The organism is Paracoccus sp. TOH (assembly GCF_030388245.1).
Lineage (GTDB): Bacteria > Pseudomonadota > Alphaproteobacteria > Rhodobacterales > Rhodobacteraceae > Paracoccus > Paracoccus simplex.
The window spans coordinates 1110212-1165392 of record NZ_CP098361.1 but is presented as its reverse complement, the minus strand read 5'-3'; the positions used below and the strand labels follow the sequence as shown (position 1 = coordinate 1165392).

The window sequence follows — 55181 nt, the reverse complement described above, 5'->3', positions numbered from 1 at the left end:
GGCTGCTGGCTGACAATCTTCCCGAGCGCGCCGGGAAGGTGGCGGCGGTGGACCGGGACCGCGCGGCGACCTATGCCGAACTTGCGGCCGAGGCCGGGCGCGTCGCCGACTGGCTGACCCGGCGCGGCATCCGCCCCGGCGATCGGGTGATCGTGCACCTGCGCAAGGGCATCGAAGAGGTCGCGGCGATGCTGGGCGCCTGGAAGATGGGCGCGGTGGTCGTCAACGTGAACATCCGCTGGACCACCGCGCAGCTGGCCTATGTCGCCCGCGACTGCCGGGCGCGGGCGGTGATCCTGCCCCGCAACGCGCTGAACGGGCTTGCGGACGAACATGCCTTGCCCGAGGGCACGGCTTACCTGGTTCAGGGCAAGGCCGAGGGCCTTGTCCAGGGCGCGGACCCGTGGGCGGCCCTGCCGGCCGACAGCGGCTCCGCGCCCGACGAATGCGACCCGAAAGGGTTGGCGATGATCATCTACACCTCGGGCTCGACCGGCGCGCCCAAGGGGGTGATGCTCAGCCATCGCAACATCCGCGTGGGCGCGATCTCGGTCGCGCAATATCTGGGGCTGGAGGAAGGCGACCGGCTGCTCTCGGTCCTGCCCTACAGCTTTGATGCCGGGCTGAACCAGCTGACCACCATGCTGCTGGTCGGCGGCACCGTGGTCCACCAACCGCTGACCATGCCGGCCGAGATCATCCGCATGGCGCGGGCCGAGGCGGTGACCGGCCTTGCCGGCGTGCCGCCCTTGTGGAACCAGATCGTGCGGCTGCTGCAGGAAAATCCGGTGGCGTTGCCGGCGCTGAAGCGCATCACCAATACCGGCGGCAAGATCCCCCCCAACATCCTGCAGGCGCTGCCGCAGGTGTTTCCGGGCGTGGACATCTACCTGATGTATGGGCTGACCGAGGCCTTCCGCTCGACCTATCTGCCTCCGGCCAAATTCGCGGCCAAGATGGGCTCGATCGGCCGGCAGATTCCCAATGCGCAGGTCTTTGCCATCAAGCATGGCGAGGGCGTCGCCGGTCCCGGCGAGCAGGGCGAACTGGTGCATGCCGGGCCGCTGGTCAGCATGGGCTATTGGGAAAAACCCGAGGTGACGGCCCAGAAGATCCGCCCCTGTCCCGAGCTTGCCGATGTCCTGGGCGATCAGCCGGTGGTCTGGTCGGGCGACCTGGTGCGCGTGGACGAGGACGGCGACCTGTGGTTCGTCAGCCGCATGGACGAGATGATCAAGACGCTGGGCTTCCGCCTGTCGCCGACCGAGGTCGAGGATGCGGTCTCGCAAAGCGGGCTGGTGGCCGATGTGGTGGCCTGGGGGGTCGAGGATGCCGATCTGGGCCAGGCGGTTCACGTCGCCGTGACCTATCTGCCGCAGGGGACCGAGGCCGCGCTGGCCGCGCATTGCGCCCGCGCCATGCCGCATTACATGCGTCCGCAGCGATTCCACCCTTGGGGCGGCGCCATGCCGCGCACCGCCAGCGGCAAGCTGGATCGCCCCGCCATCATTTCGGCCGCCAAGGCGGCTGCCCCCCTGCAGGAACGACAGAAGGCATGAGACCATGAGCCTGAGCAAGCAAGCGCTGATTTCCTACGTCCAGTCCGAGCTGAACATCGACCAGCCCATCGACGGCGATACCGAGCTGTTCTCGACCGGAATGCTGGATTCCGTCTCGATGGTCGGGCTGATCGGCTTCGTCGAAAGCAAGGCGGGGGTGCATGTGCAGCCGGGCGATGTGACGCTGGACAATTTCGACACCATCGACGCGATCCTGGCCTATGTCGACAGCCTTGGCTGACCCGGCCGCGACCCAGGGCGCGGCGCCGGACCGGCTGCTGGCCGAAGCCGCCGGGCGCTTCGGCACCCCGGCCTATGTCTATTCCACCGACCTGGTCGAGGCGCGGCTGGCGCATCTGCGCGCCCATCTGGGCCGCTGGTTCGCCATCAGCTTCGCGGTGAAAAGCAACCCCAACCCGGCGCTGCTGTCCTGGATGCGCGACCGGCTGGACCATCTCGACATTTCCTCGGGCGGCGAATTCGGGCTGGCCATGCAGGCCGGCTGGGAGGCCGGGCGCATCAGCTTCACCGGCCCCGCCAAGCAGGCGACCGAGCTGCGCCCCGCCATCGCGGGAGGCCTGGGCGAGCTGGTGCTGGAAAGCCTGCGCGAGGCCGAACTGGCCGACGCCATCGCCGGCGAACTGGGCCTGGTGCAGCCGGTCCTGGTGCGCATCGCGCCGGCGCGGGTGCCCAAGGGTTTCGGCGACCAGATGGCCGGACGCCCCAGCCCGTTCGGCGTCGATGTCGAGGATGCGGCCGAGATCCTGCCGCGCATCGCCGCCCTGCCCCATCTGCGCATCATCGGGCTGCACATCTATTCCGGCACGCAATGCCTGCGCCCCGAGGCGATCTGCGAGAACTGGCGGATCTTCATGCAGGTCTTCTCCGAGATCTGCGAGGCGCTGGCCCTTACCCCGCAGAAGCTGGTCTTCGGCGCGGGCCTCGGCATTCCCTACCATCCCGGCGACAGCGAACTGGACCTTGCCGCCATCGCCGCCGGGATCGGCCCGGAGCTCGACGCCTTCGCCGGACGCTTCCCCGCGACCCGGCTGGAGCTGGAGCTGGGCCGCTACCTGGTCGGGCCGGCGGGCTGGTTCGTGACCCGCGTCGTCTCGGTCAAACAATCGCGCGGCACACGCATCGCGATCTGCGACGGCGGGCTGAACGCGAACCTGGCGGCCTCGGGCAATTTCGGCATGGTGCTGCGGCGCAATTACGTCCTGCACCGGGTCGGCGGCGATGAGGACGGCGCCCGGCCCGAGCAAAAGCAGGACATCTCCGGCCCGCTCTGCACCTCGATCGACAAGCTCGGCGGCGGCGTCGCCCTGCCCCGGCTGGAGGTGGGCGACCTGCTCGCCATTCATGCCTGCGGCGCCTATGGCCCAACGGCAAGCCCGATCCATTTCATCAGCCATCCCGTTCCCCGGGAATTGCTGGCGACCGGCGGGCAGCTCCGGGACGTGTCGCGGCTGGGGAAAGACTAACCCCCGGCCGCGCCGCCCGCCGCGGGCCGGAAGGCCGGACCGGCGGGCGATAAAATATTGCTGATCCGCGGCTTTCTCGTCGATTTTCTCGATTGGCTCGGTTGTGTTTTCCGCCCCGCGACGGCTATGATCGCGCAAGCCCCCGAACCGCAGAAGGACGCCGATGGTCGAACAGAACCTGTTGCTCTTGCTTGTTCTGACGCCATTCGTGTCGGCCGCGCTGGCGGCCACGCTTCCGATCGGGGCGCGCAACGCCGAAGCCTGGCTCGCCGGGCTGACCATGATCGTGGCGCTGGCCATCCTGATCGTGCTCTACCCGGCGGTGACGGACAATCAAAGCATCACCGGCACCTTCCACTGGATCAGTTCCATCGGCCTGGACCTGACCTTCCGCATCGACGGGTTTTCCTGGCTGTTCATGGTGCTGGTGGTGGGGATCGGCTTCCTGGTCATCCTCTATGCGCGCTATTACATGGCGCCCGACGACCCGGTGCCGCGGCTCTATTCCTGCCTGCTGGCCTTTTCCGGGGCCATGTCGGGGCTGCTGCTTTCGGGCAACATCATCATGCTGGTGGTGTTCTGGGAGCTGACCAGCCTGATCTCGTTCCTGCTGATCGGCTACTGGTTCCACCGGCAGGACGCGCGCGACGGGGCGCGGATGTCGCTGATCGTCACCGCCTCGGGCGGGCTGGGGCTGATGGTGGCGATGATCCTGATCGGACAGATCGTCGGCAGCTACGATCTCGACGCGGTGCTGAAGGCCGGGCCGCAGATCACCGGGCACCGGCTCTATCCGGTGATCCTGCTGCTGTTCCTGTTCGGGGCCTTCACCAAATCGGCGCAGTTCCCGTTCCATTTCTGGCTGCCCAATGCGATGGCGGCGCCGACGCCGGTCTCGTCCTACCTGCATTCGGCGACCATGGTGAAGGCCGGGGTCTTCGTGCTGCTGCGTTTCCATCCGGCGCTGGGCGGCACCGAGGCCTGGTTCCAGCTGGTGACCGGGATCGGCCTGACGACGCTGCTGCTGGGTGCGGTGGTGGCGCTGTTCCGCCACGATCTCAAGGGGCTGCTGGCCTATTCCACCATCAGCCATCTGGGGCTGATCACCGCGCTGGCCGGGATCGGCACCCCCTTCGCGCTGATCGCGGCCGTGTTCCATATCGTGAACCACGCGGTCTTCAAGGCATCGCTGTTCATGGCGGCCGGCATCATCGACCACGAGACCGGCACCCGCGACATGCGCCGGTTGTCCGGGCTGGCGCGCGCCATGCCGGTCACCGCGGCGCTGGCGATCATCGCCTCGGGCGCCATGGCCGGGGTGCCGCTGCTCAACGGTTTCCTGTCCAAGGAAATGTTCTTCGAGGCCACCTATCTGTGGAACAACGGCAGCCCACTGGACAATCTGGCGCCCTATGTCGCGGTGCTGGCCGGGGCATTCAGCGCCGCCTATTCGCTGCGCTTCATCGTCACGGTGTTCTTCGGCCCGCCGGCGACCGATCTGCCGCAGCAGCCGCACGAGCCGCCGTTGCTGATGCGCCTGCCGGTGGCGGTGCTGGTGGCGATCTGCCTGGGCATCGGCATGTTCCCGCAGCAGGTCCTGACCCCCTGGCTGCAAACCGCCAGCCAGGCCGTGGTCGGGCCCGGGCTGCCGGAATTCAGCCTGAAGGTCTGGCATGGCGTGACCCCGGCCCTGATCATGAGCCTGATCGCCATGACCTTGGGCACGCTGATCTATCTGCTGCCGCGCCGGCTGATCGATTCGGGCGAGGACGGCACGCGGCTGATGCGCCGGCTGGATTTCGGCCGTGGGTTCGACTGGCTGTTGCAGCTGCTCTCGATCCGCCTGCCGCGCCTGGCGCTGCGGGTGCTGTCGGCGAACGGGCTGCAGGCGCAGCTGCGCGCCATCGTGCTGCTGGGCCTGGCCGGGGCCTGGTTCGCGCTCGGCACGCTGGACTGGGTGGTGCCGATGCCCTCGGTCAGCTCGCGCGAGCTGGTCTTTGCCCTGCTGTGGCTGGTCGGCGGCACCTGCGCGCTTGGCGCCGCCTGGCAGGCGAAATACCACCGGTTCGCCGCACTGGTGCTGATGGGCGGTGCCGGGCTGGTGACCTGCGCCACCTTCGTCTGGCTCTCGGCCCCCGACCTGGCCGTGACCCAGCTGCTGGTCGAGATCGCGACCACCGCGCTTTTGCTGCTCGGCCTGCGCTGGCTGCCCAAGCGCAGCGCAGAGATCGCCGGCGACAACAACTTCGCCGCCCATTCGCGCCGCTTCCGCGACCTGCTGATCGCGCTGGCCTGCGGCAGCGGCATGACGGCGCTGGCGCTGGCGGTGCTGCTGACCCCGCCCGGCGCCTCGGTCGGCGACTGGTTCCTGCGCAACGCCTATGTCGAGGGCGGCGGCACCAATGTCGTCAACGTCATCCTGGTCGATTTCCGCGCCTTCGACACCTTCGGCGAGATCACGGTGCTGGCCGTGGTCGGGCTGACCGTCTATGCCCTGCTGCGCCGTTTCCGCCCGGCGCCGGAAAGCGTCGAGCGGCCGCGCCCGCAGCTCGATGCCGAGGAACAGGCGCTGGAAGCCTATCTCTTCGTGCCGGCGGTGCTGATGCAATGGATGTTCGCGCCGATCATCGCGCTTTCGGCCTATCTGTTCTTCCGCGGCCATGACCTGCCGGGCGGCGGCTTCGCGGCCGGGGTGACGCTGGCCATCGGCCTGCTGCTGCAATATGTCGCCGCGAATGTGCGCTGGGTCGAGGCGCGGCTGACCGTGCTGCCGGTGCGCTGGATGGCCTCGGGCCTGACCATCGCCGCGTCGGTGGGGGCCGGGGCCTGGATCTTCGGCTATCCGTTCCTCAGCGCCCATGCGCAGTACCTGGACATTCCGGTGATCGGCAAGGTGCCGTTCTCGACCGCGATGCTGTTCGATTTCGGGGTGTTCTCGCTGGTGCTGGGCGCCATCGTGCTGATGCTGATCGCCATCGCCCACCAGTCGCTGCGCGTCGCCCCGCGGCCGCGCCCCGCCGACGACACCGAGGAGGTCCGCTGATGGAACTGATCCTGGCCCTGGCCATCGGCGTGCTCTGCGGCTCGGGCGTCTGGCTGATCCTGCGGCCGCGCTCTTACCAGGTCATCGTCGGGCTGTGTCTGCTGGCCTATGGCGTGAACCTGTTCATCTTCGCCATGGGCCGGCTTTACATCGGCGCGGCGCCGATCATGCCCAAGGGCGGCTTCGTCGATCCCACCGCCTATGCCGATCCGCTGCCGCAATCGCTGGTGCTGACCGCCATCGTCATCAGCTTCGCCACCACGGCGCTGTTTCTTGTCGTCATGATCGCCGCGCGCGGCGTGGCCGGCACCGACCATGTCGATGGAAGGGAGCGCAAGCCATGATGAACGAAGGCATCGCCCCCAACCACCTGATGATCGCACCGATCCTGGTGCCGCTGGTCGCCGGCGCGATCATGCTGTTCTACAACGACCGCAACCGGCAGACCAAGCTGGTCATGGGGCTGGTGGCGGTCGGGCTGACCTTCCTGGCTTCGGTCGAGCTGATGGCCGGGGTGAAATCCGCGGGCGAGCAGGCCGGCACCGTGGTCGGCCTTTACCGGCTGGGGGACTGGCCAGTGCCGATCGGCATCGTGCTGGTGCTGGACCGGCTTTCGGCGATGATGGTGATGCTGACCGCATTGCTGGCGGCGCCGTCGCTGATCTATGCGGCGGCGGGCTGGCACGGCAAGGGCCAGCATTACCACAGCATGTTCCAGTTCCTGCTGGCCGGGGTGAACGGCGCCTTCCTGACCGGCGACCTGTTCAACCTTTTCGTGTTCTTCGAGGTGATGCTCGCGGCCTCCTACGGGCTGATGCTGCACGGCTCGGGCCCCGAGCGGATCAAGGCCGGGCTGCATTACATCGCGGTGAACCTGGCCGCCTCGCTGTTCTTCCTGATCGGGGTGGCGCTGGTCTATGGTACCACCGGCACGCTGAACATGGCCGATATCGGCCGGGCGCTCCACTGGCTCGACGATGCCGAGCGGATGCTGTTCCACGCCGCCGCAGCCTTCCTGGGGCTGGCCTTCCTGATCAAGGCCGCGGCCTGGCCGCTGTGTTTCTGGTTGCCGCCGACCTATGGCGCCGCCTCGCCGCCGGCCGCGGCCATCATGGCGATCATGACCAAGGTCGGCATCTATGTCATCCTGCGGCTGTCGCTTCTGGTGCTGGGGCCGGATGCCGGTCCCTCGGCCGGGTTCGGCGCGCCGGCGCTGATGATCGGCGGCGTGCTGACCATGGGCTTCGGCATGATCGGCATCCTGGGCACGCCGGAACTGACGCGCAAGGGCGGCTATCTGGCGATCATCTCCTCGGGCACGGTGCTGGCGGCGGTCGGCTTTGCCCAGGCGGGCGGCGGGCCGGGAATGCTGGGGGGGGCGCTTTACTACATGATCGGCTCGACCGCCGCCATCTCGGCCTTCTTCCTGATCGCCGAGCCGGTCAGCCGCGGAGACGGCGGCAATGACGACGCCCCGGCCGAGGACGTCGCCGACCCGCTCAGCGAACGCTGGGCGCCGATGGGGCTCGACACGGTCGAGGACATGACCGCCCCGGCCAGCACCCGCACGGTCAGCTGGCTGACCATGGCGATGTGCTTTGCCCTGGTGGCGGCGATGATCGCCGGCCTGCCGCCGATGCCGGGCTTCATCGGCAAGTTTGCCATCCTGCAGGGCGCGGTGCAGGACAACCTGCACGCCTCGGGCGCGCTGCCGGTGATCCTGTGGATCTATGCGGCCATGCTGATCCTGTCGGGACTGGGCGCGCTGATCGCGCTGATGCGCTTCGGCATCCGCCGCTTCTGGGCCGAGGAAGGCCCGACCCCGCGCATCCTGGCGCTCGAGGTGATCCCGGTGGTGCTGCTGCTGGCGATGATCGCCCTGCAGACGGTGCGCGCCGATGTGCTGCTCAACTACACCCGCGCCACCGCCGTGGCGCTGCTGGAGCCGGGGATCTATCGCAACGCGGTGCTGGCCGGGGCGCAGGACGTGCGCGCCGCGCCGGCCCAGAACAGCGCCCCCGATCCGACCGCCGCCGACGATGCCGACCAGATCGAGGAGGGCGGGGAATGAGCCGCGCCATTCCGCATCCGGTCCTGTCGCTTGCACTGGTGCTGATGTGGCTGGTGCTGACCAGCTTTTCGCTGGGCAACCTGCTGCTTGGCACCTTCATCGCCCTGATCGCCGGCTGGTCGGTCGAACACCTGCATCCGGCCAAGCCCAAGTTCCGCCGCTGGCTGGCCATTCCGCAGCTGTTCTTCATCGTGGCGCTGGACATCCTGCGCTCGAACATCGCGGTGGCGCGGGTTCTGATCCTGGGGCCGACCCACCCCGCCTATCACTCGGGCTTCGTCGAGCTGACCCTGCAACTGCGCGAACCGAACGCCATCGCCGTGCTGGCGATCATCCTGACCGCGACCCCCGGCACCGCCTGGATCGAGTTCGAGCAGGAAAGCGGCCGGCTGCTGCTGCATGTGCTGGACCTGCGCAGCGAGGACGACTGGCAGGATCTGGTCCGCAACCGTTACGAGGCGCTGCTCATGGAGATTTTCGAATGACCGCCGAAATCCTCCGCTTCGCCCTGGGCTATGCCCAGATCGCCCTGATCCTGGCCTTGGCGCTGGCCTGCTGGCGGATGCTGCGCGGGCCGCGCGCCCAGGACCGGGTGCTGGCGCTGGACACCATGTACATGAACGCCATGCTGCTGTTTTTGGTGATCGGCATGGGAAACGGCAACGTCTTCTTCTTCGAGGGCGCGCTGGTCATCGCCGTCCTGGGCTTCGTCACCACGGTCTGCGCGGCCAAGTTCCTGATGCGCGGCGAGGTGATCGAATGAGGCATCTCGAGCTTCTGCCGCCCTGGGCCGCGCTGATCGTCGCGCTGTTCGTCGTCATCGGCGCCACGCTGACCGTGCTGGGCGGGCTGGGGCTGGTGCGGCTGAAAAGCTTCTATCAGCGGCTGCACGCGCCGACGCTGGGCTACAGCTACGGCACGCTGCTCATCATCCTGGCCTCGATGCTGATGTTCACGCTGCTGGAAGGGCGCCTCATCATGCACGAGCTGATGGTCGGCATCTTCATCATGGCGACCACGCCGATCACGCTGTTGATGCTGGGCCGGGCGGCGCTGCGGCGCGACCGCGACACCAAGCTGGGCCATGACGAGGCGGTGCCGCCGCGCCCCCAGACCCAGGAGGGCCATCCGGCGGCGCCGCGCGACGTGACCGGCTATGGCGAGGGCGTGGTGGACGAGGGCCTGCTGCCCCACGGCGACGGGGAACCGGAACGGCGGCGCGGCGACTAGCGCCGCGATTCCGCCAGCACCGCCCGCAGCGCCGCCGGATCGACCGCATCGGTGACGAAGGCCTGGCCGATGCCGCGCGCCAGGATGAAGCGCAGCCGGCCGTCCTGCACCTTCTTGTCCTGTGCCATCAGCGCGACCAAAGCCTCGTCGTCGGGCAGCCCGCCGGGAATGTCGGCGATGCGCGAGGGCAGGCCCATGGCGGCGAAATGCGCCGCGACACGCGATGGCGCCTCTTGGCTGCACAGGCCCATCCGCGCCGACAGTTCGAAGGCCAGGGTGCAGCCGATGGCCACCCCCTCGCCATGCAGCAGGCGGTCGGAATAGCCGGTGGCCGATTCCAGCGCATGGCCGAAGGTATGGCCCAGGTTCAAGAGCGCGCGCTCGCCCTGCTCGGTTTCGTCGCGCTGGACGATGCCGGCCTTCATCTCGACCGAATGGCGCACGGCGCGCTGGCGCAGCGCCGGGTCGGCGGCCAGGGCGGCGGCATTGGCCTCGAGCCATTCAAAGAAGGATTCGTCGCCCAGCAGGCCGTATTTCGCCACTTCGCCATAGCCGGCGCGGAAATCGCGCGGGCTCAGCGTGCCCAGCACGTCGATATCGGCCAGCACCAGCGTCGGCTGGTGGAAGGCGCCGATCAGGTTCTTGCCCTGCGGGCTGTTGATGCCGGTCTTGCCGCCGACGGAACTGTCCACCTGCGCCAGCAGCGTGGTCGGGATCTGCACGAAGCGCACGCCCCGGCGCAGGATCGCGGCAGCGAAACCGGCCAGATCGCCGATCACCCCGCCGCCCAGCGCGATGACCAGGTCCTTGCGCTCGACCTTCTGCGCCAGCAGCCATTCCACGGCGCGGCCGAGTTCCGCCCAGCATTTCGTCGCCTCGCCGGCTGGCAGCGCCAGCGCCGGGGCCGCGATGCCCGCGCCGGCCAGCGCCTGCTGCAGCGCCGGCAGGTGCAGCGTCGCGACCGTCTCGTCGGTCAGGATGGCGACCCGGCGCCGGCCGGCCAGCGCCACGATCTCCTCGCCGGCGCGGGCCAGCAGGCCCTGGCCGATGCGCACGTCATAGGAACGCAGGCCCAGATCCACGTGAACGGTTTCGGTGCTCATTTGCCCTCCAGGATCGCGGGATCATGCGCCCGGATGGCGTCGAGCACGCGATTCGCGGTTTCTTCGATGCTGTCGCCGCGCTGCGCCGGGACGCGGATATCGGCCAGCGCATAGACCGGGCTGCGTTCGGCCAGCAGCCGCTCCAGCGTGCCGCGCGGGTCGGCGGTCTGCAGCAGCGGCCGGGTCGGCCGGTGGCGGACCCGGTGCCAGAGCGTGTCCGCGTCGCAATCCAGCCAGACCGAGACCCCCTGCTCGCCGATGCGGCTGCGGTTCTCGGGCCGCAGCCAGGCGCCGCCGCCGGTCGAGACGATGCCGCGTCCCGCGGCCAGGACCCGGCCCAGCACCTCCGATTCGCGGGCGCGGAAGAATTCCTCGCCGTCGCGGGCAAAGATTTCGGGGATGGTCATGGCGGCGGCGCGCTCGATCTCGGCATCGGTATCCGAGAACGGCCGGCGCAGCCGGCGCGCAAGCTCGCCGCCAATCGCGGTCTTGCCCGCCCCCATCATCCCGATCAGCACGATATTTCGCCGCATCACCCCACCGGACCCGTCATTTGCAACGGCTGTGACTGATGGCGTGATCTTTCGGGAAATGCCATATATATTTCGCGCGAACCGGCATGAGACCGGCAATGGATTGAGGCGGAAAGGGTATTTCATGCGGCTTTTGAAAGTGGTGGCGGTTCTGGTCCTGCTGATTCTGGCGGGTCTGGCGGGCTATGCCTATTTCGGCGACATGAGTTCGGACCCGCGCGAGATGCGGATGCCGGTCGAGCTGGACCTGGGCGCCGAGACGCCCGTCCCGGCCGAACCCGCCGAGCCGGCCCCCGGCCCGGAACAGGACGCGGCGGCCCAATCCGCGCCGCAGGCGGCCGGCACCGATGCGGGACAAGATGACCTCGACTGAACGCCCCTTTCTTGGCCTTGCGCTTGCCCTGGCGGCAGGCCTGGCTTCCGCACAGCCGGTTACGGCCAAGCCGCCGCTTTCGGCCAGCGACTGGCTGTCGGGCAGCGTGCAGCAGCCGGACAATATCTCATCCTGGCGGCCCGGCGACCCGCGCCCGCCCGAGCTGAAGCGGCAGAGCCGGCGCGACATCGCCCCCACCGGCGCGGTCGAGCCGGTCGGCGTGACCCGGCTGGGCGAGGGCAATCCGGACGGCAAGGGCACCGTCTCGCCCCGCGCCGCCGGCCTGCCGGGCGATCTGTGGGGCGACAGCGATTCGGCGGTGCTGGTGCAGTTGATCGGCCGCTCGGACCCGCGCCTGCCGGCGCTGCGGCGGCTGGAACGCCGCCTGCTGGCCGCGCAGCTGCGCCCACCCCGCGCCGAACCGGGGCAGGAAGGCGCGCTGTTCCTGGCCCGGGTGGACAAGCTGCTGGACATGGGTGCGACCGGCGCGGCCAAGGAATTGCTCAAGGCCGCCGGCCCGGGCGATCCCGAGCGGTTCCGCCGCCTGTTCGACATCGCCCTGCTTTCCGGCGACGAGGCGCAGGGCTGCGGCATCATGGACCGCACCCCGGGCGTCGCGCCCAGCTTCCCGGCCCGGATCTATTGCCTGGCGCTTGGCGGCGACTGGACCGCGGCGGCGCTGGTGTTCCATGGCGCCGAAACCATGGGCCAGATCGACCCGCCGATGGCGGCGCTGCTGGCGCATTATCTCGACGACGGCTATTCCGACGCCGCCGAGGAGCTGGTGCCGCCGCCGGTGGTCACGCCGCTGGAGCTGCGCCTGCACGAGGCGATCGGCCAGCCCCTGGCCTCGACCAGCCTGCCCCTGGCCTTCGCGCTGGCCGACCTGGACCAGAACGGCGGCTGGAAGGCGCGGCTGGATGCGGCAGAACGACTGGCCCGCGCCGGCGCCATCCCGGCCTCGCAGCTGCGGATGATCTATCTGGAACAGAAACCCGCCGCCTCGGGCGGGGTCTGGGACCGCGCCGAGGCCATGCAGGCGCTGAACGACGCGCTGACGCTGCGCGACAATGCCGCCGTCGCCAGGGCGCTGCCGCCGGCTTTCGAGGCCATGGTCGCGGCCGGGCTGGGCCCGGCGCTGGCCGAGATGGCGGGGGCCGAACTGGGCGCCCTGGGGCTGGACGGGCGCCCGGGCCGGATCGCGCTGTGGCTGGCATTGCAGGCGGCGCAGCCGCAGGTGGTGCCGGACCCGCCCGCCGACGACGCCCCGGCCTTCGATCTCTGGCTGCTGCGCTTTGCCGGCGGCGAGCCGGAAGCCGCCCCGCCCGAGGGCGAGGCGAGCGAGCGCGCGGCGCTGCTGTTCCCGGCCTTCCTGGGCCCTTCGGAACGGAACGTGCCGCAAGGCGCGGCGCAGCTCATCCTTGCCAACAAGCGCGGCGAGGCGCTGCTGGGCGCCATGGCCGATGTCGATGCCGGGCTGGACGGCGACCTGCCCCGCGCGGCGCAGGGATTGCGGGTGCTGCGCGTCCTGGGCCAGCAAGAGATCGCCCGGCAGGCCATGGTCGATCTGGTCCTGGCCCCGGTGTTGCTGCCCGAGCCGGGCAGCGGCGGCAGCACACCGTGAGCCGGCGATGACCGGCAACGGCGACGGGCGGGGCGATCAGGGCCGCATATCGGCCTTTCTGGACGCGCAGGCGGCCGAGGCCGGTGCCGCCCGCAACACCCTGTTGGCCTATGGCCGCGACCTGAAGGATTTCGCCGGCTGGCTGGATCGCCGCGGTCAGACCCTGCTTTCGGTCCCGCGCGAGGGGATCGAGGACTACCTGTCCTTTTGCGACGCGCAGGGCCTGTCGCGCGCGACGCGGGCGCGGCGGCTGGCCTCGATCCGGCAGATCATGCGCTTCGCGCTGGAAGAAGGTTGGCGCGAGGACGATCCCGCCGGCCGCATCAGCGGTCCGGGCCGCCAGCAGCGCCTGCCCAAGACGCTGGACCGGGCCGAGGTGCAGGCCATGTTCGACGCCCTGCCCCGGCTGGGCCGCAACGAGACCGAGCGTGCCCGCAACATGGTGCTGCTGGAACTGCTTTATGCCACCGGGATGCGGGTCAGCGAACTGGTGGCGCTGCCGGTCGGCGCCTGCCGCGGCGACCCGGCGCTGCTGCTGATCCGCGGCAAGGGCGGCAAGGAGCGCATGGTGCCGCTGAGCGACCCGGCCCGGCGCGCGCTGGCCGTTTGGCTGGCGCTGCGCGACCACGCACCCGAGGACAGCCCGCTGGGCCGGCTGGTCGCCGGCAAGGGCGCGCGCTGGCTGTTCCCCGCCCCCTCTCGCGAAGGCCACATGTCCCGGCAGGCAATGAACGGCCTGCTGGGCCAGCTTGCCAGCGCCGCCGGGATCGCCCCCTCCCGCGTCTCGCCGCATGTGCTGCGCCACGCCTTCGCCACGCATCTGCTGGAAGGCGGGGCCGACCTGCGCGCCATCCAGACGCTGCTGGGCCATGCCGACCTGGGCACGACCGAGATCTATACGCATGTGCTGGACGCAAGGATGCGCGACCTGGTGCTGAACCATCACCCGCTGGCCAAACGGCGCCGGAGCGACACGCCATGACCACCCTGATGACCGCGGCCGCCGCTGCCCCGGCCCCCGACCCCGCCGCTGCTGTCGGCCTGGCCGGCTATGACATGGCCTTCTGGCTGACCGGCGCCGCCATCCTGGTGTTGCTGGGGCTTTCCGCCTTCTTCTCTGGTTCCGAGACCGCGTTGACCGCCTCGAGCCGCAGCAAGCTGCGGGCACGGGCCGACAAGGGCGACGAGGGCGCGCAAAGGGCGCTGGCGGTGACCGAGGACAGCGAAAGCCTGATCGGCTCGATCCTGCTGGGCAACAATGTGGTCAACATCCTGGCCGCCAGCCTGGCCACCGCGCTGTTCACCCGGTTGCTGGGCTCCAGCGGCGTGGCGGCGGCCACGCTGGTGATGACGGCGCTGGTGCTGATCTTCTCCGAGGTGCTGCCCAAGACCTATGCCATCCTTGCGCCCGAGGATCTGGCCAGTCGCGTCGCCCGCCCGATCGGCGTCAGCACCCGCATCCTGGCCCCGGTGGTGACGGTGGTGCGGTTGGTGGTGCGCGGCATCCTGGCGCTGTTCGGGGTGCGCGCCGACCAATCCGGCCATGTCTTCTCGGTGCAGGAGGAGATCGCCGGCGCCCTGGCCATCGCCCAGTCCAGCGGCACCGTGCAGAAGGAGGAGCGCGACCGGCTGATGGGCGCGCTGGACCTGGGCGACCGCTCGGTCGAGGAGATCATGCTGCACCGCTCGCGGATCGAGATGATCGACGCCGACCTTGCCACCGAGGAGGTGCTGGACCGGGTGCTGAAAAGCCCGCACACCCGCCTGCCGGTCTATCGCGGCGAGCGCGAGAACGTCATCGGAGTGATCCACGCCAAGGATCTGCTGCGCGGGGTGCGCAAGGCGCTGCAGGAAACCGACCCCGAGGCGCTGCGCAATTTCGACGTGCTCAGCACTGCCATGCCGCCCTATTTCGTGCCCGACACCACGTCCCTGGACGAGCAGATGCGCGAATTCCTGAAACGGCACACGCATTTCGCGCTGGTGGTGGACGAATACGGCAGCCTGCGCGGGCTGATCACGCTCGAGGACATCCTGGAGGAGATCGTCGGCGAGATCACCGACGAACACGACACGGACGCCGCGCAATCGCTGGTGCCCAACCCGCAGGGCGATTACCTGGTCGACGGCGCCATGACCATCCGCGACCTGAACCGGGCGCTGGACTGGTCGCTGCCGGACGACGAGGCCAATACCGTCGCCGGGCTGGTGATCCACATGGCCCAGTCGATCCCCGCGCCGGGCCAGGTGTTCTCGTTCCAAGGCTATCGTTTCGAGGTGGTGGCGCGGCGCGAGAACCGCGTCACCCGCCTGCGCATCCGCCCCCTGGCCGAGGCGCCGTCAACCGGCGAGTCCGCCGCCGATCAATGATCGGCCATGCTGGCGGCGCGCTTGGCGTCGTCGGCGCTGCCGCCGGTGCCGTTGAAGAAAGCATTCAGCGCCACCGCCGCGATGGTGGCCAGCAGGATGCCCGATTCGATCAGCGGGTGGATGGCATGCGGCAGCCATTGCTTGAAGTCGGGCGCGATCAGCGGGATCATCCCGAAGCCAAGCGCCACCGCCACCACGAACAGGTTGTTGCGGTTGCCGGCGAAATCCACCGTCGAGAGGATGCGGATGCCGGTCGCGGCGACCATGCCGAACATCACCAGGCCGGCGCCGCCCAGCACCGGGGTCGGCAGCGATTCCACCGCCGCGCCCATTTTGGGCACCAGCCCGAACAGGATCAGGATCAGCCCGCCGGCGACGCAGATGAACCGGCTCTTGATGCCGGTGACGCCGACCAGGCCGACATTCTGGCTGAACGAGGTATAGGGGAAGGTGTTGAAGATGCCGCCGATCAGCGTGCCGAGGCCGTCGGTGCGCAGCCCGGCGCTGAGCCGCCGGGGCGTGATCTCGCGCCCCGTCATCTCGCCGAGCGCCAGGAACATGCCGGTCGATTCGATCATCACCACGATCATCACCAGCACCATGGTCACGATCAGCACCGGGTCAAAGATCGGCATGCCGAAATGGAAGGGCGCGACGATGCCGAACCAATGCGCCTCGGCCACCTTGTCGAAGGTCATCTGGCCCAGCACGATGGTCAGCGCCGCGCCGATCAGCATCCCCAGCAGCACGGCAATATTGGCGACGAAGCCGCGGCCAAGCCGCGCGATCAGCAGGATCGCCACCAGAACCACGCCCGAGATGGCGATGTTGATGGGCTGGGCGTAAAGCGGGTTCTGCACGCTGGGCGCCGGGGCGAAGCCCTCGGGCAGCGCCGGCACGGCGCCGGTTCCGGCCAGCTCCTTCAACTGGTTCAGCCAGCCCGCCGCCACCGGGTCCACCAGCTTGGGCGCGGTCGGCCCGACCGGGTTGCCGAAGATCCAGTTGATCCCCACCCGCATCAGCGTGACGCCGATCACCAGGATGATGGTGCCGGTCACCAGCGGCGGGAAGAATTTCAGCATCCGGCCGACGAAGGGCGCGATCAGCATGGCGACGATGCCGGCGCCGATGATGGCGCCGAAGATCATCCGCGCGCCGTCCGGCCCCGGATAGGCATTGGCCATCGCCACCATCGGCCCGACCGAGGCGAAGGTCACCCCCATCATCACCGGCAGCTGGATGCCGAACCAGCGCGTCACCCCCAGCGACTGGATGATGGTCGCGATGCCGCAGCAGAACAGATCGGCCGAAATCAGGAATGCCACATCCTCGGGCGACAGCTTCAGCGCCCGGCCGACGATCAGCGGCACCGCCACGGCGCCGGCATACATGACCAGCACATGCTGCAGGCCCAGCGTCGCCATGCGCAGCGGCGGCAGGATCTCGTCGACCGGCTCCACCGCGGATGTTGCAGACCTTGCCATCGGGGCCTCCCTGTCCAGATTGCTGGTTTTATTGACAGATTGCGGGCTCTCCAGTGCTTTGGCAATTCCTTTCTGACGATGTCGTGAGCAGACCCGCCGAGCAGCGCCCGCCGGACAACCCCGCCCGCCGCGCCTGCCGCAGCACCTTGTCCAGCCGCAGATCCGGCCAGGGCTCGGCTTGCGCCGCAAGTCGCCCTGCCACAGACGCGACGGCGGCCGGCGTGTCGGAGAAAGCGATGACCGGGCCCTTGCTTGCCAAAACGCAGGCACGGGAGAATTCGTCCGGCACGTATTTGGACGGCCGCGAGCAAGAGGACCAGGGATCGCCGTCCAGGATGCCGCCGCGCCGGACATGGATGGCAAACGGCTTGCCGCCGCCGGCGCCCCGGCGACGATGCGCAGACAGATCGGCCGGGCGCCGACCGATCCTGGCGAAAGCCGATGATGGAGACATCTCCAGCCATGCCAAACCGCCCGGTCCGAACCCATCGCGGCTTGCAACCGCGCGCCTGCCTGCCTATCAGGACGTGCCGCCATCCAACAGCACGGAAGCCCGATATGGACATCGCCGCCCGCCGCAAGGCCGATCCCGCCCACTGGCGCCTCGCCACCGCCATCCGCGCCCTTTCCATGGACGCCGTCGAGGCGGCGCAGTCCGGCCATCCCGGCATGCCGATGGGCATGGCCGACGTCGCCACGGTCCTGTTCCGCAACCACCTGAAATTCGACGCCGCCGCGCCGAACTGGTTCGACCGCGACCGCTTCGTGCTGTCCGCCGGTCACGGCTCGATGCTGATCTATTCGCTGCTCTACCTGACCGGCTACGAACAGATGTCGCTCGATCAGATCCGCAACTTCCGGCAATGGGGCGCCATCACCGCCGGCCATCCCGAATACGGCCATGCCGAGGGGGTCGAGACCACCACCGGCCCGCTGGGCCAGGGCATCGCCACCGCCGTCGGCTTCGCCATCGCCGAGGAGGCGATGCGCGCCCAGTTCGGCGCCGACCTGTGCAGCCACAAGACCTGGGTCATCGCCGGCGACGGTTGCCTGATGGAGGGCATCAGCCAGGAGGCGATCGGCCTGGCCGGCCACCAGAAGCTGAAGAACCTGATCGTCCTTTGGGACAACAACGACATCACCATCGACGGCCGGGTGTCGCTGTCGGATTCGACCGACCAGCTGAAACGCTTCGAGGCCTCGGGCTGGCGCACGCTGTCCTGCGACGGCCACGACCCGGCCGATATCGAGCGCGCGCTTTCCGACGCCGCCAGCGCCCAGGACGACCGCCCGGTGCTGGTCGCCTGCAAGACCATCATCGGCTACGGCGCGCCGAAGAAGCAGGACAGTTCCGGCGCCCATGGCTCGCCGCTGGGGGCCGAGGAGATCGCCGCCGCCCGCGCCGCCTTCGGCTGGGAACACGGACCCTTCGTGATCCCCGAGGACATCCTGGCCGACTGGCGCGCCATCGGCGCCCGCGGCCGCGAGGCGCGCGAAGCCTGGGCCACCCGCGTCGATGCGGCCCAGAACCGCGACGAATTCGCCCGCCGCATTTCGGGCGGCGTCAGCGACCGGCTGGCGCCCACCATCGCCGCGCTCAAGGAACAAGCGCTGGCCGCCAAGCCCAAACTCGCGACCCGCAAGGCCAGCGAAATGGTGCTGGAGGTCATCAACCCCGAACTGCCCGAAACCCTCGGCGGCTCGGCCGACCTGACCGGCTCGAACAACACTAAGACCAAGGATCTGGGCGCCTTCACGCCGGAGAACCGCACCGGCCGCTATGTCTATTACGGCATCCGCGAACATGGCATGGCGGCGGCGATGAACGGCATCTGGCTGCATGGCGGCCTGCGCCCCTATGGCGGCACCTTCATGTGCTTCACCGATTATGCCCGCGGCGCCATGCGGCTTTCGGCGCTGATGGGCCTGCCGGTGACCTATGTCATGACCCATGACAGCATCGGCCTGGGCGAGGACGGCCCGACCCACCAGCCGGTCGAACACCTGGCGATCTGCCGCGCCACGCCCAACACCCTGACCCTGCGCCCCTGCGACCTGGTCGAGACCGCCGAGGCCTGGGAAATCGCGTTGTCGAGCGAATCCACCCCGATGGTCATGGCCCTGTCGCGCCAGAACCTGCCGACGCTGCGCGAAACCGCGGGCGAGAACCTGACCGCCCGCGGTGCCTATGTGCTGCGCGAAGCCAGCGCCACGCCCCGGGTGATCCTGATGGCCTCGGGCTCCGAGGTCGAGATCGCCGTCGCCGCGCGCGAGACGCTCGAGGCCGAGGGCGTGCCGACCCGCGTGGTCTCGGTGCCGTCGATGGAGCTTTTCCGTGACCAGGACGCGGAATACCGCCGGCAGGTCCTGCCCGCCGGCACGGTGCGCGTCGCCATCGAGGCGGCGGTGCGCCAGCCCTGGGACTGGCTGCTGCTGGGCGAACGCGGCCGCGAGGAAGCCTCCGGCTTCATCGGCATGACCGGCTTCGGCGCCTCGGCCCCGGCCCCGACGCTTTACAAGGAATTCGGCATCACCGCCGAGGCGGCCGCCGCCGAGGCCCGCCGCCTGCTCGGCTAAACCCCTGGGGCCGCGCCCGCACGACGCGCGGCCCTTTTTCATCCGGCCGGCGGCTTCTTCGTGTCCCAGGCACGCATGCCGGGCGCCCCGGAAAGCCACCCCGCCCGGCTTTCACCGTTTTCCAAATACCCCTGCCCCCGCGCGGCCGGGGCACTCGCGCTGCCCCCATGGACCCCGCCGCCGCCCGAAGGCATAACGGCGGCACGAGGGACCTGCCATGACACCGCCCGAACCCAGCCCCGGCGCCTTGCCGCAGATCCTCGCCCCCGCGGGCGATCCGGGCCGCACCACGCAACTGCGCGGCATCCTGCTGCTGCTCTTGGCGATCTTCCTGTTCACGCTGATGGACGCGACCGGCAAGCATCTCTCGACGCTCTACCACCCGGTGCAGGTGGTCTGGGCCCGCTTCGTCACCAATCTGGCCATCGTCGCGGTCATTCTCGCGCCGCGGCTGCGCAGCGCGCTCGCCACCCGGCGGCCGGGGGTGCAGTTCTTCCGCGGCGTCACGCAGCTCGGCTCGATCCTGCTGTTCTTCAGCGCGCTGCAATTCATCGGACTGGCCGAGGCCACCGCGATCATGGACATCAACCCGGTGCTGATCACGCTGGGCGCCGCGATCTTCCTGGGCGAATCCATCGGCATTCGCCGCATTCTCGGCATCCTCGCCGCGCTTTGCGGCGCGCTGATCATCATCCGCCCCGGCGCCGGCGTCTTCCATCCGGCGGCGCTGCTGGCGCTGGTCGCGGCCTTCACCTATGCCGCCGGCGCGATCCTGACCCGCATCGCCCGCAGCGATTCCACCGCCACCTCGGTGCTGTGGTCGGCGCTGGTCGGCTCGGTGCTGTCCTCGCTGGCGGTGCCGTTCTTCTGGCAGCCCGTCGCCGCCGGCGATCTCTGGGCCTTCCTGCTGCTTGGCAGCCTTGGCACGGTGGCGCAGGCGCTGCTGATCCGGGCCTTCGCCCTGGCCGAGGCCGCCGCCATCGCCCCCTTCGGCTATACCGGGCTGATCTGGGCCGGGATCTGGGGCTGGCTCATCTGGGGCACCCTGCCCGACCTCTGGACCTTTGTCGGCGCGTTGATCATCGTGGCGGCGGGACTATATGTCTGGATGCGCGAGGCCCGCGCGATGAACCGGGCCGCCTGAACAGGACCGCGATGAGCGAGACCGACACACCCGAGCCGGTGGCCCTGCGCGACCGCATCGCCAACGGCGCCTTCCTTGCCATCATGGGCCTGGCGCGGCTGCTGCCCTATCGGCGGCGCATCCCGGCGATGGGCTGGCTCTTTGCCCATGCGTTGGGACCGCTGGCCGGCTGGCGCAGCCGCATCCGCGTCAACCTGGCCAGGGCCCGGCCCGACCTGACAGAAGCTCAGGTGCGCTACCTGCTTCGCGCCGTGCCCGCCAATGCCGGCCGGTCGCTGGCCGAGATCTATTCCGGCACCGAGTTCACCGACCGCATCCACGCCTCGGACCCGCTGACCGGCCCCGGCCTGCCGGCGCTGGAACAGGCGGCGCAGGCCGGCCGCCCGGTGATCCTGGCGGTGGCGCATTTCGGCAATTACGACGCCATGCGCGCCGCGCTTTCGGGGCGCGGCTGGCCGGTCGGCGCGCTCTACCGGCCGATGAACAACGAAGCCTTCAACCGCCATTACATCCCCGCCATGCGCGCCATCGCCGAGCCGATGTTCCCGCGCGGCCGCGCCGGGCTGGCCGCCATGCTGCGCTTTCTGAAGGGCGGCGGCTGGATGGCGCTGGGCTTCGACCAGTTCGACGACCACGGCACCGAGCTGCGCTTTTTCGGCCTGCCGACCAAAACGGTGCTGACCCCGGCCGAGCTGGCGCTGCGCTATGACGCGCTGATCCTGCCCATCGCCGGGGTGCGCCAGCCCGACGGGCTGAGCTTTCGCGTCGAGGTCGGCGAGCCGGTCGCGCACAGCGATGCGGCGACCATGATGCAGGCGCTGAACGACGACCTGGAACGCCTGGTGCGCGCCCATATGGAGCAATGGTTCTGGGTCCACCGGCGCTGGAAACGCCGGCGCTAGACGGCAAATCCCTTTCCCTCGGCTTCCAGTCCGGTTTATAAGCCCCGCAAGCCGCCGCGCAGAGAACGCGGCCCCATGAACGACATCCAGAGGACGGCATGAGCGACGATTCCAAACAAGCTGGTCACGAAAAGCGTCATCACGAAGGCGACGTCGCCTTCATCCAGGCCCTTGCCGAGCTGCTCAACCGCAACGAACTGACCGAACTGACCGTCAAGCGCGAATATGACGAGAACGACCGCCTGACCGTCAGCCTGTCGAAACAGAACAAGCAGATCATCCAGACCGTGGCCGCCCCGGCCGCGCCGCAAGCCCCGGCGGCTACCGCCTCCGCCGCCCCGGCCGCCCCTGCCCCGTCCGCGGCCGGCAACGAGGATCCGGCCAGCCTGCCCGGCGTCGTGACCTCGCCCATGGTCGGCACCGCCTATCTGGCGCCCGAGCCCGGCGCGGCGGCCTTCGTCGCCGTCGGCCAGCAGGTCAAGGAAGGCGAGACGCTGATGATCGTCGAGGCGATGAAGACCATGAACCACATCCCCGCGCCGCGTTCCGGCACGGTCAAGCGCATCCTCGTCGACGACGGCAGCCCGGTCGAGTTCGGCGCCCCCCTGATGGTCGTCGAGTGAGGCCGGGATGTTCGACAAGATCCTGATCGCCAATCGCGGCGAGATCGCGCTGCGCGTCATCCGCGCCTGCCGCGAGATGGGCATCGCCTCGGTCGCGGTGCATTCCACCGCCGATGCCGATGCCATGCATGTGCGCATGGCCGACGAATCCGTCTGCATCGGCCCGCCGCCCTCGACCGACAGCTACCTGTCCATGCCCGCCATCATCTCGGCCTGCGAGATCACCGGCGCCCAAGCCATCCATCCCGGCTACGGCTTCCTGTCGGAAAACGCCGGCTTCGTGCAGATGGTCGAGGATCACGGCATCACCTTCATCGGCCCGTCGGCGGAACATATCCGCATCATGGGCGACAAGATCACCGCCAAGGAAACCGCGAAATCGCTGGGCATCCCGGTGGTGCCCGGCTCGGAGGGCGGGGTGCCGGACGTGGCGGCCGCCAAGCGCGTCGCGGCCGAGATCGGCTATCCGGTCATCATCAAGGCGACCGCCGGCGGCGGCGGGCGCGGCATGAAGGTGGCGCTGGACGAGGCGGCACTGGAAAACGCCTTCCGCACCGCCCGGGCCGAGTCGAAGGCCGCCTTCGGCAATGACGAGGTCTATATCGAGAAATATCTGCAGCGCCCGCGCCATATCGAGATCCAGGTCTTCGGCGACGGCCGCGGCAAGGCCGTGCACCTGGGCGAACGCGACTGCTCGCTGCAGCGCCGCCACCAGAAGGTGCTGGAGGAAGCCCCGGGTCCGGTCATCACGCCCGAGCAGCGCGCCCGCATCGGCGGCATCTGCGCCAATGCCATGGCGAAGCTCGGCTATCGCGGCGCCGGCACCATCGAGTTCCTGTTCGAGGACGGCGAGTTCTACTTCATCGAAATGAACACCCGCCTGCAGGTCGAACATCCGGTGACCGAGGCGATCTTCGGCGTCGACCTGGTCCGCCAGCAGATCCTGGTCGCCTCGGGCGAGGACATGGAGTTCCGTCAGGAGGATCTCGAGATCCGCGGCCATGCCATCGAGGTGCGGATCAATGCCGAGCGGCTGCCGAACTTCATTCCCTCGCCCGGCACCATCTCGCAATATCACGCGCCGGGCGGCCTGGGCGTGCGGATGGACAGCGCCATCTATGACGGCTATCGTATCCCGCCCTATTACGACAGCCTGATCGGCAAGCTGATCGTGCATGGCCGCGACCGGCCCGAGGCGCTGGCCCGGCTGAACCGTGCGCTTGGCGAGCTGATCGTGGACGGGGTGGACACCACCGTGCCGCTGTTCCGCGCCCTGATCGAGAATCCCGACATCCAGAGCGGCGACTATTCGATCCACTGGCTGGAGCGCTGGCTGGCCGAGATGGCCGCCGCCTGAGCCATGCTGGTGCGGCCGGCACGATCCGGAGGCCGCGCATGAGCAGCGGCTTGACGGCCGAACGGATGCTGGCCGCCTATGCGCAGGGCGTGTTTCCGATGGCGCAATCCGCCACCGATCCGCAGCTCTACTGGTTCGACCCGGCGCTGCGCGGCATCCTGCCGGTGGGCGGGGTGCATATCTCGCGCTCGATGCGGCGCTTCCTGCGGCATTGCGACTGGCGGGCCAGCATCGACCGCGATTTCACCGGCACCGTACTGGGCTGCGCCGACCGCGAGGAGACCTGGATCAACAAGCCGCTTTTCGCGCTTTACCGCGAGCTGCACCGCCTGGACCATGCCCATTCGCTCGAGGTCTATGCCGGCGATGAACTGATCGGCGGCATGTTCGGCCTGACCCTGGGCGGGGCTTTCTTCGCCGAAAGCATGTTCTCGCGGCGCAGCAATGCCTCGAAGGCGGCGATGATCTGGATGTCGGCGCATCTGGCGCGCTGCGGTTTCACGCTGTGGGACACGCAATATCCCAACCCGCACCTGGCCTCGATGGGCGGGCTGACCATTCCCAAGGTGGAATACCGCCACCGGCTTGCCGCGGCGCTGCGGGTCCGGGCCGATATCCGGGCGCATCGCCTGCCCAGCCCTCAGGCGCTGCTGCAGGACAGAACCCAGACGTCATAGCGGGAATCATCCAGCGCCGAAAGCGCCGGGGACGAGGCGATCATCCAGCCGGAAAACAGCCGCGCATTGGCGCGCCGGTCGATGATCGTCAGCTCGGCATAGGCGTCCGAACTGGGATCGGCGGCCGGATAGCGGCATTCGGCCAGGCTGACCTCGAGCCGGCCGAACTCGGCTGTCTGGCCGATCGCCAGGTTGAAATCCTCGGTGCGGCCGGTGATCTTGTCGAGCCCGCGCAGCTGCGCGCCATTGCCGCGCGCGGTTTCCGGGCCACGGGCGGCCTCGGCGGCGCGCTGGCGCTCGGCGGCCGAGGGCTCGGCCGGGACCACCGCGTCGGGATCGTCGCTGAAGGCCGGGTCGACCATCAGATGCTGGTCCTCGGCCGGCGGTTCCTCCTCCTGCGCGCGTACGGGAGTGGCGAAGGCGGTGGCGGCCAGCAGCAGGCACAGGCAGGTCCGGGCCAGAAGATCGGTCATGTTCCATCCTCCGAGCTTTGCGAATCCACGAATTTCATCATCAGCGAGATCAGGCTGACGGCGCCCTGCACGTCCTCGATCTCGTCGCCGGGCTGCAGGTCGTCGGGCGCGCCGCCGGGCTGCAGCTCGATATAGGCGCCGCCCAGCAGCCCGTCCGACTGGATCAGCGCGGCGCTGTCGCTGGGCAGGCGGATTTCGGGCGGCAGCCGCAGCCGGGCCTCGGCGTAATAGGTCTGCGGGTTCAGCTCGACCGCCGCGACGCGGCCGACGCGCACGCCCGCGACCCTGACCTCGGTGCCGACCTCGATGCCGTCGACATTCGGAAAGGCCGCCCGCAACTCATAGCCGCCGCCCAGCCGGGCGGTCAGCGGGCTGCCGGAGGTGGACCAGGCCAGAAAGCCGGCAGCGACGGCCAGAACGGCCGCGCCAACCCAAAGCTCGGCCCGTTCCGCGGCGCTGTTCATGCGCTTACTCGGGCTGCCAGGCGTCGTAATCGCGCCGCTCGACCGGCTCGGCACGATAGAGCGAACCGGCCGGGTGATAGGCGGCGGCGGTGCCGGTCAGGTTCGGCTCATGCGGCTTTTCCCAGGATTTGCGGGCCAGCGGTTCGCGGGTCGGCGGCTCCTTGTAGGTGTGGTGCAGCCAGCCATGCCATTCCGGCGAGACGCGGCTCGCCTCGGCCTCGCCATTGTAGATGACCCAGCGCCGCTTGCCGCCGCCCGACTGGTAATAGATGTTGCCCTGATCGTCCTCGCCGACCTTCTCGCCATAGAGCCTGGTCCAGACCTGGGTGTTCAGGGTCTGGCTGTTCCACCAGGTCAGGATGCGAAGCAGAAGCGACATGGGTCAGAACCTCTTCATACGGGTGTCGGCCGAGATATGGCGCAACTAGCGCCGAAGGTCCAGAGAAGCATGACGAAACCTTTCGCGAGCGCGGCACCGGGCCGCAGCTGGCGCTGGCCCGGCGCGGCCTGCCCGAGCCGGGGATCGCCGAGAAGGGGCGCTGACCGGTCGATGAGAGTTGCGTCGGGCAAAGGCCGCCGGAAAAGCGACGCCCAAAGCAGATACCAAAGGCCGCCAGACATGCGAAAGGGCCATCAAGCCGATGGCCCTTGCTGCCTTGCCCGTCCTGCGGCGCGCGTCCCGCGGCAGCGGCCCGGCGCAGCCCGCGTGTTCCGGGCGGATCGGAAACCCGGCGCCGGGATCAGCCGGCGGTCGCGGTTTCCTTCTTCGAATCGGTGTGGATCAGCAGAGGCTTGGCGGCGGGGTTCTCCACCGCTTCCTCGTTGACCACCACCTCGGCGACGCTGTCCATGCCCGGCAGTTCGAACATGGTATCCAGCAGGATGTCCTCCATGATCGAGCGCAGCCCGCGCGCGCCGGTCTTGCGCTTGATGGCGCGCTTGGCGATGGCGGTCAGCGCGTCCTCGGTGAAGGTCAGCTTGACGTTTTCCAGCTCGAAGAGCCGCTGATACTGCTTGACCAGCGCGTTCTTGGGCTGGGTCAGGATGATGATCAGCGCGGCCTCGTCCAGGTCGCCCAGTGTGGCGATGACCGGCAGGCGGCCGACGAATTCGGGGATCAGACCGAATTTCAGCAGATCCTCGGGTTCCAGCTGCTTGAAGAGCTCGCCTACGCCCTTGTCGTCGTTTTCCTTGACCGAGGCGCCGAAGCCCATCGCCGTGCCCTTGTTGCGCTGCGCGATGATGCGGTCGAGGCCGGCGAAGGCGCCGCCGCAGATGAACAGGATGTTGGTCGTGTCCACCTGCAGGAATTCCTGCTGCGGATGTTTGCGCCCGCCCTGCGGCGGCACCGAGGCCACGGTGCCTTCCATGATCTTCAGCAGCGCCTGCTGCACCCCCTCGCCCGAGACGTCGCGGGTGATCGAGGGATTGTCGGACTTGCGGGTGATCTTGTCGACCTCGTCGATATAGACGATGCCGCGCTGCGCCCGCTCGACATTGTATTCGCTGGCCTGCAGCAGTTTCAGGATGATGTTTTCCACATCCTCGCCGACATAGCCGGCCTCGGTCAGCGTGGTCGCATCGGCCATGGTGAAGGGCACGTCGAGAATGCGCGCCAGGGTCTGCGCCAGCAGCGTCTTGCCGCAGCCGGTGGGGCCGATCAGCAGGATGTTGGACTTCGCCAGCTCGATATCGGTCTTGGAGCTGTGGTTCAGCCGCTTGTAGTGGTTGTGCACCGCGACCGAGAGCACCCGCTTGGCATGTTCCTGGCCGATGACGTAATCGTCCAGCACGGCGCAGATCTCGCGCGGGCTGGGCACGCCGTCGCCGGATTTCAGGGCCGAGGACTTGGTCTCTTCGCGGATGATGTCCATGCAAAGCTCGACGCATTCGTCGCAGATGAACACGGTCGGACCGGCAATCAGCTTGCGCACCTCATGCTGGCTCTTGCCGCAGAAGCTGCAGTAGAGCGTGTTCTTGCTGTCGCCGCCGGTCGGATTGGCCATCAGATGATCCTCGTATTGTCCCGGAGGCCCGGCAGAAGTGCCGGACGACCGCCCTTTTTGCGACGTGGCCAGGCCACGCCCCGCGTCAGTGTATATGTTACGGGCCACCCCGGCCCGTCACAATCCCCAAAACGTCAGGCTTGGCCGCTTCCCGCAGCCGTGATCACTTGTCGGGTTCGGCCTTGCCGCGCGCCTCAAGGATCTCGTCGATCAGGCCCCATTCCTTGGCCTCCTCGGGCGACATGAAACGGTCGCGCTCCAGCGCCTCCTCGACCTCCTGCAGGGTGCGGCTGGTATGCTTGACATAGATCTCGTTCAAGCGGCGCTTGAGCTTTTCCGTCTCGCGCGCATGGATCAGGATATCGGTGGCCTGACCCTGGAAGCCGCCCGAGGGCTGGTGCACCATGATGCGGCTGTTCGGCAGCGAGAACCGGTGCCCCGGCTGGCCGGCGCAGAGCAGCAGCGAGCCCATCGAGGCCGCCTGTCCCACCACCAGCGTCGAGACGCGCGGCTTGATGTATTGCATGGTGTCATAGATCGACAGGCCGGCGGTCACCACGCCGCCGGGGCTGTTGATATACATGCTGATGTCCTTGGTCGGGTTCTCCGCCTCGAGAAACAGCAGCTGCGCCGAGATCAGCGTCGCCATGCCGTCATGGACCGGACCGGACATGAAGATGATCCGTTCCTTCAGCAGGCGCGAGAAGATGTCGTAGGCACGTTCGCCGCGGCTGGTCTGTTCGACGACCATCGGGACGAGCGTGTTCATGTAGAATTCTGCCGGATCGTGCATGTCTGTCCTTGCTTTTGTCCCTGCCTGGCCTGTCCGTTCCGCGATTCGACCCAAGAGCGTGCTCGCCCTGGACCGCTCTTAGACGCGAAAGGTTGACAGAGTCTTAGTAACGCCAGCCCGCGAGGACAAGAGAGCGATAAAATTTGCCCCTTCCCCGAGCCGCCGGTAAGCTGGCGCCAAGCCACGGAGAAACGCATGAAACTGATCGTCGGCCTGGGCAATCCGGGCGCGAAATACGCCGCCAACCGGCATAACGTGGGCTTCATGGCGGTGGACCGCATCGCCGCGGACCACGGCTTCACCCCCTGGCGCAGCCGCTTCCAGGGCGAGACGGCCGAGGGCCGGCTGGGCGAGGAGCGGGTCACCCTGCTCAAGCCCGCGACCTTCATGAACCTGTCGGGCCAGTCGGTGGGCGAGGCGATGCGCTATCTGAAGCTCACCCCCCAGGACGTGATCGTGCTGCATGACGAACTGGACCTGGCGCCGGGCAAGGTTCGGCTCAAGACCGGCGGCGGCCATGCCGGGCATAACGGGCTGCGCTCGATCCATCAGCATATCGGCGAGTCCTATCGCCGGCTGCGCATCGGCATCGGCCATCCCGGCCACAAGGATCGCGTCGCGGGCTATGTGCTGTCGGATTTCGCCAAGGCCGAGGAGACCGGGCTGGACGACCTGCTGCGCGGCATCTCGGACGGCGCCGTGGCGCTGGCGGCGGGCGATGACGCGCGGGTGATGAACGCCGTGGCGGTGCGGGTCTCGCCGCCCCGCAACAGCGGCACACGACCGGAGGATCCGGAAGGAAAGCCCTTGAAACCTTTAGCGAAACCTGCAGCGGAAACGCCGCCCGAGCCGTCGAGCTTCGCCGACCGGCTGCGCGCGCTTGGCGACAGGTTCCGCTGATGGCCTGGCAGGAGGCATTCGCGCATCAGACCCGCGCCTGCCGCGAGCTTGGCTCGGGGCTGACGGCGCGGATCTGCGAGGCACTGACCCGCATCATCGCTGCCGACCAGGGGCCGGTCGGGCGGCGGGTGAAGACCTGGCCGGGCGATCCGGCCGTGGGCGCGGATTCGCTGCCGCTGCGGCTGTGCGGGGCGCTGCATGCGCTGGCGCGGTCGGGGCGCGCACCCGACCTGGCGCGGGCCTATGCCATGGGTGGCGGCACGCAGCTTGATCTGGATATTTTCAATGAAATCAAGACGCATGGGAATCATATCCTCGATTTCATCGAGTCTCCGCCGCAGACCAACGAGGTCGGCCGCTCGGCGGTGCTGATCGCTGCGGCGCGCTTCCTGGCCGGGTTGCTGCCTGGCACGCGCTTCGACCTGCTGGAACTGGGCTCCAGTGCTGGACTCAACCTGAACTTTCCGCTCTATAGCCTTGTCGATGAACAAGGTTCCCGGGCCACGATGGCGGGTGAAGCGGTGCCGCAGGTGCGGCTGATGCCGCGCTGGCGGGGCACGCCGCCGTCGGCCGCCGCCCTGAAGGTCGGAGAGGCGCGCGGCGTGGATCTGAACCCGCTCGATCCGGCGGCGGACGGGTTCCGGCTGATGGCCTATGTCTGGCCCGATCAGCAAGACCGGCTGGCGCGGTTGCGCGCGGCGCTGGCGGTCGCGGCCGCGCATCCGCCTTGCGTCGACCGGGGCGATGCCGGCGAATGGCTTGAATCCCGGCTGGCAGGCTCGGCCGCGCATGGCCGGCTGGTCTATCACACCGTCGCCGCGCAATATTTTCCACAAGCCACCCGCGACCGCATCGAGGCAACGCTGCAACAGGCCGGCGCGCGCGCCAACGCCGCGCAGCCGCTGGCGCATTTCGCCATGGAAAACGACGGCGGCGATGGCGCGGGGCTGCGCCTGCGACTCTGGTCCGGGGGCGCCATGCGGGCCTGGGATCTGGGGCGGGCGGATTTCCATGCCCGCTGGATCGACTGGCAGCCAAGGGAGGCCTGAGGGATGGACGCGGCGCTCAATGTCCTTGGCGGCCGGCTCGAGACCTGCTCGACCGCGCCGCTGACCGGATTCTTCCGCGACGGCTGCTGCAATACCGGCCCCGAGGACAGCGGGCGGCATACCGTCTGCGTCGTCGTCACCGCCGAATTCCTGGCGCTGTCGAAATACCTGGGCAACGACCTGAGCACGCCGCGGCCGGAATTCCGCTTTCCGGGGCTGAAACCCGGCGACCGCTGGTGCCTTTGCGCCGCGCGCTTCCTGCAGGCGGCGCAGGAATTCGCCGCGCCCCAGGTGGTGCTGGAGGCCACCCATGCCCGCACGCTGGAGATCGTGCCGCTGGCGCTGCTGCGCGCCCATGCGGTCGGGCGCGAGGATTAGCGCCCGGTCTGCGCCAGATAGTGCCGCACCGCATCGACGACATGCCGGAAACGGTCGCCGCCCAGATGCTTGCCGCCATACCAGCGGGTCACGATCACCACATGGTCGGCCAGCCCGGCGCGTTCCAGCATCTGCAGGATGATCTGGCCGGCGCCGCTTTCGCCGTCGTCGTCGCGGACCGCGTCGCCCGACAGGATCGCCGCCCAGGTGTTGTGCGTGGCCTTGGCGAAACGCTTGTTGCGGCGCAGTTCGGCCAGCAGCGCCTCGGCCTCGGCGCGGGTCCGCGCCGGCCCGCCCGACACCGCATAGCGCGAACCGCGATCCGAAATGATCTTGTCGAAGACCGTCAGGCTCATCGGCGGCGCCGGACGTAAAGCTCCAGCCGGTGGCGGACGATCTCGTAGCCCATCTCGGCGGCGATCTCGGCCTGCAGCCGCTCGATGCGCTCGTTGACGAATTCCATCACCTCGCCGGTCTCGACGTCGATCATGTGGTCGTGATGGGTGCCGTCGGCGGGCTCGAACCGGGCCGGCTCGCCCTCGAATTCCAGCTTCTGGATCACGCCCTGCGCCTCGAGCGCGGAAAGCGTGCGATAGACCGTCGCCAGCGACACCCCTGCCCCCGCCGCCGTCGCCCGCTGGTGCAGCTGCGTCGCATCGGGATGGTCCTCGGCCGCCGCCAGCACCCGCAGCAGCGCGGCGCGCTGGCGGGTGATGCGCACGCCGACACGGCGCAGCGCCTCCTCGAAGGATTGGGCGCGGGTCTCGATCTCCATGCGGTTTTCTGGCTCAGATGCGAAGAAATTGCAACTGGCTTGACAGTTGAGAATGGTTCGCAGATAACGGCGACAGGACGAGGTCCAGAGCACAAGAATCGGATCATGAAGCGCAGAACTTTCCTGACCACGGCCCTTGCCGGGCTTGCCGCCCCCGCCCTGGCCTCCGGCCCGGCGCGGGCGCAGGCCGGCCGGCTCAAGGTGGCGACCACCTTCACCATCCTTGCCGACATGGCCCGCAACGTGGCCGGCGACCGGGCCGAGGTGGTTTCGATCACCAAGCCGGGGGCCGAGATCCACAATTACGAACCGACGCCCAGCGACCTGATCGGCGCCCGCGACGCGCGCCTGATCCTGCGCAACGGGCTGAACCTGGAACTGTGGTTCGAGCAGTTCCTACACAATCTGGGCGCGCTGCCCTCGGCCACGCTGACCGAGGGGATCGCGCCGATGCCGATCTCGGGCGGACATTACGACGGCAAACCCAACCCGCATGCCTGGATGGCGCTGGATACGGCACTGGTCTATGTGGACAACATCGCCGCCGCGCTGTCCAAGGCCGATCCGCAGGGCACCGGCACCTATCGCGCCAATGCCGGCCGCTACAAGGGCGAGATCGCCCGCACCGTCGGCCCGCTGCGCGACGCCGCCCGCGCCCTGCCCGAGGAACGGCGCTGGCTGGTGACATCGGAAGGGGCCTTCTCTTACCTCGCGCGGGATTTCCATCTGAACGAGCTGTTCCTGTGGCCGATCAACGCCGATGCCCAGGGCACGCCGCAGCAGGTGCGCCGCGTCGTCGATGCGATCAAGCAGCACAAGATCCCGGTGGTGTTCTCGGAAAGCACCGTCTCGGACCGCCCGGCCCGGCAGATCGCCGCCGAGACCGGGGCGCGCTATGGCGGCGTGCTTTACGTCGACAGCCTGTCCGAGCCGGACGGGCCGGTGCCGACCTATCTGGACCTGCTGCGCGTGACGTCCGAGACCATCGTGAAGGGGCTGTCCCATGGATGATGCCCCCGGCATCGAGGTATCCAACCTGACGGTGGCCTATCGCAACGGCTTCACCGCGCTGCGCGATGCCAGCTTTTCCGTGCCGCAAGCCTCGGTCACGGCGCTGGTGGGGGTGAACGGCTCGGGGAAGTCCACGCTGTTCAAGGCGCTGATGGGCTTCGTGCCTGCCGCCGCCGGCAAGGTGCGGGTGCTGGGCCTGACCGTGCCGCAGGCGCTGCGCCAGAACCTGATCGCCTATGTGCCGCAGGCCGAGGAGGTGGACTGGACCTTCCCGGTGCTGGTCGAGGACGTGGTGATGATGGGCCGCTACGGCCATATGGGCTTTCTGCGCCGCGCCCGGCCCGAGGATCGCCGCGCCGTGGACGAGGCGCTGGCGCGGGTGAACATGCAGGACTTCCGCCACCGCCAGATCGGCGAGCTGTCGGGCGGCCAGAAGAAGCGCGTCTTCCTGGCCCGGGCGCTGGCGCAGGGCGCCCGGGTCATCCTGCTGGACGAGCCCTTCACCGGCGTGGACGTCAAGACCGAATCCGCCATCATCGCGCTGTTGCAGCAGATGCGGGAGGAGGGGCGAGTCATGCTGGTCTCGACCCACGACCTCGGCTCGGTCCCGGAATATTGCGACCGGGTGGTGCTGGTGAAGAACACCGTGCTGGCCCATGGCCCCACGGCCGAAATCTTCACCCCCGACAACCTGCGCCTCGCCTTCGGCGGCGTGCTGCGGCATTTCGTGCTGGGCGGGCGGCGCCTGCATGACGACGACGACCCGCGCGCGCTGACCGTGCTGTCGGACGACGAGCGGCCGCTGGTCTTTTACGACGACCGGCAGCGCAGCGCCCGCGAGGAGGCGGAATCGAAATGATCAGCACCCTGCTGGTGCCCTTCGAATACGGCTACATGACCGACGCGATCTGGGTCTCGGGCCTGGTCGGCGGGGTGTGCGCCTTCCTTTCGGCCTATCTGATGCTCAAGGGCTGGTCGCTGATCGGCGACGCGCTTTCGCATTCCATCGTGCCGGGCGTCGCCGGGGCCTACATGCTGGGCCTGCCCTTCGCGCTGGGGGCGTTCCTGTCGGGCGGGCTTGCGGCGCTGACCATGCTGTTCCTGAACAAGCGCAGCGGGCTGCGCGAGGACGCGATCATCGGCCTGATCTTCACCGGCTTCTTCGGCCTGGGGCTGTTCATGGTCTCGCTCAATCCGATGGCGGTCAGCGTGCAGACCATCACCATGGGCAACATCCTGGCGATCACCCCCGGCGATACGCTGCAACTGGCGCTGATCGGCGGCCTCTCGCTGCTGATCCTGGCGGCGAAATGGCGCGACCTGATGGTGGTGTTCTTCGACGAAAGCCATGCCCGCACCGTCGGACTGAATCCGCAGGCGCTGAAGGTGCTGTTCTTCACCCTGCTTTCGGCCTGCACGGTCGCGGCGATGCAGACCGTCGGCGCCTTCCTGGTGGTGGCGCTGGTGGTGACGCCCGGCGCGACCGCCTATCTGCTGACCGACCGTTTTCCGCGGCTGATCCTGATCTCGGTGGCGATCGGCTCGGCCACCTCGGCGCTGGGGGCCTATGTCTCGTTCTTTCTGGACGGCGCGACTGGCGGGGTGATCGTCTGCCTGCAGACGCTGATCTTCCTGGCCGTCTTCCTGCTGGCGCCGAAACACGGCCTGCTCGCCGCCCGCCGCCGGGCCCGCGCGGCGCTGGAGGAGGCCGCGTGATGGACTGGCTGCTGCTGCCGTTTTCCTTTCCCTTCATGCGCGATGCGGCGCTGATCGGGCTGATGGTCGCCCTGCCCGCCGGGCTGCTGTCCTGTTTCCTAGTGCTCAAGGGCTGGTCGCTGATGGGCGACGCGGTCAGCCATGCGGTGCTGCCCGGCGTGGTTCTGGCCCATATCGCCGGCCTGCCGCTGATCCTCGGCGCCTTCGTGGCCGGGCTGGGCTGTGCCATGCTGTCGGGCTGGCTGCAGGGCAACAGCCGGGTCAAGGCCGACACGGTGCTGGGCGTGGTCATGTCGGGCATGTTCGGGCTGGGGGTGGTGCTTTACACCGCGATCCAGACCGATCTGCACCTGGATCACATCCTGTTCGGCAACATGCTGGGCGTCGGGCCCGAGGATCTGCGCCTCGCGGGCAGCATCTCGGCGCTGGTCGGGCTGGCGCTGCTGCTGAAATGGCGCGACTTCGCGCTTTTGGCCTTCGACCCGGTGCAGGCGCGGGTCTCGGGGCTGGCGTTGCAGGTGCTGAATTACGGGCTTCTGGCGATGATCTCGGCCACGGTGGTCGCCATGCTCAGCGCGGTCGGCATCATCCTGGCGGTGGCGCTGCTGATCGCGCCGGGGGCCGTGGCCTTCCTGATGACGCGGCGGCTGCCCGCCATGCTGGCCGCCGCGGTCGGCGTCGCGGCCTTCGCCTCGGTCAGCGGGGTCTGGGCCAGCTTCTGGCTGAACAGCGCCCCGGCGCCGACCATCGTGCTGGTGCTGACGGCGCTGTTCGTGCTGGCCTTCCTGTGGCGCAACATCGCCACGCGGCGGGCGCAGGGCGCGGTTGACCAAAGCGCGGGCTAGATCGTCCGCCCGCCATCGACCTCGAGGATGACGCCGGTGATGAAATCGGCCTCGTCCGAGGCGAGGTAGAGCGCCGCGTTGGCGATGTCGCGCGGCGTCGACAGCCGCCCCAGCGGGATGGTGGCGATGAAGCGGGCCCGGTTCTCGCGCGTGTCCTCGCAGCCCATGAACTGCCCGAGCATCCCGGTCTCGCCCATCACCGGGGCGATGCCGTTCACCCGGATCCCGTCCGGGGCCAGCTCGGCCGCCAGGCTGCGGGTCATGGTATTCACCGCCCCTTTCGAGGAATTGTACCAGGTCAGGCCCGGCCGGGGCCGGATGCCCGCGGTCGAGCCGACATTGATCATCACGCCTTGGCCGCGCTCGCGCCAATAGGGCACCACGGCATGGGTCATGTGAAAGATCGACAGCACATTGACCTCGTAGATCCTGCGGAAGGCCGCCTCGTCGGTGGCCAGAAGCGGCCCGTTCGGCGTGGTCCAGCCGGCATTGTTCACCACGATGTCGAGCCCGCCGAAGCCCGCGCGCGTCCGGGCGACGGCGGCGGCGACCTGCTCGGCCTGGCTGACGTCGCCGGCGATGGCGATGGCCGGGGCGCCGATGTCTTGCGCGGCGGCCTCGGCCGCCGCCAGGTCGATGTCCAGCAGCGCGACCTTGGCGCCCTCGCGCGCGAAGGTTTCGGCGATGCCGCGCCCGAAGCCCGAGCCGGCGCCGGTGACCAAAGCCGTCTTGCCCTGAAGCCGCATGAAATCCCCCTTGTGCAAAACCATGCGTGATGACGTCTGGCGCCGGATTGCAACCCTCCCGCGGCCGCGGCCGGCCGGGTTCTGCCGCATCGTCGCCCTCGTTTCGGCGGGATTCGCCTGTCCGCAGCCTGACCGCGCCGGGCGCGGGACGCAAGGCTGGCAAATACCGCCCCTGCGGTTAAGCTGGCGGCAAAAACCAGACGAGGAAACGATGACCCCGAAGCCGAGCGCCCATCCCGACGACCCGCATTATATCAACCGCATGGGCTGGCTGCGCGCATCCGTGCTGGGGGCGAATGACGGCATCATCTCGGTGGGGGCGCTGATCACCGGCGTCGCCGCCGCCGCCCCGGGACGCGAGGCGGTGCTGATCGCCGGGCTGGCCGGCCTGGTCGCCGGGGCGCTGTCGATGGCCATGGGCGAATATGTCTCGGTCAGTTCGCAATCGGATACCGAGCGCGCCGACATCGCCCGCGAAAGCGCGGCGCTGAAGGAGATGCCCGAGGACGAATTGCACGAGCTGGCGGCGATCTATGAATCGCGCGGCATGACGCCCGGCACGGCGCTGCAGGCGGCGCGCGAGGTGACCGAGCAGGACGCGCTGGCCGCGCATCTGCGCGACGAGCTGGGGCTCAGCGAGGTCTTGGCCGCCAATCCGCTGCAGGCGGCGCTGGCCTCGGCTGCGACCTTCAGCCTGGCGGCGGCGGTGCCGCTGCTGGCGGCGGTCTTCGCGCCGGGCGGCGCGGTCATCACGACGGTGCTGGCGGCGGTGGTGCTGGCCCTGGCGCTGCTGGGGGCGCTGGGGGCCTGGGCCGGCCGCGCGCCGCTTGGCCGGGCGGTGCTGCGCGTGGTGCTGGGCGGTATCTTCGCGCTGGCCGTGACGGCGGGGATCGGCAAGCTCTTCGGCGTCGCGGTCTGAGCGGCGTTCCGGGCGACCGCGCGAAAATGCGGCGCCCGCCGCGCCCCGCGGGGTTGCGCGGGGCCGGCCTGCCGCCCTATCTCGGGAGGCAAGGAGAGATCATGGAAAAACGCACCCTTCCCGAACGCCCCGGCTGGCGCGACGAGGCCGAGAAGCTCGGCTTCACCTTCGCCGACATGGGCGGCGAGCCCTATTGGGACGAGACCAGCGCCTATCGCTTCACCCTGCGCGAGATCGAGGAAGACATCGAAGCGCCCGCGACCGAATTGCATGCCCTGTGCCGCGAAGCGGTGGCCCGCGCCATCGCCGACGAGACCTGGCTGGCGCGGCTGGGCATTCCCCAGCGCCATTGGGATCTGGTGGCCTCCAGCTGGACGCGGGGCGAACCCGAGCTTTATGGCCGCATGGACCTGGCCTATGACGGCAGCGGTCCGGCGAAGCTGCTGGAATACAATGCCGACACCCCGACCTCGCTTTACGAATCCGCCAGCTTCCAGTGGCTCTGGTTCGAGCAGCAACGGGCGGCGGGGGTCCTCGACGGGGATTGCGACCAGTTCAACAGCATTCACGAGGCGATCGTGGCGCGCTGGACGCAGATCTGCGCCGATGGCGAGGACGTGCATTTCGCCGCCGATCCCGACAATCCCGAGGATTACGCCACCGTCGAGACCCTGGCCTGGGCGGCGCGCGAGGCGGGTCTGGGCGCGCATTTCACCGCGCTCGGCCAGATCGGCCTGACCGAGGAGGGCCAGTTCGCCGACGAGCAGTCCCGCGTCATCGGCACGCTTTTCAAGCTCTACCCCTGGGAGGACATGCTGCGCGACGAGTTCGCCGCGCATCTGCAAAGCTCCGGCACCCGCTTCATCGAGCCGCCTTGGAAGGCGGTTCTGTCGAACAAGGGCATCCTGCCGCTGCTCTGGCAGATGTTCCCCGGCCACCCGAACCTGCTGCCCGCCTTCTTCCTCGATGACGTGCAGGAGGCGCTGGCCGGCGGCAGCCCCGCCGCCGCCGTGGCCGCGGCCTTCGAGGCGGCGCGCGAGACGCTGGCGCGCGGCCATGTGACCAAGCCGATCTTCTCGCGCGAGGGTGCGGGGGTGGTGATCAACGAACAGGGGCGCGAAGTGGCGCGCACCCAGGACGACAGTTATTCGCACCACCCGATGATCGTGCAGGCCCTGGCGCCGCTGCCGGATTTGGGCGGCTTCCATCCGGTGCTCGGCGCCTGGATCGTCGGCGAGGCCTGCTGCGGCCTCGGCCTGCGCGAGGACCGTTCGCGCATCACCCACAACCTGTCCCGCTTCAAGCCGCATTTCATCGAGGGCTGATCCATGACCGAAGCATTCTCCAATTCCGATCCCGGCAAGCGCCCCACCCGCAAGCGCGGCCGCCATGTCGCCCTGGTGCTGGCCGGAACCGCCACCCTGGCGCTGGCCGCCTGCGAGGACGACCGCATGGACGCGCAGAGCTTTCCCGACCTGGAAAGCTGCATCGCCGCCAGCAAGCAGGAAACCCTGTGGTTCACCGAGGAGGATTGCCGCAAGAACTTCGCCGCCGCCCAGCAGGAATTCATGGAAACCGCCCCGCGCTATGAATCCAAGGAACTGTGCGAGCAGGAACACGGCGCCGGCAATTGCGGCGGCGATCCCACGCAGACGACGCAAGAGGCGCAGAATTCCGGCGGCGGCTTTTCCTTCATGCCGCTGCTGGTCGGCTACATGATGGGCTCGATGCTGTCGCGCGGCGGCGGCATCTTCTCGCAGCCGATGGTGAACACCGCCGACGGCCGCTATTCCACCCCCAAGGGCGACCAGAGCTTCGCCAGCAACCGCGGCGCCGGCAAGGTGTCGGCCACGACCTTCCAGCGCGCGCCCTCGACCATCGGCAAGCCGCCGATGAGCGCCGCCCAGGTCAGCCAGCGCGGCGGCTTCGGCGCTTCCTCCACCGCCCGCTCGGGCGGGCGCAGCAGCTTCGGCGGCTGAGGGGCGTTCCGTTGCCGAAATCCCCGCCGGGGTGAATGGCGGCGCCAGCCGTCAGGGAGGCGGACGGCCCCTGCCCCGGCAAGCCCGCCCCCTTGACGGCAGTTAACGCTAACACCGACCCTTGCGCAGCCGCGCGGAAAAGCGCAACCTGCCGGCAGTTTCCGCAAGAACGAGGCCCGCCATGACCCCCGAAACCCAGTCCCGGAACACCCGCGCGCTTTGCGAACTCGCCCCGGTGATCCCCGTTCTGGTCGTGGGCGACGCCGGCCGCGCCGAGGGGCTGGCCGCCGCCCTGGTCGCAGGCGGCCTGCCGGTGCTGGAGGTCACGCTGCGCACTCCCGCCGCGCTCGACGTCATCCGCCAGATGGCGAAGGTTCCCGGCGGGCATGTCGGCGCCGGCACGGTGCTGACCCCCGACGACGCGAAACGCGCCAAGGATGCCGGCGCCAGCTTCGCCGTCTCGCCCGGCCTGACCGAGCGGCTGGCCCGGGCCTGCGAGGAGATCGGCCTGCCGCTTTTGCCCGGCGCGGTCACCGCCTCCGAGGTGATGCGGGCGATGGAGCTGGGCTATTCCATGCTGAAATTCTTCCCGGCCGAGGCGGCGGGCGGGGCGAAATCGCTGAAATCCCTGGCCGGGCCGCTGCCGCAGGTCGGCTTCTGCCCGACCGGCGGCGTGACGCCGCGAAACGCCCCCGACTACCTGGCGCTGCCGAACGTGGTCTGCGTCGGCGGCAGCTGGATCGCCCCCGATGCCGATGTCGCCGCCGGCGACTGGCAGGCCATCGAAACCCGCGCCCGTGAGGCCGTCGCGTTGACATGACCGCCGCACCCGATCTTGCCGGTCCCGACGCCATGCGCCGCGCCCGGCGCAATGTCATCGTGCTGCTGCTGGCCCAGGCGCTCCTGGGGGCGCAAATGTCGATGATCTTCATCGTCGGCGGGCTGGCCGGCCAGATGCTCAGCCCCAATCCCTGCATCGCCACCCTGCCCCTGTCGATGATGATCCTGGGCTCGGCGCTGTCAGCCCGGCCGCTTTCGGGCTTCATGCGCCGGCATGGGCGGCGGGCCGGGTTCCTGCTCTCCTGCGGCTCGGCGGCGCTGGGGGCGGGGATCGCGGCCTACGCGCTGTCGGCGGGCAATTTCTGGCTTTTCACCGCCAGCGCGCTGTTCACCGGGGTCTATATGGCGGCACAGGGCTTCTTCCGCTTCGCCGCCACCGATTGCGCCCCGCCCGAGTTCCAGTCGCGCGCCATTTCCTGGGTTCTGGCCGGCGGGCTTGCCGCCGCCTTCACCGGCCCGCTGCTGGTGCGGCTGACCGCCGACCTGACCGCCATCCCCTTTTTGGCCACCTATGCGGCCATCATCGGGCTGAACCTGCTCGGCCCGGCGATCTTCGCCTTTCTCGACATCCCGCGCCCGCCCGCCCCGGCCGGGGGCCATGCCGAGGGCCGGCCGCTGGGTGCGCTGTTGCGGGTGCCGCAGATCACCGTGGCGATGATCTGCGGCATGGTCTCCTATGCGCTGATGAACCTGGTGATGACCTCGGCGCCGCTGGCGGTGGTGGGCTGCGGCTTCGCCACGGCGGATGCGGCGAACATCGTCTCGGGCCATGTGCTGGCGATGTTCGCGCCCTCGTTCTTCACCGGCCATCTGATCGCCCGTTTCGGCGCCACCCGCATCGTCATGCTGGGCCTGGCGATCCTGGCCGGCGCCGGGGCGGTGGCGCTGTCCGGGGTCGAGCTGTCGCATTTCTACCTGGCGATGATCCTGCTGGGGCTGGGCTGGAACTTCGGCTATATCGGTGCCACCGCCATGCTGACCCGCGCCTATCGCCCCGAGGAGCGCGAGCGGGTGCAGGGCCTGAACGACGCCGTGGTGTTTTCCGGCGTGTTCCTGGCCTCGCTGTCCTCGGGCGGGCTGATGAACTGCATGGGCGGCTCGCCGCAGGCCGGCTGGAGCGCAGTGAACCTGGCCATGCTGCCCTTCCTGGTGCTGGCGGGCGGCGCGCTTCTGTGGCTGATGCTGCGGCCGCGCGAGATCGCGCGCTAGGGGCGCGGTCCCCGGCGGGACGCGCCGGCGCCGCTTCTAGAACAGCGATGGCTGGCCCTTGGGCTGCCTTGGCTTGCGGGCGGGTTTGGCCGGCGGCGTGTCGGGGCGGGCCGCCATGCGGCCGTCGTGGAACTCGATCTCGAAGCGCGGGGTTTGCGCCGCTTCCGCGGCCGAGGTGAGCAGGCCTGCGGGACCGTGAACGACGGCGAAGCCGCGGCGCAGGGTTTCGCGATAGCCCAGGGTCTGGCGCAGCCGGTCGAGCCGCTCCAGCGCCTCGCGGCGCGGCGGCAGGAGGCGGGCGGCGCCGGCGGCAAGCCGCGCCGCGAACTGGTCGAGCGCCGCGCGGTCGCGGGCGATCTGCCGGGCGCTGTCGGCCAGCATCCGCGACCGGGCACGTTCCAGCCGCTGACCCAGATCGGCCAGCCGCTCGGCCCGGCGCTGCCGCAGCCGGGCCAGCGACAGCGGCAGGCGCTGCTGATGGCCCTGCAGCGCCTCGCGCCGGTTGCGCAGCATGGCGCGCAGCGCCGAAAGCGACAGCGGCAGCGCGTTCAGCCGGTCGCGGCGGGCGCGCACGAAGCCGCGCAGCGCCGGTTCCAGCCGTTCGGCGAACAGGTCGAAGCGCTGCCGCGCCGGATCGGTCAGCGCCTGCGGCCGGCCAAGCGCGCGGCCGAGATCGGCCAGCCGCTGGCGCTGGCGCTGGTTGCCGGTCTGGGCGGCGCGCATCATCCGGGCCCGGATCTCGGCCAGCCGGGCGGCAAGTTCGGCGCGCACCGGCACCGCCATCTCGGCGGCGGCGGTGGGCGTCGGCGCCCGGCGGTCCGAGGCGAAGTCGATCAGCGTGGTATCCGTCTCGTGCCCCACGGCCGAGATCAGCGGGATCTCACTTGCCGCCGCGGCACGGACCACGGCTTCCTCGTTGAAGCCCCAGAGATCCTCGAGGCTGCCGCCGCCCCGCGCGACGATCAGCAGCTCGGGGCGCGGAACCGGACCGTCCCCGGGCAGCGCGTTGAAGCCCTGGATGGCGGCGGCGACCTGCGGTGCGCAGGCTTCGCCCTGCACCGCCACCGGCCAGATCAGCACCCGGGTCGGGAAGCGGTCGCGCAGCCGGTGCAGGATGTCGCGGATCACCGCGCCCGAGGGCGAGGTCACCACGCCGATCACCCGCGGCAGATAGGGCAGCGGCCGCTTGCGCGATTCGTCGAACAGCCCCTCGGCCGCCAGCGCCTTGCGGCGTTTTTCCAGCATCATCATCAGCGCGCCGGCGCCGGCGGGCTCGATCTCCTCGACGATCAGCTGGTATTTCGACTGGCCGGGAAAGGTGGTCAGCCGGCCGGTGGCGATGACCTCGATGCCTTCCTCGGGACGGGTGGACAGGCGCGCGGCCTGGCCTTTCCAGGTCACGGCGGCGATGCAGGCGCGTTCGTCCTTCAGGTCGAAATAGAGATGCCCCGAGGACGGGCGCGAGACGCGGCCGATCTCGCCGCGCACGCGGACCCGGCCGAACTCGCCCTCGATCACGCGCTTCACCGCGCCCGAGATTTCCGAGACGGTGAATTCATGGGCGTTGCTGGCGGGCGTGTCTTCGAAAAGCTCCATGGCCCGGTTGTGACGCGGGCCGGGCGCGGGATCAAGGGGCTTGGGGGATTGATCCGGGCCGGGCCAGTTCCTAGAAGGCGCGAGACCATTCGCAAGGGGGCCTTTCCGCATGAACATCCTGATCCTCGGCAGCGGCGGGCGCGAACATGCGCTGGCCTGGGCGATCCGGCAGAATCCGAAATGCGACCGGCTGTTCGTCGCGCCGGGAAATGCCGGGATGGAGCCGCTGGCGCGGCTGGCGGATCTGGACATCCTGTCCGGCCCCGCCGTGATCGGCTTCTGCGAGGAGAACGCCATCGACCTGGTGGTGATCGGCCCCGAGGCGCCGCTGGCGGCCGGCATCGCCGACGAGCTGCGGGCGGCGGGCATCCTGGCCTTCGGTCCGTCCAGGGCGGCGGCGATGCTGGAAGCCTCCAAGGCCTTCACCAAGGAGGTTTGCGACGCCTGCGGCGCGCCGACCGCCGCCTGGGCGCGTTTCGACGCCGCCGAGCCGGCGCGGGCCTATATCCGCGCGCAGGGCGCCCCCATCGTCGTCAAGGCCGACGGGCTGGCCGCCGGCAAGGGCGTGACCGTGGCCATGACCGAGGCCGAGGCCGTCGCCGCCATCGACGACGCCTTCGGCGGCGCCTTCGGCGCGGCCGGGGCCGAGGTGGTGGTCGAGGAGTTCATGGCGGGCGAGGAGGCGAGCTTCTTCGTGCTGTGCGACGGGGTGGACTGCCTGCCGATCGGCACGGCGCAGGACCACAAGCGCGTGGGCGAGGGCGACACCGGGCCGAATACCGGCGGCATGGGCGCCTATTCCCCGGCCCCGGTGCTGACGGCGGAGATCCAGGAGCAGGTGATGGCCGAGATCGTGCGTCCCACGGTGGCCGAGATGGCGCGGCGCGGCACGCCGTTCCAGGGCGTGCTTTATGCCGGGCTGATGATCCGGGACGGCCGGGCGCGGCTGGTGGAATACAATGTCCGCTTCGGCGACCCGGAATGTCAGGTGCTGATGATGCGGCTGGGCGCCCAGGCGCTGGACCTGATCCTGGCCTGCGCCGAGGGCCGGCTGGGCACGGCCTCGGTCAACTGGGCCGACGACCATGCCCTGACCGTGGTGCTGGCCGCGCGGGGCTATCCCGGCGCCTACGAGAAGGGCAGCGCCATCCGCGGGCTCGACGCCTTGGCCGAGGACAGTTTCCGCATGGTCTTTCATGCCGGGACCGCGCGCCGCGACGGCCGGATCGTCGCCACCGGCGGCCGGGTGCTGGCCGCGACCGGCCGCGGCGCGACCCTGGCCGAGGCCCATGCCCGCGCCTATGCGCTGGCCGATGCCATCGACTGGCCCGAGGGCTTCTGCCGCCGCGACATCGGCTGGCGCGCGCTGTGAACCGCCGCGTCGGTGGCGCGGCCGCCGGGGTATTTGGAAAACGGTGAAAGGCGAAGCGGGGCCTAACGCCCCGCGCGAAGCCGGCCGGTCCTTCCGCCAGAGGGAAAGCCGGTTTCCGGGGCGGGTCCGGGAATTTCGCCGGCGGGGTGTTTTTCGTCTTTTCAAGCCGGTGGCGCGGGGCTTATAGTCCGGCGCATGACCCGGATGTGCCATATCAGCTCCGACCGCGACGCGCAGGACAGCGCGGGCTTCGGCGTGCGTCCCCGCGGTCTGCTGCTTCTTACGCTGCGCTGAGCGGGTCTTCCGGGCCGCCGCTCAGTCTGGTTCGCGCCCGGTTCCCCCCGAGCAAACCTTCGGCGCAAGAAAGACCAAGCCATGACCGACAAAAACCGCGTATTGATCTTCGACACCACCCTGCGCGACGGCGAGCAATCGCCCGGCGCCACCATGACCCATACCGAGAAGCTGGAAATCGCCCAGATGCTGGACGAGATGGGCGTGGACATCATCGAGGCGGGCTTTCCCATCGCCTCGGAGGGCGATTTCGCCGCCGTGAGCGAGATCGCGAAACAGGCGCAGAACGCCGTGATCTGCGGCCTGGCCCGCGCCCAGTTCCCCGATATCGACCGCTGCTGGGAGGCGGTGAAACACGCCAAGCGCCCGCGCATCCACACCTTCATCGGCACCTCGCCGCTGCATCGCGCCATTCCGAACCTGGACATGGACCAGATGGCCGAGCGGATCGAGCAGACCGTGACCCATGCCCGCAACCTGTGCGACGACGTGCAATGGTCGCCGATGGACGCCACCCGGACCGAGCACGACTACCTGTGCCGGGTGGTCGAGATCGCCATCAAGGCGGGCGCCACCACCATCAACATCCCCGACACCGTCGGCTATACCGCGCCGCGCGAATCCGCCGCGCTGATCCGCATGCTGCTGGAGCGGGTGCCGGGCGCCGACGGGGCGGTCTTCGCCACGCATTGCCACAACGACCTGGGCATGGCGACCGCCAACGCCCTGGCCGCCGTCGAGGCCGGCGCGCGCCAGATCGAATGCACCATCAACGGGCTGGGCGAGCGGGCCGGCAATACCGCGCTGGAAGAGGTGGTGATGGCGCTGAAGGTGCGCCACGACATCATGCCCTATGACACCGGAATCGACACGACGAAGATCATGGGCATCTCGCGCCGGGTCAGCCAGGTCTCGGGCTTTCCGGTGCAGTTCAACAAGGCCATCGTCGGCAAGAACGCCTTCCTGCACGAATCCGGCATCCATCAGGACGGGGTGCTGAAGAATGTCGAGACCTTCGAGATCATGCGCCCCGCCGATATCGGCCTGAACGAGGCCAATATCGCCATGGGCAAGCATTCGGGCCGCGCCGCGCTGCGCGCGAAGCTGCGCGACCTGGGCTATGAGCTGGGCGACAACCAGCTGAAGGACATCTTCGTGCGGTTCAAGGCGCTGGCCGACCGCAAGAAGGAGATTTACGACGACGACCTGGTGGCGCTGATGCAGGATGCCGCCAGCAATACCGAGGACGACTACCTGCAGGTCAAGCATCTGCGGGTGGTCTGCGGCACGGACGGCCAGTCGGCCGACCTGACGCTGAGCGTCGGCGGCGAGGAGAAATCCGTCCATGCCACCGGCGACGGCCCGGTCGACGCCTGTTTCAACGCCGTCAAGGCGATCTGGCCGCACAAGGCGCATCTGCAACTGTATCAGGTCCATGCCGTGACCGAGGGCACCGATGCCCAGGCCACCGTCAGCGTGCGCATGGAGGAGGAAGGCCGCATCGCCACCGGACAGGCCTCGGATACCGACACCATCCTGGCCAGCGTCAAGGCCTATGTCGGGGCGCTGAACCGGCTGAAGGTGCGCCGCGAGATGGTCGGCGAAGGCGCCGATGCCAAGCAGGTCAGCATGTATTCGCACTGATCCGCTGCGGATCGGCGCAGGCGGACGGGGCGGCTGTCAGGCCGCCCCTTTGCGTTCCACAAAGCCCAGATCGACATCCTGCAGGAAGGGGAAATCCTCGGCCAACGCCTGCCGGAAGGCGGCCGGGTCCAGCCGCTGGAACCATTTCGGGAATTTCGCGACGATGGTGGCGACGGAATCGCCCTCGTCCCAGCGGGTCTGCAGATAGCCCAGGCCGGCGATATCGGTGAAGGCCGGGAAATGCTTGGGCAGCTGGAAATGGTTGTAGGCATAGATGCAACGGCCCGCGCCCCGCATCCGCACCGCCACGCCGGCGCCGAGAAAGGGCTGATGCGCGCGCCAGTAGCTGATCGGGTCGCCCTCGTAGCTGCCCATGACCAGGCCCTGCGGATAGCTGATGGCGAAAGCCGGCAGGTCGGCGAAGCGCCTTGCGTGGCTGCGGATGCGGGCGACGTGGTGGCGGCTGAAGGCGTCGTCGTCATCGACGCGGAACTGGATCACCGGCCGGCCTGCCGCCTCGGCCGCCTCGCGCAGCGGCTCGCGCAGCGCGTTCACCGTCTCGCGCTTGTCCGAGACGATCAGCCGGATCTGCGGCACCCCCGCGCAAAGCCCGCGCAGCCGCTCCAGCCATTCGCCCGGCATCTCGGGCGAGGTCAGGATCCAGAAGCGGAAATCCGGGTCGGTCTGCGCCCGGATCGAGGGCAGGCAGAGCGTCTCGAAGGCGGCGAAGCGGCGTGCCAGCCGTCCCGGCGCGTAGAGCATGGCCCGGCGCCGCGCCATCAGGCCGGGGCTGTCGCCGCCCTGCCCCGCGGTCTCGGCCCAGTCGCATTTCCCCAGGAAGGAAAAGCGGCAGATCCCCACGATATCGTCTTGCACGCCGCTGTCCCTTCTTTCGCATCCGACATGCCCGGCAGGCTAGCAGGGCCGGCAGCACGGTCAAGGGAAGCGGCTGCCGCGGAACCCCGCCGTCCCGCCCTGCGGCAGCAATTTTCGGGTTTTCCCCGGGCCGGCCCCGGCCTATATGTCCAACACCTTGGCGGGGCGACTCGTCGGGGCAATCGGGCAATGGCCGTCGGCAAAACGACGGCGGAACGGCCGTCATGGCAGGGGCGGCAGAAGGGGTAGTCACATGGCCTTTGGCGGGTTGTTTTCCACCGATATCGCGATCGACCTGGGGACGGCGAACACGCTGATCTATGTCAAGGGCAAGGGCGTCATCCTGAACGAGCCGTCGGTCGTCGCCTATCACGTCAAGGACGGCAAGAAGCAGGTCCTGGCCGTGGGCGAGGACGCGAAGCTGATGCTGGGCCGCACCCCCGGCTCGATCGAGGCCATCCGCCCGATGCGCGAGGGCGTGATCGCCGATTTCGACAGCGCCGAGGAAATGATCAAGCATTTCATCAAGAAGGTGTTCAAGCGCACCACCTTCTCGAAGCCGAAGATCATCGTCTGCGTGCCGCATGGCGCGACCCCCGTCGAGAAGCGCGCCATCCGCCAGTCGGTGCTGTCCGCCGGCGCACGGCGCGCCGGCCTGATCGCGGAACCCATCGCCGCCGCCATCGGCGCCGGCATGCCGATCACCGAGCCGACCGGCAGCATGGTCGTCGATATCGGCGGCGGCACCACCGAGGTCGCGGTGCTGTCGCTGGGCGACGTGGTCTATGCCCGTTCCGTCCGCATCGGCGGCGACCGCATGGATGACGCGCTGATCAACTACCTGCGCCGCAACCACAACCTGCTGATCGGCGAATCGACCGCCGAGCGGGTCAAGACCCAGATCGGCACCGCGCGGATGCCCGATGACGGGCGCGGCGCCACGATCATGGTGCGCGGCCGCGACCTGTTGAACGGCATTCCCAAGGAAATGGAAATCACCCAGGCCATGGTCGCCGAAGCCCTGGCCGAGCCGGTGCAGCAGATCTGCGAGGCGGTGATGGTGGCGCTGGAAGCGACGCCGCCGGACCTGGCCGCCGACATCGTCGACCGCGGCGTGATGCTGACCGGCGGCGGGGCGATGCTGGGCGAACTGGACCTGGCGCTGCGCGAACAGACCGGGCTGATGATCAGCCTGGCCGACCAGCCGATGAGCTGCGTGGCGCTTGGCACCGGCAAGGCCCTGGAGTTCGAGAAGCAGCTGCGCCACGTGATCGACTACGACAGCTGATCGGACCAGGCCCATGGCGCGCAAGGGCCCAGATTACGCGACTCCGGTCCGCCGCATCCTGGTTTCGCTGCTGGTGCTGGCGCTGCTGTCGATCTTCCTGTTCTGGCAGATCGACAGCCCGCGGGCCGAGCGGATGCGCTCGGCCTTCATCGACCGCTTCGTGCCCAGTTTCGAATGGGTGACCATGCCGGTGACCAAGCTGTCGCGCATGGTCGCGGGCTTCCAGTCCTATGCCCGGCTCTATGAGCAGAACCAGGAGCTGCGGCGCGAGCTGCAGAAGATGTCGGCCTGGAAAGAGGCCGCGGTGCAGCTGGAACAGGAAAACGCCAAGCTGCTGGCGCAGAACAATGTGCGCATCGACCCGGCGCTGACCTCGGTTTCCGGCGTGGTGATGACCGACAGCGGCACCGCCTTCCGGCAGTCGGTACTGCTGAACGTCGGCGCCCGCGACGGCATCCTGGACGGCTGGGCGACGATGGACGGGCTGGGGCTGGTGGGCCGCATCTCGGGCGTCGGGCAGACCACCAGCCGGGTGATGCTGCTGACCGATCCCTCCAGCCGCATGCCGGTGACCATCCTGCCCTCGGGCCAGCACGCGCTGCTGACCGGCGACAACACCGCCCTGCCGGCGCTGGATTTCATCGAAAGCCCGGAAAACATCCGCCCCGGCGACCGCGTGGTCAGCTCGGGCGACGGCGGCGTGTTCCCGGCCGGGCTGCTGGTCGGCCAGGTGGCGCTGGCCAGCGACGGACGGCTGCGGGTGCGGCTCGCCGCCGATTACGGGCGGCTGGAATTCCTGCGCGTGCTGCGCAGCCACCCGGCCGAGCGGCTGGCCGATACCGGGCTGCTGATCCCGCCGCCGCCGGCCGATTTCATCGGCCCGCCGATGCCGCCGGCGATGAACCTCGACACCCCCAATCCGGCCGCCGCCAATCCCGAACTCGCGGCCGAGCCCGACCCGGCCGGAGCGGCGGATGATTGAGCCGGCCCGCCGCCAGAGGTTCCTGGGCCAGGCGCTGTTCGTGATCCTGTTCCTGGCGATCCTGTTCTGGCGGCTTCTGCCGCTGGCGCCGGGCCGGATCGGCTGGCCCGGCCCGGACCTGGCGCTGTGCCTGGTGCTGGTCTGGGTGCTGCGCCGCCCCGAACAGGTGCCGGTGCTGACCATCGCCCTGCTGTTCCTGATCGAGGACATCCTGCTTTTGCGCCCCATCGGCCTGTTCGCCGCCGTGGCGGTGATGGGGACCGAAGCCGCAAGAAACCGCGAGCAGCATTGGCGCGAACTGCCATTCATGGTTGAATGGCTGCGCGTGACGATGCTTCTGGCACTGATGATGGTGGCGAACCGTTTCCTGCTGGCGATCTTCTTCCTGCCCCTGCCGCCGCTGGGTCAGGTGCTGCTGCAATTCATCGCCACGACCGGGGCCTATCCGCTGGTGGCCGGGCTGGCGGGCTGGCTGTTCGGCCTGCCCCGCAACCGTGCGGAACGTGACGCGAGGCTTCGCTGACCCATGCGCAAATCGGAACGCCAAATCGCCGAAAGCAGCCGGTCCATCACCCGCCGGGTGGTGATGCTGGGCGCGATCCAGGCGGCTGTGGTCACGGCGCTGGGGCTGAAGCTGCGCTCGATGCAGATCGAGCATGCCGACGAATACCGGATGCTGTCGGACGGCAACTCGATCAAGATCCGCCTGCTGCCGCCGGCGCGCGGGCTGATCCTGGACCGCAACGGCACCATCATCGCCGGGAACGAACAGAACTACCGCGTCACCCTGACCCGCGAGGAGGCCGGCGACGTCTCGACCGTGATCGCCCGGCTGCGCCAGATCATCCCGATGTCCGACCGCCAGGCCGCCGAGATCCTCGAGGAGATCCGCAAGCGCAGCGCCGTCGCCCCGGTGCTGGTCGCCGACCGGCTGAGCTGGGCCGAATTTTCCTCGATCGCGCTGAACGCCCCCGCCCTGCCCGGCGTCACGCCCGAGGCCGGCCTGTCGCGCAGCTATCCGCGCGCCGGCGATTTCGCGCATGTGCTGGGCTATGTCGGCCCGGTCTCGGATTACGACCTGTCGAAGATCGAGAACCCGGACCCGGTGCTGCGCCTGCCCGAGTTCCAGCTGGGCAAGGTCGGCATGGAGGCCAAGCTGGAGGAGGCGCTGCGCGGCAAGGCCGGCTCGCGCCGGGTCGAGGTGAACAGCGCCGGGCGCGAGATGCGCGAGCTGTCGCGGCAGGAAGGTCAGCAGGGCGCCACGGTGCAGACCACCCTGGACGCCGGCCTGCAGAATTTCTCCACCCAGCGGCTGGGCAGCGAAAGCGCCGCCGCGGTGGTGATCGACGTCACCAACGGCGACATCCTGGCGATCTCCTCCTCACCGGTCTTCGATCCGAACAAGTTCGTGCGCGGCATCTCGGGTCCGGATTACCGGGCGCTGATGGAGCATGACCACCGCCCGCTGGCCGACAAGACCGTGCAGGGCGTCTATCCGCCCGGCTCGACCTTCAAGATGGTGACGCTGCTGGCCGGGCTGGAAGCGGGCGTGATCAACCCCGGCTCGCGCTTCTATTGCCCCGGCTACACCCAGGTCGCCGGTCGCCGCTTCCATTGCTGGCGCCGGGACGGCCATGGCATGGTCGATGCGCAGGGCAGCCTGGAACATTCCTGCGACGTGTATTTCTACGAGCTGGCGCAGCGGGTCGGCATCGACCGCATCGCCGCCATGGCGCGCAAGCTGGGCATCGGCGTGCGCCACGACCTGCCCATGTCCGCCATCGCCGAGGGCATCGCGCCGGACCGCGCCTGGAAGAAGGCGCGCTACGACCAGGAATGGCAGATCGGCGATTCGCTGAACGCCTCGATCGGCCAGGGCTATGTCCTGGCCTCGCCGCTGCAACTGGCGGTGATGACGGCGCGGGTGGCGACCGGTCGCGCGGTCGCGCCGCGGCTGGTCAAGGCCATCGACGGCACGGTCGAGCCGGTGCCGGACTGGCCCGAGCTGGACATCAACCCGCTGAACCTGCGCACGGCACGGGGCGGGATGGATGCGGTGATGAACAGCAGCCGCGGCACCGCCCGGCGGGCGCGGATCATCGCGCCGGAATGGCAGATGGCCGGCAAGACCGGCACCTCGCAGGTGCGAAACATCACCGCCGCCGAGCGGGCGCGCGGCGTGATCTCGAACGACCAGCTGCCCTGGAACCGGCGCGACCATGCGCTTTTCGTCTGTTTCGCGCCCTATGACATGCCGCGCTATGCGGTTTCGGTGGTGGTCGAGCATGGCGGCGGCGGCTCGGCCGTGGCAGCGCCCATCGCCCGCGACATCCTGCTTTACGCGCTGGCGGACGGGCTGCCGCCGCTGTCCGCCTATCCCGAGGGCGAGCGCGCCAAGGTGCAGGAGATGTGGTCGAAGATGAACCTCGCCCCCTCGGCCCGCAAGGGCGAGGCGCGCGCAAAGGCCTGACGCATGAGCTATCTGAACTATCATGTCGCGCAGGCGCCGACCGGCTGGCGCAAGATCCTGCACCTGAACTGGCCGCTGGTCTTCCTGGTCACCGCCGTCAGCTGCATCGGCTTCCTGATGCTTTATTCCGTCTCGGGCGGCGATATCGACCAATGGGCCGGTCCGCAGATGGAGCGTTTCGCCGTCGGCATGGTGGTGATGTTCGCGCTGGCCTTCGTGCCGATCTGGTTCTGGCGCTCGATCTCGGTCGCCTCCTATGTGATCTGCGTGCTGCTGCTGGTGCTGGTCGAGGTGATGGGCCATGTCGGCATGGGCGCGCAGCGCTGGCTGGTGCTGGGGCCGATCCGCATCCAGCCCTCCGAACTGACCAAGGTGGCCTTCGTGATGACGCTGGCCGCCTATTACGACTGGTTGCCGGTCGAAAAGGTCTCGCGGCCGTTCTGGGTGCTGGTCCCGGTGGTGCTGATCCTGCTGCCGACCGGGCTGGTGCTGATGCAGCCCGACCTGGGCACCTCGATCATGCTGATCGCCGGGGGCGGCATCGTGATGTTCGCGGCCGGCGTCAGCCTGTGGTATTTCGCCGCCGTCATCGCCATTGTCGTCGCCGGCATCACCGCGGTGATGGAAAGCCGGGGCACCGACTGGCAGCTTCTGCACGACTACCAGTTCAAGCGCATCGACACCTTCCTCGATCCCGGCTCGGACCCGCTGGGCGCCGGATACAACATCGCCCAGGCGCAGATCGCGCTGGGATCGGGCGGCTGGTCGGGGCGCGGCTTCATGCAGGGCACGCAGTCGCGGCTGAACTTCCTGCCCGAAAAGCACACCGACTTCATCTTCACCTCGCTGGCCGAGGAGTTCGGATTCGTCGGCGCCGGCTCGCTGCTGATGCTCTATGTGCTGATCCTGGGCTTCTGCATGTATTCGGCGCTGACCAATCGCGACCGGTTCGCCAGCCTGATGACCATCGGCATCGCCGGCACGTTCTTTCTGTATTTCTCGATCAACATGGCCACGGTGATGGGCATGCTGCCCGCCAAGGGTTCGCCCCTGCCGCTGGTCAGCTATGGCGGAACCTCGCTGATGATCCTGCTGATGGCCTTCGGCATCGTGCAATCGGCCCATGTCCACCGGCCGCGGGGCTGAGGCGATGCGGGTGCTGTTCGCCGCCCCCGCCCGGCTCTGGGACGCCTGGGCGCCCGCGCTTCGCGCCGCCTGCCCCGAGATGGAGCTGTGCCGCGCCGGCGATCCGGCCGGCTTCGACGCGCTGATCTACGCGCCGGGCTATCCCGAGGACGGCCGCATACTGGATTTCACCCCCTTCACCCGCGCCCGGCTGGTGCAAAGCCTTTGGGCCGGGGTCGAGCGTATCGTGACCAACCCGACCCTGACGCAGCCGCTGTGCCGGATGGTCGATCCGGGGCTGGCGCTGGGCATGGTGGAATACTGCGCCGGCTGGACGCTGCGCGCGCATCTGGGCATGGACCGCTACGCGCAGGACGGCGTCTGGCGCAACCACCTGACCCCGCCCTTGGCCGCCGGGCGCGGCGTGACCGTGCTGGGCATGGGAGAGCTGGGCCGGGCGGTGGCCCTGGCGCTGGCGAACCTCGGCTTCCGCGTCACCGGCTGGTCCGGGTCGGGCCGCCCGGTGCCGGGGATCGCGGTCCTGCCCGGCGCGGCCCTGCCCGAGGCGCTGCGCCGCGCCGAGATCCTGATCTGCCTGCTGCCCGACACGCCCGGAACGCGCGGCCTGCTTGGCGCCGAACGGCTGGCCATGCTGCCCAGGGGCGCCACCGTCATCAATGCCGGGCGCGGCACGCTGATCGACGAACAGGCGCTGCTGGCCGCGCTGGATGCGGGCCTGGGCCATGCCGTGCTGGACGTGTTCCAGACCGAGCCGCTGCCGCCCGATCATCCTTTCTGGGGCCATCCGCAGGTGACGGTGACGCCGCATGTCTCGGCCGAGACCCGGCCCGAAACCGCCGCCGCCGTCGCGGCCGAGAACCTGCGCCGCGCCATGCGGGGCGGGTCGCTTCTGCATCTGGTGGACCGGGCCCGCGGCTATTGACGCGCGGGTTTGCCGGCATCGGCGCGGCATGGTATCCGGGGGGCGCGGCCCCGCCGCCCTGCCCTTTTGCGCAACTTGCGCGGGCAAGGCGCCGGCGGATAACGAAAGCGGATGGAAACGGCCTTGGCCGATGGAGCGATTTCGATGACGATCACCCCTGTTCTTCTTGCCGGCGGTTCGGGCACCCGGCTCTGGCCCGTCTCGCGCAAGAGCTTTCCCAAGCAGTTCGCGCCGCTGGTGGGCGAGGAAAGCCTGTTCCAGGCCTCGGCCCGGCGGCTTCACGGTCCACGCTACGGCGCGCCGCTGGTGATGACCAATGCCGATTTCCGCTTCATCGTCGCCGAGCAGCTCGACCAGATCGGCATCGCGCCCTCGGCCATTCTGATCGAACCCGCCGGCCGCAACACCGCCCCCGCCATTCTGGCCGCCGCGCTGACCGCCGCCGAGCAGGATCCGGATGCGGTGCTGCTGGTGGCGCCCTCGGACCATGTGGTGCCCGATGCCGCGGCCTTCGGCCGCGCCGTCGACCTGGGCCTGCCGGCAGCGACGGCCGGCCGCATTGTCACCTTCGGCATCACCCCGACCCGCCCCGAGACCGGCTATGGCTACATGGAGGCCGAAGCGGCCGGCGAAGGCCCGGTCACGCTGAAGCGCTTCGTCGAAAAGCCCGATGCCGGGAAGGCGGCGCAGATGATCGCGCAGGGCAATTTCCTGTGGAACGCCGGGATCTTCCTTTTCGCCGCCCGCACCATGATCGAAGCCTTCGAGGCCCATGCGCCGGAATATCTCGACCCGGTCAGGGCAGCGCTGGCCGAGGCCCATGCCGACCTGGGCTTCCTGCGGCTGGCGCCCGAACCCTGGGAGCGCCTGCCCGACCGCTCGGTCGATTACGCGGTGCTGGAAAAGGCCGAGAACCTGTCGGTGGTGCGCTTCTCGGGGCATTGGTCGGATCTGGGCGGCTGGGACGCGGTCTGGCGCGAGACGCAAGAGGCCGTCCCGGCCGAGCGCGGCGCCGTGACCGACGACCGCTCGACCGCCATCGACTGCGACAACGTGCTGCTGCGCTCGCAGGACGAGGGGATGGAGGTGGTGGGCATCGGCCTGACGGACGTGATGGTCGTGGCCACCAAGGACGCGGTTCTGGTCGCCGGCATGGACCGCGCGCAAGAGGTCCGGCAGGCGGTCTCGGCGCTGAAGGAAAAGGGCGCCCGTCAGGCCGAGAGCTTCCTGCGCGACCATCGGCCCTGGGGCTGGTTCGAGACCCTGGCGCTGGCCGACCGCTTCCAGGTCAAGCGCATCGTGGTCAACCCGGGCGGCGCGCTGTCGCTGCAATCGCATTTCCACCGCTCGGAACATTGGATCGTGGTCTCGGGCACCGCACGGGTGACGGTGAACGACACGGTGACGCTGGTGACCGAGAACCAGTCGATCTACGTGCCGCTGGGCGCCGTGCACCGGATGGAGAATCCCGGCAAGGTGCCGATGGTGCTGATCGAGGTGCAGACCGGCGCCTATCTGGGCGAGGACGACATCGTGCGCTACGAGGATGTCTATTCCCGCGACTGATCGCGGTTTCGTGCCCGAGGCATGGCTTGCGGCAAGGATACGCGCCGTCTAACCATGGCGCGCATGGGGCGTGACGCGATGATGAAATCCCTGATCCCGGCCGTGGCGCTGGTCCTGGCCACCGCGCTTGGCGCGCGGGCCGACAGCCTGACCGTTCAGCTGCGCGGCCCGGCCCTGGCCGAATCCGCCGGCTTCCTGGTGGCCGAGGCCCGCGGCTTCTATGCCGAGGAAGGGCTGGAGGTGGACCTGCGTCCCGCCGACGACGCGCCGCCCTTCGAGGCGCTGGCGCGGGGCGCGGCCGACATGGCCGTCGCCTGGATGCCGCCGGCGCTGGTCGCGCGCGAGAACGGCCTGCCGCTGGTCAATGTGGCGCAGATCTTTTCCCGCCCCGCCCTGCGGCTAACCTGCCGGGCCGATGCCGGCGTCGCCTCGGCCGCCGACCTGCGCGGCAAGACGCTGGGCAGCTGGTTCGGCGGCACGGAATACCCGCTGCTCGCCTGGGTGAACCGGCTGGGGCTGAAACCCGATGACAGCCTCGAAGGCGTGGCGCTGCTGGCACAATGGCCGGGGGCCGAGATGCTGCGCCACAAGCAGGCCGCCTGCATCAGCACGCTGAGCTATGACCCCGCCGAGGGCGCGGGGCTGGTGCGGCTGGACCCGCAGCATCAGGGAGTCGACCTGCTCGAGGATGGGCTTTACGTCCTGCCACAGCAGCTGGCCGATCCCGAGGCGCGCGAACGGCTGGCGCGGTTCCTGCGCGCCAGCATG

At 69.2% G+C, this 55181-nt stretch carries 55 protein-coding genes (2 of these 55 running past the window's edge); 41 read left to right on the top strand and 14 right to left on the bottom strand.

The genetic code is table 11. The features are described from left to right. The 9 genes from NBE95_RS16380 to mnhG form a co-directional block, all read left to right on the top strand. Positions 1-1559, top strand: the 3' portion of a protein-coding gene (locus NBE95_RS16380) for an AMP-binding protein (RefSeq protein ID WP_289895303.1). 31 nt of this gene lie to the left of the window's left edge; 1559 of the gene's 1590 nt are visible here — the last part of the coding sequence; the start codon falls outside the window, past its left edge; its stop codon occupies positions 1557-1559. Between the two features lie 4 nt (positions 1560-1563). After that, positions 1564-1800, top strand: coding sequence for a phosphopantetheine-binding protein (locus NBE95_RS16375; protein ID WP_019353093.1), 237 nt, complete (start codon positions 1564-1566; stop codon positions 1798-1800). Next, positions 1781-3043, top strand: coding sequence for a type III PLP-dependent enzyme (locus NBE95_RS16370; protein ID WP_289895302.1), 1263 nt, complete (start codon positions 1781-1783; stop codon positions 3041-3043). Before NBE95_RS16375 ends, NBE95_RS16370 begins: the two co-directional genes overlap by 20 nt. 163 nt (positions 3044-3206) lie before the next feature. Next, positions 3207-6086 carry a monovalent cation/H+ antiporter subunit A gene (locus NBE95_RS16365; protein ID WP_289895301.1) on the top strand — a complete coding sequence of 960 codons (2880 nt, stop codon included), beginning with the start codon at positions 3207-3209 and terminating at the stop codon, positions 6084-6086. After that, positions 6086-6430: a Na+/H+ antiporter subunit C gene (locus NBE95_RS16360; RefSeq protein ID WP_019351253.1), complete on the top strand. Its 345-nt coding sequence runs from the start codon at positions 6086-6088 to the stop codon at positions 6428-6430. The genes NBE95_RS16365 and NBE95_RS16360 overlap by 1 nt, the downstream gene beginning before the upstream one ends. After that, on the top strand, positions 6427-8157 hold the full coding sequence (locus NBE95_RS16355) for a monovalent cation/H+ antiporter subunit D (protein ID WP_289895300.1): 1731 nt from the start codon (positions 6427-6429) through the stop codon (positions 8155-8157). Before NBE95_RS16360 ends, NBE95_RS16355 begins: the two co-directional genes overlap by 4 nt. Then, the gene (locus NBE95_RS16350) at positions 8154-8642 is read left to right on the top strand and encodes a Na+/H+ antiporter subunit E (RefSeq protein ID WP_019353229.1); all 489 of its coding nucleotides are present in this window, start codon (positions 8154-8156) and stop codon (positions 8640-8642) included. Before NBE95_RS16355 ends, NBE95_RS16350 begins: the two co-directional genes overlap by 4 nt. Then, a complete protein-coding gene (locus NBE95_RS16345; RefSeq protein WP_289895299.1) occupies positions 8639-8920 on the top strand; it encodes a K+/H+ antiporter subunit F in 282 nt (93 codons plus the stop codon). The genes NBE95_RS16350 and NBE95_RS16345 overlap by 4 nt, the downstream gene beginning before the upstream one ends. Next, entirely contained in the window at positions 8917-9387 is a 471-nt protein-coding gene (mnhG, locus tag NBE95_RS16340; protein WP_289895298.1) for a monovalent cation/H(+) antiporter subunit G, read from the top strand. Before NBE95_RS16345 ends, mnhG begins: the two co-directional genes overlap by 4 nt. Here the strand turns inward: mnhG and aroB are convergent. Together aroB and NBE95_RS16330 are read right to left on the bottom strand one after the other, a co-directional pair. Further along, on the bottom strand, positions 9384-10490 hold the full coding sequence (gene aroB / locus NBE95_RS16335) for a 3-dehydroquinate synthase (RefSeq protein ID WP_289895297.1): 1107 nt from the start codon (positions 10488-10490) through the stop codon (positions 9384-9386). The genes mnhG and aroB overlap by 4 nt on opposite strands. After that, the gene (locus tag NBE95_RS16330; RefSeq protein WP_289895296.1) at positions 10487-11023 is read right to left on the bottom strand and encodes a shikimate kinase; all 537 of its coding nucleotides are present in this window, start codon (positions 11021-11023) and stop codon (positions 10487-10489) included. Before NBE95_RS16330 ends, aroB begins: the two co-directional genes overlap by 4 nt. Positions 11024-11147: 124 nt before the next feature. Between NBE95_RS16330 and NBE95_RS16325 the strand changes: the two genes are divergently transcribed. From NBE95_RS16325 to NBE95_RS16310, 4 genes are all read left to right on the top strand, one after another. After that, on the top strand, positions 11148-11396 hold the full coding sequence (locus tag NBE95_RS16325) for a hypothetical protein (RefSeq protein WP_289895295.1): 249 nt from the start codon (positions 11148-11150) through the stop codon (positions 11394-11396). Next, complete coding sequence (locus NBE95_RS16320; RefSeq protein ID WP_289895294.1) at positions 11383-13020, top strand: hypothetical protein; 1638 nt, start codon at positions 11383-11385, stop codon at positions 13018-13020. The genes NBE95_RS16325 and NBE95_RS16320 overlap by 14 nt, the downstream gene beginning before the upstream one ends. A 7-nt stretch (positions 13021-13027) precedes the next feature. Beyond that, on the top strand, positions 13028-14002 hold the full coding sequence (locus NBE95_RS16315; protein ID WP_289895293.1) for a tyrosine recombinase: 975 nt from the start codon (positions 13028-13030) through the stop codon (positions 14000-14002). 74 nt (positions 14003-14076) lie between these two features. Continuing rightward, a complete protein-coding gene (locus NBE95_RS16310; RefSeq protein ID WP_289895949.1) occupies positions 14077-15390 on the top strand; it encodes an HlyC/CorC family transporter in 1314 nt (437 codons plus the stop codon). Here NBE95_RS16310 and NBE95_RS16305 read toward each other — a convergent pair. Both NBE95_RS16305 and NBE95_RS16300 read right to left on the bottom strand, forming a co-directional pair. Beyond that, a complete protein-coding gene (locus tag NBE95_RS16305) occupies positions 15384-16874 on the bottom strand; it encodes a nucleobase:cation symporter-2 family protein (protein WP_289895292.1) in 1491 nt (496 codons plus the stop codon). The genes NBE95_RS16310 and NBE95_RS16305 overlap by 7 nt on opposite strands. Positions 16875-16902: 28 nt before the next feature. Continuing rightward, positions 16903-17343: a hypothetical protein gene (locus tag NBE95_RS16300; RefSeq protein WP_289895291.1), complete on the bottom strand. Its 441-nt coding sequence runs from the start codon at positions 17341-17343 to the stop codon at positions 16903-16905. A gap of 89 nt (positions 17344-17432) precedes the next feature. Here NBE95_RS16300 and tkt point away from each other — a divergent pair, with 89 nt between their 5' ends. The 6 genes from tkt to aat all read left to right on the top strand — a co-directional run bounded on the left by tkt (position 17433) and on the right by aat (position 24154). Further along, on the top strand, positions 17433-19451 hold the full coding sequence (gene tkt, locus NBE95_RS16295; protein ID WP_289895290.1) for a transketolase: 2019 nt from the start codon (positions 17433-17435) through the stop codon (positions 19449-19451). Between the two features lie 217 nt (positions 19452-19668). After that, positions 19669-20595, top strand: coding sequence for a DMT family transporter (locus tag NBE95_RS16290; protein WP_289895289.1), 927 nt, complete (start codon positions 19669-19671; stop codon positions 20593-20595). 11 nt (positions 20596-20606) lie between these two features. Continuing rightward, a complete protein-coding gene (locus tag NBE95_RS16285) occupies positions 20607-21497 on the top strand; it encodes a lysophospholipid acyltransferase family protein (RefSeq protein ID WP_289895288.1) in 891 nt (296 codons plus the stop codon). 98 nt (positions 21498-21595) lie between these two features. Then, positions 21596-22120: an acetyl-CoA carboxylase biotin carboxyl carrier protein gene (gene accB / locus NBE95_RS16280; protein WP_289895287.1), complete on the top strand. Its 525-nt coding sequence runs from the start codon at positions 21596-21598 to the stop codon at positions 22118-22120. 7 nt (positions 22121-22127) lie between these two features. Continuing rightward, on the top strand, positions 22128-23477 hold the full coding sequence (accC, locus tag NBE95_RS16275) for an acetyl-CoA carboxylase biotin carboxylase subunit (RefSeq protein WP_289895286.1): 1350 nt from the start codon (positions 22128-22130) through the stop codon (positions 23475-23477). 38 nt (positions 23478-23515) lie between these two features. After that, positions 23516-24154 carry a leucyl/phenylalanyl-tRNA--protein transferase gene (gene aat / locus NBE95_RS16270; protein WP_289895285.1) on the top strand — a complete coding sequence of 213 codons (639 nt, stop codon included), beginning with the start codon at positions 23516-23518 and terminating at the stop codon, positions 24152-24154. Here the strand turns inward: aat and NBE95_RS16265 are convergent. The 5 genes from NBE95_RS16265 to NBE95_RS16245 all read right to left on the bottom strand — a co-directional run bounded on the left by NBE95_RS16265 (position 24118) and on the right by NBE95_RS16245 (position 27890). After that, positions 24118-24627, bottom strand: coding sequence for a DUF2155 domain-containing protein (locus tag NBE95_RS16265; protein WP_289895284.1), 510 nt, complete (start codon positions 24625-24627; stop codon positions 24118-24120). The genes aat and NBE95_RS16265 overlap by 37 nt on opposite strands. Further along, on the bottom strand, positions 24624-25091 hold the full coding sequence (mlaD, locus tag NBE95_RS16260; RefSeq protein ID WP_289895283.1) for an outer membrane lipid asymmetry maintenance protein MlaD: 468 nt from the start codon (positions 25089-25091) through the stop codon (positions 24624-24626). Before mlaD ends, NBE95_RS16265 begins: the two co-directional genes overlap by 4 nt. A 4-nt stretch (positions 25092-25095) precedes the next feature. Further along, positions 25096-25470, bottom strand: a complete 375-nt coding sequence (locus tag NBE95_RS16255) for an NADH:ubiquinone oxidoreductase subunit NDUFA12 (RefSeq protein WP_289895282.1) — start codon at positions 25468-25470, stop codon at positions 25096-25098. Between the two features lie 361 nt (positions 25471-25831). After that, positions 25832-27097 (bottom strand): ATP-dependent Clp protease ATP-binding subunit ClpX, encoded by a 1266-nt coding sequence (gene clpX, locus NBE95_RS16250; RefSeq protein ID WP_289895281.1) that lies wholly within the window; start codon positions 27095-27097, stop codon positions 25832-25834. Positions 27098-27260: 163 nt separating this feature from the next. Then, positions 27261-27890 (bottom strand): ATP-dependent Clp protease proteolytic subunit, encoded by a 630-nt coding sequence (locus NBE95_RS16245; protein ID WP_289895280.1) that lies wholly within the window; start codon positions 27888-27890, stop codon positions 27261-27263. A gap of 195 nt (positions 27891-28085) precedes the next feature. On the opposite strand from NBE95_RS16245, the gene pth reads away from it, so the two are divergent. Genes pth through NBE95_RS16230 form a run of 3 tightly spaced genes read left to right on the top strand, consistent with a single transcriptional unit; the run spans position 28086 to position 30217 of the window. After that, positions 28086-28790 carry an aminoacyl-tRNA hydrolase gene (pth, locus tag NBE95_RS16240; protein WP_289895279.1) on the top strand — a complete coding sequence of 235 codons (705 nt, stop codon included), beginning with the start codon at positions 28086-28088 and terminating at the stop codon, positions 28788-28790. Next, complete coding sequence (locus NBE95_RS16235; protein WP_289895278.1) at positions 28790-29839, top strand: DUF2332 domain-containing protein; 1050 nt, start codon at positions 28790-28792, stop codon at positions 29837-29839. The genes pth and NBE95_RS16235 overlap by 1 nt, the downstream gene beginning before the upstream one ends. Before the next feature lie 3 nt (positions 29840-29842). Beyond that, positions 29843-30217 (top strand): DUF2237 domain-containing protein, encoded by a 375-nt coding sequence (locus NBE95_RS16230; RefSeq protein WP_289895277.1) that lies wholly within the window; start codon positions 29843-29845, stop codon positions 30215-30217. Here the strand turns inward: NBE95_RS16230 and NBE95_RS16225 are convergent. Both NBE95_RS16225 and NBE95_RS16220 read right to left on the bottom strand, forming a co-directional pair. Further along, complete coding sequence (locus NBE95_RS16225) at positions 30214-30573, bottom strand: YigZ family protein (RefSeq protein ID WP_289895276.1); 360 nt, start codon at positions 30571-30573, stop codon at positions 30214-30216. The two genes, NBE95_RS16230 and NBE95_RS16225, sit on opposite strands and share 4 nt — an antisense overlap. Then, positions 30570-30992 carry a transcriptional repressor gene (locus NBE95_RS16220; protein WP_289895275.1) on the bottom strand — a complete coding sequence of 141 codons (423 nt, stop codon included), beginning with the start codon at positions 30990-30992 and terminating at the stop codon, positions 30570-30572. Before NBE95_RS16220 ends, NBE95_RS16225 begins: the two co-directional genes overlap by 4 nt. A 105-nt stretch (positions 30993-31097) precedes the next feature. On the opposite strand from NBE95_RS16220, the gene NBE95_RS16215 reads away from it, so the two are divergent. The 4 genes from NBE95_RS16215 to NBE95_RS16200 are packed head-to-tail and all read left to right on the top strand — an operon-like array spanning position 31098 to position 34564. Then, positions 31098-32003: a metal ABC transporter substrate-binding protein gene (locus tag NBE95_RS16215; protein WP_289895274.1), complete on the top strand. Its 906-nt coding sequence runs from the start codon at positions 31098-31100 to the stop codon at positions 32001-32003. Next, on the top strand, positions 31996-32862 hold the full coding sequence (locus tag NBE95_RS16210) for a manganese/iron ABC transporter ATP-binding protein (RefSeq protein WP_289895273.1): 867 nt from the start codon (positions 31996-31998) through the stop codon (positions 32860-32862). Before NBE95_RS16215 ends, NBE95_RS16210 begins: the two co-directional genes overlap by 8 nt. Continuing rightward, complete coding sequence (locus NBE95_RS16205) at positions 32859-33719, top strand: metal ABC transporter permease (protein ID WP_289895272.1); 861 nt, start codon at positions 32859-32861, stop codon at positions 33717-33719. Before NBE95_RS16210 ends, NBE95_RS16205 begins: the two co-directional genes overlap by 4 nt. Further along, positions 33719-34564, top strand: coding sequence for a metal ABC transporter permease (locus NBE95_RS16200; protein WP_289895271.1), 846 nt, complete (start codon positions 33719-33721; stop codon positions 34562-34564). Before NBE95_RS16205 ends, NBE95_RS16200 begins: the two co-directional genes overlap by 1 nt. Here NBE95_RS16200 and NBE95_RS16195 read toward each other — a convergent pair. Next, positions 34561-35310, bottom strand: a complete 750-nt coding sequence (locus tag NBE95_RS16195; protein WP_289895270.1) for an SDR family oxidoreductase — start codon at positions 35308-35310, stop codon at positions 34561-34563. The two genes, NBE95_RS16200 and NBE95_RS16195, sit on opposite strands and share 4 nt — an antisense overlap. Before the next feature lie 211 nt (positions 35311-35521). Between NBE95_RS16195 and NBE95_RS16190 the strand changes: the two genes are divergently transcribed. From NBE95_RS16190 to NBE95_RS16170, 5 genes are all read left to right on the top strand, one after another. Beyond that, positions 35522-36229, top strand: coding sequence for a VIT family protein (locus NBE95_RS16190; protein WP_289895269.1), 708 nt, complete (start codon positions 35522-35524; stop codon positions 36227-36229). A 101-nt stretch (positions 36230-36330) separates the two neighbouring features. Continuing rightward, complete coding sequence (locus tag NBE95_RS16185) at positions 36331-37554, top strand: glutathionylspermidine synthase family protein (RefSeq protein WP_289895268.1); 1224 nt, start codon at positions 36331-36333, stop codon at positions 37552-37554. 3 nt (positions 37555-37557) lie between these two features. Beyond that, entirely contained in the window at positions 37558-38208 is a 651-nt protein-coding gene (locus NBE95_RS16180; protein ID WP_289895267.1) for a DUF1190 domain-containing protein, read from the top strand. Positions 38209-38389: 181 nt separating this feature from the next. Continuing rightward, on the top strand, positions 38390-39028 hold the full coding sequence (locus NBE95_RS16175; RefSeq protein ID WP_289895266.1) for a bifunctional 4-hydroxy-2-oxoglutarate aldolase/2-dehydro-3-deoxy-phosphogluconate aldolase: 639 nt from the start codon (positions 38390-38392) through the stop codon (positions 39026-39028). Then, positions 39025-40257, top strand: coding sequence for an MFS transporter (locus tag NBE95_RS16170; protein WP_289895265.1), 1233 nt, complete (start codon positions 39025-39027; stop codon positions 40255-40257). The genes NBE95_RS16175 and NBE95_RS16170 overlap by 4 nt, the downstream gene beginning before the upstream one ends. Before the next feature lie 36 nt (positions 40258-40293). Here the strand turns inward: NBE95_RS16170 and xseA are convergent, their stop codons facing one another. Then, a complete protein-coding gene (gene xseA, locus NBE95_RS16165; protein WP_289895264.1) occupies positions 40294-41853 on the bottom strand; it encodes an exodeoxyribonuclease VII large subunit in 1560 nt (519 codons plus the stop codon). Between the two features lie 109 nt (positions 41854-41962). Here xseA and purD point away from each other — a divergent pair, with 109 nt between their 5' ends. Next, complete coding sequence (purD, locus tag NBE95_RS16160) at positions 41963-43225, top strand: phosphoribosylamine--glycine ligase (protein WP_289895263.1); 1263 nt, start codon at positions 41963-41965, stop codon at positions 43223-43225. Between the two features lie 375 nt (positions 43226-43600). Then, on the top strand, positions 43601-45163 hold the full coding sequence (locus NBE95_RS16155; RefSeq protein ID WP_289895262.1) for a 2-isopropylmalate synthase: 1563 nt from the start codon (positions 43601-43603) through the stop codon (positions 45161-45163). A gap of 36 nt (positions 45164-45199) precedes the next feature. Here NBE95_RS16155 and NBE95_RS16150 read toward each other — a convergent pair whose 3' ends face one another. Then, positions 45200-46039, bottom strand: a complete 840-nt coding sequence (locus NBE95_RS16150; RefSeq protein WP_289895261.1) for a putative rhamnosyl transferase — start codon at positions 46037-46039, stop codon at positions 45200-45202. 253 nt (positions 46040-46292) lie between these two features. On the opposite strand from NBE95_RS16150, the gene NBE95_RS16145 reads away from it, so the two are divergent. The 8 genes from NBE95_RS16145 to NBE95_RS16110 all read left to right on the top strand — a co-directional run. Continuing rightward, positions 46293-47327: a rod shape-determining protein gene (locus NBE95_RS16145; protein WP_289895260.1), complete on the top strand. Its 1035-nt coding sequence runs from the start codon at positions 46293-46295 to the stop codon at positions 47325-47327. Between the two features lie 13 nt (positions 47328-47340). Next, positions 47341-48309, top strand: a complete 969-nt coding sequence (gene mreC, locus NBE95_RS16140) for a rod shape-determining protein MreC (protein ID WP_289895259.1) — start codon at positions 47341-47343, stop codon at positions 48307-48309. After that, positions 48302-48832, top strand: coding sequence for a rod shape-determining protein MreD (locus NBE95_RS16135; RefSeq protein ID WP_289895258.1), 531 nt, complete (start codon positions 48302-48304; stop codon positions 48830-48832). The genes mreC and NBE95_RS16135 overlap by 8 nt, the downstream gene beginning before the upstream one ends. 3 nt (positions 48833-48835) lie before the next feature. Next, complete coding sequence (gene mrdA / locus NBE95_RS16130) at positions 48836-50779, top strand: penicillin-binding protein 2 (protein WP_289895256.1); 1944 nt, start codon at positions 48836-48838, stop codon at positions 50777-50779. Between the two features lie 3 nt (positions 50780-50782). Beyond that, a complete protein-coding gene (gene rodA / locus NBE95_RS16125; protein ID WP_289895255.1) occupies positions 50783-51925 on the top strand; it encodes a rod shape-determining protein RodA in 1143 nt (380 codons plus the stop codon). Then, positions 51903-52847: a glyoxylate/hydroxypyruvate reductase A gene (locus NBE95_RS16120; RefSeq protein ID WP_289895254.1), complete on the top strand. Its 945-nt coding sequence runs from the start codon at positions 51903-51905 to the stop codon at positions 52845-52847. Before rodA ends, NBE95_RS16120 begins: the two co-directional genes overlap by 23 nt. Before the next feature lie 144 nt (positions 52848-52991). Next, on the top strand, positions 52992-54413 hold the full coding sequence (locus tag NBE95_RS16115; protein WP_289895253.1) for a mannose-1-phosphate guanylyltransferase/mannose-6-phosphate isomerase: 1422 nt from the start codon (positions 52992-52994) through the stop codon (positions 54411-54413). A 78-nt stretch (positions 54414-54491) separates the two neighbouring features. Beyond that, positions 54492-55181, top strand: the 5' portion of a protein-coding gene (locus NBE95_RS16110) for an ABC transporter substrate-binding protein (protein WP_289895252.1). Its footprint extends 306 nt past the window's final position; only the first 690 of its 996 coding nucleotides appear in the window; the start codon lies at positions 54492-54494; its stop codon lies beyond the right edge, outside the window.

Bases quoted from the DNA above. Each gene is read 5' to 3' on its own strand.
- NBE95_RS16310 (WP_289895949.1), top strand. From the start codon at position 14,077: ATGGCCTTCTGGCTGACCGGCGCCGCCATCCTGGTGTTGCTGGGGCTT.
- NBE95_RS16320 (WP_289895294.1), top strand. From the start codon at position 11,383: ATGACCTCGACTGAACGCCCCTTTCTTGGCCTTGCGCTTGCCCTGGCG.
- NBE95_RS16155 (WP_289895262.1), top strand. From the start codon at position 43,601: ATGACCGACAAAAACCGCGTATTGATCTTCGACACCACCCTGCGCGAC.
- NBE95_RS16375 (WP_019353093.1), top strand. From the start codon at position 1,564: ATGAGCCTGAGCAAGCAAGCGCTGATTTCCTACGTCCAGTCCGAGCTG.
- NBE95_RS16120 (WP_289895254.1), top strand. From the start codon at position 51,903: ATGTCCACCGGCCGCGGGGCTGAGGCGATGCGGGTGCTGTTCGCCGCC.
- pth (WP_289895279.1), top strand. From the start codon at position 28,086: ATGAAACTGATCGTCGGCCTGGGCAATCCGGGCGCGAAATACGCCGCC.
- NBE95_RS16215 (WP_289895274.1), top strand. From the start codon at position 31,098: ATGAAGCGCAGAACTTTCCTGACCACGGCCCTTGCCGGGCTTGCCGCC.
- NBE95_RS16200 (WP_289895271.1), top strand. From the start codon at position 33,719: ATGGACTGGCTGCTGCTGCCGTTTTCCTTTCCCTTCATGCGCGATGCG.
- NBE95_RS16190 (WP_289895269.1), top strand. From the start codon at position 35,522: ATGACCCCGAAGCCGAGCGCCCATCCCGACGACCCGCATTATATCAAC.
- NBE95_RS16175 (WP_289895266.1), top strand. From the start codon at position 38,390: ATGACCCCCGAAACCCAGTCCCGGAACACCCGCGCGCTTTGCGAACTC.
- NBE95_RS16220 (WP_289895275.1), bottom strand. From the start codon at position 30,992: ATGGAGATCGAGACCCGCGCCCAATCCTTCGAGGAGGCGCTGCGCCGT.
- NBE95_RS16285 (WP_289895288.1), top strand. From the start codon at position 20,607: ATGAGCGAGACCGACACACCCGAGCCGGTGGCCCTGCGCGACCGCATC.
- NBE95_RS16170 (WP_289895265.1), top strand. From the start codon at position 39,025: ATGACCGCCGCACCCGATCTTGCCGGTCCCGACGCCATGCGCCGCGCC.
- NBE95_RS16135 (WP_289895258.1), top strand. From the start codon at position 48,302: ATGATTGAGCCGGCCCGCCGCCAGAGGTTCCTGGGCCAGGCGCTGTTC.
- NBE95_RS16210 (WP_289895273.1), top strand. From the start codon at position 31,996: ATGGATGATGCCCCCGGCATCGAGGTATCCAACCTGACGGTGGCCTAT.
- aat (WP_289895285.1), top strand. From the start codon at position 23,516: ATGAGCAGCGGCTTGACGGCCGAACGGATGCTGGCCGCCTATGCGCAG.
- NBE95_RS16230 (WP_289895277.1), top strand. From the start codon at position 29,843: ATGGACGCGGCGCTCAATGTCCTTGGCGGCCGGCTCGAGACCTGCTCG.
- NBE95_RS16355 (WP_289895300.1), top strand. From the start codon at position 6,427: ATGATGAACGAAGGCATCGCCCCCAACCACCTGATGATCGCACCGATC.
- aroB (WP_289895297.1), bottom strand. From the start codon at position 10,490: ATGAGCACCGAAACCGTTCACGTGGATCTGGGCCTGCGTTCCTATGAC.
- NBE95_RS16350 (WP_019353229.1), top strand. From the start codon at position 8,154: ATGAGCCGCGCCATTCCGCATCCGGTCCTGTCGCTTGCACTGGTGCTG.
- NBE95_RS16315 (WP_289895293.1), top strand. From the start codon at position 13,028: ATGACCGGCAACGGCGACGGGCGGGGCGATCAGGGCCGCATATCGGCC.
- mlaD (WP_289895283.1), bottom strand. From the start codon at position 25,091: ATGAACAGCGCCGCGGAACGGGCCGAGCTTTGGGTTGGCGCGGCCGTT.
- NBE95_RS16325 (WP_289895295.1), top strand. From the start codon at position 11,148: ATGCGGCTTTTGAAAGTGGTGGCGGTTCTGGTCCTGCTGATTCTGGCG.
- accB (WP_289895287.1), top strand. From the start codon at position 21,596: ATGAGCGACGATTCCAAACAAGCTGGTCACGAAAAGCGTCATCACGAA.
- NBE95_RS16115 (WP_289895253.1), top strand. From the start codon at position 52,992: ATGACGATCACCCCTGTTCTTCTTGCCGGCGGTTCGGGCACCCGGCTC.
- NBE95_RS16265 (WP_289895284.1), bottom strand. From the start codon at position 24,627: ATGACCGATCTTCTGGCCCGGACCTGCCTGTGCCTGCTGCTGGCCGCC.
- mreC (WP_289895259.1), top strand. From the start codon at position 47,341: ATGGCGCGCAAGGGCCCAGATTACGCGACTCCGGTCCGCCGCATCCTG.
- NBE95_RS16330 (WP_289895296.1), bottom strand. From the start codon at position 11,023: ATGCGGCGAAATATCGTGCTGATCGGGATGATGGGGGCGGGCAAGACC.
- NBE95_RS16235 (WP_289895278.1), top strand. From the start codon at position 28,790: ATGGCCTGGCAGGAGGCATTCGCGCATCAGACCCGCGCCTGCCGCGAG.
- tkt (WP_289895290.1), top strand. From the start codon at position 17,433: ATGGACATCGCCGCCCGCCGCAAGGCCGATCCCGCCCACTGGCGCCTC.
- accC (WP_289895286.1), top strand. From the start codon at position 22,128: ATGTTCGACAAGATCCTGATCGCCAATCGCGGCGAGATCGCGCTGCGC.
- clpX (WP_289895281.1), bottom strand. From the start codon at position 27,097: ATGGCCAATCCGACCGGCGGCGACAGCAAGAACACGCTCTACTGCAGC.
- NBE95_RS16195 (WP_289895270.1), bottom strand. From the start codon at position 35,310: ATGCGGCTTCAGGGCAAGACGGCTTTGGTCACCGGCGCCGGCTCGGGC.
- rodA (WP_289895255.1), top strand. From the start codon at position 50,783: ATGAGCTATCTGAACTATCATGTCGCGCAGGCGCCGACCGGCTGGCGC.
- NBE95_RS16365 (WP_289895301.1), top strand. From the start codon at position 3,207: ATGGTCGAACAGAACCTGTTGCTCTTGCTTGTTCTGACGCCATTCGTG.
- NBE95_RS16145 (WP_289895260.1), top strand. From the start codon at position 46,293: ATGGCCTTTGGCGGGTTGTTTTCCACCGATATCGCGATCGACCTGGGG.
- purD (WP_289895263.1), top strand. From the start codon at position 41,963: ATGAACATCCTGATCCTCGGCAGCGGCGGGCGCGAACATGCGCTGGCC.
- NBE95_RS16225 (WP_289895276.1), bottom strand. From the start codon at position 30,573: ATGAGCCTGACGGTCTTCGACAAGATCATTTCGGATCGCGGTTCGCGC.
- NBE95_RS16360 (WP_019351253.1), top strand. From the start codon at position 6,086: ATGGAACTGATCCTGGCCCTGGCCATCGGCGTGCTCTGCGGCTCGGGC.
- NBE95_RS16370 (WP_289895302.1), top strand. From the start codon at position 1,781: ATGTCGACAGCCTTGGCTGACCCGGCCGCGACCCAGGGCGCGGCGCCG.
- NBE95_RS16245 (WP_289895280.1), bottom strand. From the start codon at position 27,890: ATGCACGATCCGGCAGAATTCTACATGAACACGCTCGTCCCGATGGTC.
- mrdA (WP_289895256.1), top strand. From the start codon at position 48,836: ATGCGCAAATCGGAACGCCAAATCGCCGAAAGCAGCCGGTCCATCACC.
- mnhG (WP_289895298.1), top strand. From the start codon at position 8,917: ATGAGGCATCTCGAGCTTCTGCCGCCCTGGGCCGCGCTGATCGTCGCG.
- NBE95_RS16255 (WP_289895282.1), bottom strand. From the start codon at position 25,470: ATGTCGCTTCTGCTTCGCATCCTGACCTGGTGGAACAGCCAGACCCTG.
- NBE95_RS16345 (WP_289895299.1), top strand. From the start codon at position 8,639: ATGACCGCCGAAATCCTCCGCTTCGCCCTGGGCTATGCCCAGATCGCC.
- NBE95_RS16205 (WP_289895272.1), top strand. From the start codon at position 32,859: ATGATCAGCACCCTGCTGGTGCCCTTCGAATACGGCTACATGACCGAC.
- xseA (WP_289895264.1), bottom strand. From the start codon at position 41,853: ATGGAGCTTTTCGAAGACACGCCCGCCAGCAACGCCCATGAATTCACC.
- NBE95_RS16180 (WP_289895267.1), top strand. From the start codon at position 37,558: ATGACCGAAGCATTCTCCAATTCCGATCCCGGCAAGCGCCCCACCCGC.
- NBE95_RS16305 (WP_289895292.1), bottom strand. From the start codon at position 16,874: ATGGCAAGGTCTGCAACATCCGCGGTGGAGCCGGTCGACGAGATCCTG.
- NBE95_RS16290 (WP_289895289.1), top strand. From the start codon at position 19,669: ATGACACCGCCCGAACCCAGCCCCGGCGCCTTGCCGCAGATCCTCGCC.
- NBE95_RS16185 (WP_289895268.1), top strand. From the start codon at position 36,331: ATGGAAAAACGCACCCTTCCCGAACGCCCCGGCTGGCGCGACGAGGCC.